Origin of the sequence: Pantoea sp. Fr-CA_6, assembly GCF_024520895.1 — a bacterium.
Taxonomy (GTDB): Bacteria; Pseudomonadota; Gammaproteobacteria; order Enterobacterales; family Enterobacteriaceae; genus Pantoea; species Pantoea agglomerans.
Genome location: NZ_JALNPO010000004.1, coordinates 115,343 through 173,013, shown reverse-complemented (window position 1 = coordinate 173,013; position 57,671 = coordinate 115,343). Strand labels below are relative to the sequence as shown.

At 55.7% G+C, this 57,671-nt stretch carries 51 protein-coding genes and 2 tRNA genes (2 of these 53 running past the window's edge); 21 read left to right on the top strand and 32 right to left on the bottom strand.

Features of this window, described 5'->3' with window-relative positions; genetic code table 11:
• The 3 genes in view from NR201_RS09375 to NR201_RS09365 are tightly spaced (at most 32 nt apart) and all read right to left on the bottom strand, a layout consistent with a single transcriptional unit that may run on beyond the window.
• A protein-coding gene (locus tag NR201_RS09375) for an ABC transporter permease (RefSeq protein WP_174819610.1) crosses the window boundary here: on the bottom strand, positions 1 to 395 show its 5' portion. 631 nt of this gene lie to the left of the window's left edge; 395 of the gene's 1,026 nt are visible here — the first part of the coding sequence; its start codon is at positions 393 to 395; the stop codon falls past the left edge of the window.
• Positions 396 to 418: 23 nt separating this feature from the next.
• Entirely contained in the window at positions 419 to 1,903 is a 1,485-nt protein-coding gene (locus NR201_RS09370; protein WP_033758305.1) for a sugar ABC transporter ATP-binding protein, read from the bottom strand.
• Between the two features lie 32 nt (positions 1,904 to 1,935).
• A complete protein-coding gene (locus NR201_RS09365; protein ID WP_010247907.1) occupies positions 1,936 to 2,859 on the bottom strand; it encodes a sugar ABC transporter substrate-binding protein in 924 nt (307 codons plus the stop codon).
• A gap of 505 nt (positions 2,860 to 3,364) precedes the next feature.
• Between NR201_RS09365 and NR201_RS09360 the strand changes: the two genes are divergently transcribed.
• A tRNA-Asn gene (locus NR201_RS09360) sits at positions 3,365 to 3,440 on the top strand.
• Positions 3,441 to 3,530: 90 nt separating this feature from the next.
• Here NR201_RS09360 and NR201_RS09355 read toward each other — a convergent pair.
• The 3 genes from NR201_RS09355 to NR201_RS09345 form a co-directional block, all read right to left on the bottom strand.
• A complete protein-coding gene (locus NR201_RS09355; protein WP_256849694.1) occupies positions 3,531 to 3,833 on the bottom strand; it encodes a helix-turn-helix domain-containing protein in 303 nt (100 codons plus the stop codon).
• Between the two features lie 4 nt (positions 3,834 to 3,837).
• The gene (locus tag NR201_RS09350; RefSeq protein WP_050680114.1) at positions 3,838 to 4,191 is read right to left on the bottom strand and encodes a type II toxin-antitoxin system RelE/ParE family toxin; all 354 of its coding nucleotides are present in this window, start codon (positions 4,189 to 4,191) and stop codon (positions 3,838 to 3,840) included.
• A 298-nt stretch (positions 4,192 to 4,489) separates the two neighbouring features.
• The gene (locus tag NR201_RS09345) at positions 4,490 to 5,578 is read right to left on the bottom strand and encodes a YncE family protein (RefSeq protein WP_029519393.1); all 1,089 of its coding nucleotides are present in this window, start codon (positions 5,576 to 5,578) and stop codon (positions 4,490 to 4,492) included.
• A 395-nt stretch (positions 5,579 to 5,973) separates the two neighbouring features.
• On the opposite strand from NR201_RS09345, the gene fhuE reads away from it, so the two are divergent.
• The gene (gene fhuE / locus NR201_RS09340; protein WP_256849693.1) at positions 5,974 to 8,136 is read left to right on the top strand and encodes a ferric-rhodotorulic acid/ferric-coprogen receptor FhuE; all 2,163 of its coding nucleotides are present in this window, start codon (positions 5,974 to 5,976) and stop codon (positions 8,134 to 8,136) included.
• A 76-nt stretch (positions 8,137 to 8,212) separates the two neighbouring features.
• On the opposite strand, the gene NR201_RS09335 is transcribed toward fhuE, so the two are convergent.
• The 4 genes from NR201_RS09335 to NR201_RS09320 form a co-directional block, all read right to left on the bottom strand.
• Entirely contained in the window at positions 8,213 to 8,614 is a 402-nt protein-coding gene (locus tag NR201_RS09335; protein ID WP_010247930.1) for a cell envelope integrity TolA C-terminal domain-containing protein, read from the bottom strand.
• A 98-nt stretch (positions 8,615 to 8,712) separates the two neighbouring features.
• Complete coding sequence (locus NR201_RS09330) at positions 8,713 to 8,994, bottom strand: hypothetical protein (RefSeq protein WP_010247933.1); 282 nt, start codon at positions 8,992 to 8,994, stop codon at positions 8,713 to 8,715.
• A gap of 184 nt (positions 8,995 to 9,178) precedes the next feature.
• Positions 9,179 to 10,492 (bottom strand): LLM class flavin-dependent oxidoreductase, encoded by a 1,314-nt coding sequence (locus tag NR201_RS09325; protein WP_033772154.1) that lies wholly within the window; start codon positions 10,490 to 10,492, stop codon positions 9,179 to 9,181.
• Between the two features lie 47 nt (positions 10,493 to 10,539).
• The gene (locus tag NR201_RS09320) at positions 10,540 to 11,610 is read right to left on the bottom strand and encodes an iron-containing alcohol dehydrogenase family protein (protein ID WP_089414028.1); all 1,071 of its coding nucleotides are present in this window, start codon (positions 11,608 to 11,610) and stop codon (positions 10,540 to 10,542) included.
• A 252-nt stretch (positions 11,611 to 11,862) separates the two neighbouring features.
• Here NR201_RS09320 and NR201_RS09315 point away from each other — a divergent pair, with 252 nt between their 5' ends.
• Both NR201_RS09315 and NR201_RS09310 read left to right on the top strand, forming a co-directional pair.
• A complete protein-coding gene (locus NR201_RS09315) occupies positions 11,863 to 12,408 on the top strand; it encodes an N-acetyltransferase (protein ID WP_022624974.1) in 546 nt (181 codons plus the stop codon).
• 79 nt (positions 12,409 to 12,487) lie between these two features.
• Positions 12,488 to 13,798, top strand: a complete 1,311-nt coding sequence (locus tag NR201_RS09310) for an MmgE/PrpD family protein (RefSeq protein ID WP_256849692.1) — start codon at positions 12,488 to 12,490, stop codon at positions 13,796 to 13,798.
• Between the two features lie 5 nt (positions 13,799 to 13,803).
• Here the strand turns inward: NR201_RS09310 and NR201_RS09305 are convergent, their stop codons facing one another.
• The 4 genes from NR201_RS09305 to NR201_RS09290 are packed head-to-tail and all read right to left on the bottom strand — an operon-like array spanning position 13,804 to position 18,675.
• Positions 13,804 to 16,089, bottom strand: coding sequence for a molybdopterin-dependent oxidoreductase (locus tag NR201_RS09305; protein ID WP_124890094.1), 2,286 nt, complete (start codon positions 16,087 to 16,089; stop codon positions 13,804 to 13,806).
• Between the two features lie 33 nt (positions 16,090 to 16,122).
• Positions 16,123 to 16,884, bottom strand: a complete 762-nt coding sequence (locus tag NR201_RS09300; RefSeq protein WP_022624977.1) for an amino acid ABC transporter ATP-binding protein — start codon at positions 16,882 to 16,884, stop codon at positions 16,123 to 16,125.
• A complete protein-coding gene (locus NR201_RS09295; protein WP_010247951.1) occupies positions 16,877 to 17,800 on the bottom strand; it encodes an amino acid ABC transporter permease in 924 nt (307 codons plus the stop codon). The genes NR201_RS09300 and NR201_RS09295 overlap by 8 nt, the downstream gene beginning before the upstream one ends.
• The gene (locus NR201_RS09290) at positions 17,797 to 18,675 is read right to left on the bottom strand and encodes an ABC transporter substrate-binding protein (protein ID WP_256849691.1); all 879 of its coding nucleotides are present in this window, start codon (positions 18,673 to 18,675) and stop codon (positions 17,797 to 17,799) included. Before NR201_RS09290 ends, NR201_RS09295 begins: the two co-directional genes overlap by 4 nt.
• Before the next feature lie 713 nt (positions 18,676 to 19,388).
• Between NR201_RS09290 and NR201_RS09285 the strand changes: the two genes are divergently transcribed.
• Complete coding sequence (locus tag NR201_RS09285) at positions 19,389 to 21,311, top strand: methyl-accepting chemotaxis protein (RefSeq protein WP_256849690.1); 1,923 nt, start codon at positions 19,389 to 19,391, stop codon at positions 21,309 to 21,311.
• A gap of 429 nt (positions 21,312 to 21,740) precedes the next feature.
• On the opposite strand, the gene NR201_RS09280 is transcribed toward NR201_RS09285, so the two are convergent.
• Both NR201_RS09280 and NR201_RS09275 read right to left on the bottom strand, forming a co-directional pair.
• On the bottom strand, positions 21,741 to 22,001 hold the full coding sequence (locus tag NR201_RS09280) for a hypothetical protein (RefSeq protein WP_061901306.1): 261 nt from the start codon (positions 21,999 to 22,001) through the stop codon (positions 21,741 to 21,743).
• A gap of 116 nt (positions 22,002 to 22,117) precedes the next feature.
• Entirely contained in the window at positions 22,118 to 22,420 is a 303-nt protein-coding gene (locus NR201_RS09275) for a hypothetical protein (protein ID WP_154210388.1), read from the bottom strand.
• Here NR201_RS09275 and NR201_RS09270 point away from each other — a divergent pair.
• A complete protein-coding gene (locus NR201_RS09270) occupies positions 22,410 to 23,108 on the top strand; it encodes an RluA family pseudouridine synthase (protein WP_111534009.1) in 699 nt (232 codons plus the stop codon). The genes NR201_RS09275 and NR201_RS09270 overlap by 11 nt on opposite strands.
• Before the next feature lie 16 nt (positions 23,109 to 23,124).
• Here NR201_RS09270 and NR201_RS09265 read toward each other — a convergent pair whose 3' ends face one another.
• Positions 23,125 to 23,664, bottom strand: a complete 540-nt coding sequence (locus NR201_RS09265; protein WP_010247968.1) for a DUF2058 domain-containing protein — start codon at positions 23,662 to 23,664, stop codon at positions 23,125 to 23,127.
• A 151-nt stretch (positions 23,665 to 23,815) separates the two neighbouring features.
• Here NR201_RS09265 and NR201_RS09260 point away from each other — a divergent pair, with 151 nt between their 5' ends.
• The 3 genes from NR201_RS09260 (at position 23,816) to NR201_RS09250 (ending at position 26,757) form a co-directional block, all read left to right on the top strand.
• Positions 23,816 to 24,448, top strand: coding sequence for a TetR family transcriptional regulator (locus tag NR201_RS09260; protein ID WP_010247970.1), 633 nt, complete (start codon positions 23,816 to 23,818; stop codon positions 24,446 to 24,448).
• Positions 24,449 to 24,531: 83 nt separating this feature from the next.
• The gene (locus NR201_RS09255) at positions 24,532 to 25,914 is read left to right on the top strand and encodes a D-arabinono-1,4-lactone oxidase (protein WP_256849689.1); all 1,383 of its coding nucleotides are present in this window, start codon (positions 24,532 to 24,534) and stop codon (positions 25,912 to 25,914) included.
• A gap of 12 nt (positions 25,915 to 25,926) precedes the next feature.
• Positions 25,927 to 26,757 carry a glycosyltransferase family 8 protein gene (locus NR201_RS09250; protein WP_045140262.1) on the top strand — a complete coding sequence of 277 codons (831 nt, stop codon included), beginning with the start codon at positions 25,927 to 25,929 and terminating at the stop codon, positions 26,755 to 26,757.
• A 90-nt stretch (positions 26,758 to 26,847) separates the two neighbouring features.
• Here the strand turns inward: NR201_RS09250 and NR201_RS09245 are convergent, their stop codons facing one another.
• Positions 26,848 to 27,969: a Gfo/Idh/MocA family protein gene (locus tag NR201_RS09245; protein ID WP_256849688.1), complete on the bottom strand. Its 1,122-nt coding sequence runs from the start codon at positions 27,967 to 27,969 to the stop codon at positions 26,848 to 26,850.
• Between the two features lie 333 nt (positions 27,970 to 28,302).
• On the opposite strand from NR201_RS09245, the gene NR201_RS09240 reads away from it, so the two are divergent.
• The 4 genes from NR201_RS09240 to NR201_RS09225 all read left to right on the top strand — a co-directional run bounded on the left by NR201_RS09240 (position 28,303) and on the right by NR201_RS09225 (position 30,406).
• Positions 28,303 to 28,378 (top strand) — tRNA-Asn (locus NR201_RS09240).
• A 368-nt stretch (positions 28,379 to 28,746) separates the two neighbouring features.
• Positions 28,747 to 29,091, top strand: coding sequence for an XRE family transcriptional regulator (locus NR201_RS09235; protein WP_256849687.1), 345 nt, complete (start codon positions 28,747 to 28,749; stop codon positions 29,089 to 29,091).
• Positions 29,076 to 29,387, top strand: coding sequence for a HipA N-terminal domain-containing protein (locus NR201_RS09230; protein ID WP_033758331.1), 312 nt, complete (start codon positions 29,076 to 29,078; stop codon positions 29,385 to 29,387). Before NR201_RS09235 ends, NR201_RS09230 begins: the two co-directional genes overlap by 16 nt.
• Positions 29,384 to 30,406 carry a type II toxin-antitoxin system HipA family toxin gene (locus tag NR201_RS09225; RefSeq protein WP_256849686.1) on the top strand — a complete coding sequence of 341 codons (1,023 nt, stop codon included), beginning with the start codon at positions 29,384 to 29,386 and terminating at the stop codon, positions 30,404 to 30,406. Before NR201_RS09230 ends, NR201_RS09225 begins: the two co-directional genes overlap by 4 nt.
• Positions 30,407 to 30,531: 125 nt before the next feature.
• Here NR201_RS09225 and katG read toward each other — a convergent pair whose 3' ends face one another.
• The 4 genes from katG to NR201_RS09205 all read right to left on the bottom strand — a co-directional run bounded on the left by katG (position 30,532) and on the right by NR201_RS09205 (position 38,575).
• A complete protein-coding gene (katG, locus tag NR201_RS09220; RefSeq protein WP_256844352.1) occupies positions 30,532 to 32,751 on the bottom strand; it encodes a catalase/peroxidase HPI in 2,220 nt (739 codons plus the stop codon).
• Positions 32,752 to 32,938: 187 nt separating this feature from the next.
• Entirely contained in the window at positions 32,939 to 36,034 is a 3,096-nt protein-coding gene (locus NR201_RS09215; RefSeq protein WP_256844353.1) for an efflux RND transporter permease subunit, read from the bottom strand.
• A complete protein-coding gene (locus tag NR201_RS09210; protein ID WP_256849685.1) occupies positions 36,031 to 37,128 on the bottom strand; it encodes an efflux RND transporter periplasmic adaptor subunit in 1,098 nt (365 codons plus the stop codon). Before NR201_RS09210 ends, NR201_RS09215 begins: the two co-directional genes overlap by 4 nt.
• A gap of 424 nt (positions 37,129 to 37,552) precedes the next feature.
• A complete protein-coding gene (locus NR201_RS09205; RefSeq protein WP_010247994.1) occupies positions 37,553 to 38,575 on the bottom strand; it encodes an LLM class flavin-dependent oxidoreductase in 1,023 nt (340 codons plus the stop codon).
• Between the two features lie 208 nt (positions 38,576 to 38,783).
• On the opposite strand from NR201_RS09205, the gene NR201_RS09200 reads away from it, so the two are divergent.
• The 4 genes from NR201_RS09200 (at position 38,784) to NR201_RS09185 (ending at position 42,803) form a co-directional block, all read left to right on the top strand.
• The gene (locus NR201_RS09200) at positions 38,784 to 39,746 is read left to right on the top strand and encodes a fatty acid desaturase (RefSeq protein ID WP_187484466.1); all 963 of its coding nucleotides are present in this window, start codon (positions 38,784 to 38,786) and stop codon (positions 39,744 to 39,746) included.
• A complete protein-coding gene (locus NR201_RS09195; protein WP_256844355.1) occupies positions 39,739 to 40,512 on the top strand; it encodes a phosphate/phosphite/phosphonate ABC transporter substrate-binding protein in 774 nt (257 codons plus the stop codon). Before NR201_RS09200 ends, NR201_RS09195 begins: the two co-directional genes overlap by 8 nt.
• 185 nt (positions 40,513 to 40,697) lie before the next feature.
• Entirely contained in the window at positions 40,698 to 41,612 is a 915-nt protein-coding gene (locus NR201_RS09190; RefSeq protein WP_256844356.1) for a ketopantoate reductase family protein, read from the top strand.
• 129 nt (positions 41,613 to 41,741) lie between these two features.
• Complete coding sequence (locus tag NR201_RS09185; RefSeq protein WP_256844357.1) at positions 41,742 to 42,803, top strand: LacI family DNA-binding transcriptional regulator; 1,062 nt, start codon at positions 41,742 to 41,744, stop codon at positions 42,801 to 42,803.
• A gap of 93 nt (positions 42,804 to 42,896) precedes the next feature.
• Here the strand turns inward: NR201_RS09185 and tmaR are convergent, their stop codons facing one another.
• The 3 genes from tmaR to dacD all read right to left on the bottom strand — a co-directional run bounded on the left by tmaR (position 42,897) and on the right by dacD (position 45,871).
• Positions 42,897 to 43,223, bottom strand: a complete 327-nt coding sequence (gene tmaR / locus NR201_RS09180) for a PTS system regulator TmaR (RefSeq protein ID WP_004571340.1) — start codon at positions 43,221 to 43,223, stop codon at positions 42,897 to 42,899.
• 160 nt (positions 43,224 to 43,383) lie between these two features.
• Positions 43,384 to 44,442, bottom strand: coding sequence for an FUSC family protein (locus NR201_RS09175; protein ID WP_010670945.1), 1,059 nt, complete (start codon positions 44,440 to 44,442; stop codon positions 43,384 to 43,386).
• A gap of 265 nt (positions 44,443 to 44,707) precedes the next feature.
• Positions 44,708 to 45,871, bottom strand: a complete 1,164-nt coding sequence (dacD, locus tag NR201_RS09170) for a serine-type D-Ala-D-Ala carboxypeptidase DacD (protein WP_022624996.1) — start codon at positions 45,869 to 45,871, stop codon at positions 44,708 to 44,710.
• A 158-nt stretch (positions 45,872 to 46,029) separates the two neighbouring features.
• Here dacD and NR201_RS09165 point away from each other — a divergent pair, with 158 nt between their 5' ends.
• Together NR201_RS09165 and sbcB are read left to right on the top strand one after the other, a co-directional pair.
• Positions 46,030 to 46,212 (top strand): type VI secretion system tube protein Hcp, encoded by a 183-nt coding sequence (locus NR201_RS09165; protein ID WP_372340254.1) that lies wholly within the window; start codon positions 46,030 to 46,032, stop codon positions 46,210 to 46,212.
• A 281-nt stretch (positions 46,213 to 46,493) separates the two neighbouring features.
• A complete protein-coding gene (gene sbcB, locus NR201_RS09160; RefSeq protein ID WP_033778828.1) occupies positions 46,494 to 47,921 on the top strand; it encodes an exodeoxyribonuclease I in 1,428 nt (475 codons plus the stop codon).
• A 58-nt stretch (positions 47,922 to 47,979) separates the two neighbouring features.
• Here the strand turns inward: sbcB and NR201_RS09155 are convergent, their stop codons facing one another.
• The 5 genes from NR201_RS09155 to ltnD all read right to left on the bottom strand — a co-directional run bounded on the left by NR201_RS09155 (position 47,980) and on the right by ltnD (position 53,050).
• A complete protein-coding gene (locus NR201_RS09155; protein ID WP_187484464.1) occupies positions 47,980 to 49,335 on the bottom strand; it encodes a GntP family transporter in 1,356 nt (451 codons plus the stop codon).
• Between the two features lie 125 nt (positions 49,336 to 49,460).
• Positions 49,461 to 50,246 carry an HPr family phosphocarrier protein gene (locus tag NR201_RS09150; protein WP_039389460.1) on the bottom strand — a complete coding sequence of 262 codons (786 nt, stop codon included), beginning with the start codon at positions 50,244 to 50,246 and terminating at the stop codon, positions 49,461 to 49,463.
• A complete protein-coding gene (locus NR201_RS09145; RefSeq protein WP_022625000.1) occupies positions 50,246 to 50,890 on the bottom strand; it encodes an aldolase in 645 nt (214 codons plus the stop codon). The genes NR201_RS09150 and NR201_RS09145 overlap by 1 nt, the downstream gene beginning before the upstream one ends.
• The gene (gene otnK, locus NR201_RS09140) at positions 50,883 to 52,145 is read right to left on the bottom strand and encodes a 3-oxo-tetronate kinase (protein WP_256849684.1); all 1,263 of its coding nucleotides are present in this window, start codon (positions 52,143 to 52,145) and stop codon (positions 50,883 to 50,885) included. The genes NR201_RS09145 and otnK overlap by 8 nt, the downstream gene beginning before the upstream one ends.
• The gene (ltnD, locus tag NR201_RS09135; RefSeq protein ID WP_062757995.1) at positions 52,145 to 53,050 is read right to left on the bottom strand and encodes an L-threonate dehydrogenase; all 906 of its coding nucleotides are present in this window, start codon (positions 53,048 to 53,050) and stop codon (positions 52,145 to 52,147) included. Before ltnD ends, otnK begins: the two co-directional genes overlap by 1 nt.
• A gap of 267 nt (positions 53,051 to 53,317) precedes the next feature.
• Here ltnD and ygbI point away from each other — a divergent pair, with 267 nt between their 5' ends.
• Positions 53,318 to 54,079 carry a DNA-binding transcriptional repressor YgbI gene (gene ygbI, locus NR201_RS09130; protein ID WP_172608009.1) on the top strand — a complete coding sequence of 254 codons (762 nt, stop codon included), beginning with the start codon at positions 53,318 to 53,320 and terminating at the stop codon, positions 54,077 to 54,079.
• Between the two features lie 47 nt (positions 54,080 to 54,126).
• Here the strand turns inward: ygbI and NR201_RS09125 are convergent, their stop codons facing one another.
• Together NR201_RS09125 and NR201_RS09120 are read right to left on the bottom strand one after the other, a co-directional pair.
• Positions 54,127 to 55,485, bottom strand: coding sequence for an APC family permease (locus NR201_RS09125; RefSeq protein ID WP_010248042.1), 1,359 nt, complete (start codon positions 55,483 to 55,485; stop codon positions 54,127 to 54,129).
• A 405-nt stretch (positions 55,486 to 55,890) separates the two neighbouring features.
• A complete protein-coding gene (locus NR201_RS09120; protein WP_029519623.1) occupies positions 55,891 to 57,309 on the bottom strand; it encodes a glutamine synthetase family protein in 1,419 nt (472 codons plus the stop codon).
• A gap of 201 nt (positions 57,310 to 57,510) precedes the next feature.
• Here NR201_RS09120 and puuD point away from each other — a divergent pair, with 201 nt between their 5' ends.
• Positions 57,511 to 57,671, top strand: partial view of a gamma-glutamyl-gamma-aminobutyrate hydrolase gene (puuD, locus tag NR201_RS09115; RefSeq protein WP_172608008.1) — the beginning only. The gene runs 607 nt beyond the window's last position; 161 of the gene's 768 nt are visible here — the first part of the coding sequence; the start codon lies at positions 57,511 to 57,513; its stop codon lies off the right edge, out of view.

Sequence of the window (57,671 nt, the reverse complement as noted above, 5' to 3'; positions counted from 1 at the left end):
ACGCCGATACCGGCCGCGATAGGGATCACCGCAGGCATATTCACCAGCGACGGATACATTGGCGACAGGCTGTCAGAGGTCTGCGCCAGGCTCGCGGCCACCACTGCCGCCAGGGCAATAATGGATCCGGAGGAGAGATCGATACCGGTGGTGATGATGACCTGGGTCACGCCGACGGCGATAATCCCGATAATCGCCACCTGCAATACAATCAGGATCAGACGGTTGGTGTTGAGCAGGAAAGACTGGTCACGCACGTACCAGCCGAACATTTCAAAAATTAACGCAATCCCCACCATCACCACGAAAATGCCGGTATCTTTCGGCAATTTATGACGCAGGCTGGCAAAAAAAGAGGGTTGCTGCGGGGCTGCCGGGGTGGCAGTAGCTTTCATATTGCTCATAGTGGTCTCGCGCCTCACTCGGATGCCAACGACAGAATGGTTTCCTGATCGGCTTCTTCTTTATCGAGGATGCCGGTTATACGCCCGCCGTGCATAACCATCACCCGGTCGCTCATGCCAAGAATTTCCGGCAGTTCAGAGGAGACCATGATGATAGCCACGCCACGGTTGGCAAGTTCACTGATTAAGCGGTAAATCTCCGCTTTCGCGCCGACGTCAATGCCGCGCGTCGGTTCGTCCAGAATCAGAATCTTCGGTTGCGCCAGCAGCCAGCGGGCAATCAGGACTTTCTGCTGATTACCGCCGCTGAGGTTATTGATGATTTGATCCATGGTCGGCGTTTTAATGTTGAGACGACGGATTTGATCCATGCAGTCCTGCGCCATCTTCACATGGCTGACAAACCCGCTTTTGCCGCTGTACTCCGGCATGTTCACGATGCTCATGTTCTCCATCACCGATAGCACCAGAAACAGGCCGGACTTTTTACGGTCTTCGGTGAGGAACGCCATGCCCTTTTCAATCGCGGTTGAGGGTGAGTCGATCGTCACCGGTACGCCATCAATCAAGATCTCGCCGCTGTCGAAGCTCTCCATGCCGAACAGGCTCTCCATCACCTCGCTGCGACCCGCACCTACCAGTCCGGCGACGCCGAGGATCTCCCCCCGGCGCACACTGAAACTGACGTCGGTGAAACGATCTTTGCAGGTGAGATTGCGCACCGTCAGCACCTCTTCACCAATTGCGCTGTTGAATTTCGGGAACAGCTGGGTCAGTTCGCGTCCCACCATCTGGGTAATCAGCGACTGACGGGTATATTTCGACGTCTGATCGCTGGCGATCCAGTTGCCGTCACGGAAGATACTGACTTCGTCGGTGATGGTGAAAATTTCATCCATCTTATGGCTGATGTAGATGATCGCTTTGCCCTGCTCCCGCAGGTCACGAATGATGGTAAACAGATGCGCTACTTCGGTTTCTGTCAGCGCGGAGGTGGGCTCATCCATGATCACGATGTCTGAATCCCATGAAACTGCTTTGGCAATCTCAACCATCTGCTGCGACGCGATGCTAAGCTCGCCCACCATCCGATCGGCTTTCAGACGGATATTGAGGCGGTTGAGCAGTTCCTGCGTCATCTGATTAAGCCGGGCGTGATCGACAAAGCCAAATCTCATCGGCTCGCGACCCAGCCAGATATTCTCGGCGACGGTCATGTAAGGCACCAGGTTGAGTTCCTGGTGGATCATTGAAATGCCGGAACGCAACGCGTCCATGGTGTCCTGAAACTGCACCGGCTCCCCTTTAATTTTGATGGTCCCCTGATCGGGACGATACATCCCGATCAGGCACTTCATTAAAGTGGATTTGCCCGCGCCATTTTCGCCCATCAAGGCATGTACCGTTCCCGGACGCACCCGCAACGACACGTTGTCGAGGGCTTTAACGCCGGGGAAGAACTTGCTGATGCCTTCGGCTTCAAGCGCAAAAGCGTTCATACATCACCTCCGTACAGCTGGGTCAGGAACGACTATTTCAGGTTACGCTTGGTAAACTGTTCCATGTTTTCTTTAGTAATCAACTGGTAGGGGATGTTGATGACTTTCTGAACTTTCTCGCCATTCACCAGTTTGATTGCCGTCTGCACCGCACCTTCACCCTGGCCCTGCGCATCCTGGAATACCGTGGCGACCATCTTGCCCTGCTTCAGCATCTGCAGCGCATCGGGTGTGCCATCGACGCCAGCGATCAGGATTTTGTCCGGATTTTTACCCAGTGCCTGCAGCGCACCGATCGCCATTTCATCGTTGTTAGAAGCGATGGCATTGATCTCATCACCGGCGGTCATCCAGTTACTGACTACGTCTACCGCATCGTTACGGGTAAATTTGGCGGTCTGTTTCTGAACAATTTTGATGCCAGGGAATTTAGCCGCAACCTCTTCCACACCTTTGGTACGGTCACGGGTCGCTTCATTCGCCAGGTCACCCATCAGGATGGCAACATTGCCTTTGCCGTTCATCGCTTTAGCCAGCGCTTCCATCTGTAAGCGTCCAGCCAGTTCCGAATCGGACCCGACATAGGCCATTTTGCCGGTCAGCTCAGCCTGTGGACGGCGGTTGACAAAGATCAGCGGGATACCCGCTTTGCTCGCCTGGTCCATAATCGGTTTCACCGCATTGGTATCGACCGGGTTGACAATCAGCGCATCAACCCCCTGACCGATAAAGTTCTGAACCTGCTGCAGCTGCTGTGAAACGTCGCCTTTTGCATCCTCAACCTGCCCTTTAACGCCATCTTTCTGCATCTCTTTCTGCATTGAGGTACGCAGAATGGTGAGGAAGTTGTCATCAAACAGCGCCATGGAGACGCCAACTGAGATATCTTTTGCCATAACCGCGGCAGGTAACATGCAGGCTAACAGTGAGGCGACAATCGTTTTTTTAATGTTCATAGGGACCCTTCTTATTTGTTAACTTGCTCAGCGGCTGTGACCGCGAATGAAAAATATCTTTTACATTCACCCAGCCTGTCTGGCGTCTGTTTCGGGAAATTTGAGGTAAGACTTCAGGTTCTGACTATTTTTGTGATCGACCACTCCTTTTCACAATCACTTGATCTGCAAACAGTTAACTTCAAAATAGCGTTTCACTTTCAGACGATAATGACGACCGTGATGATAAGCAGTTTATTTATTCCATATAATCACGTTTTGAAATTTTTATCATAAAAGCACTGAAACGGTTGTTTTAACATCGGCAAACAACAAAACTTTGACATGCCTCTAACATCTGCGGAGAAATGCCCGCAAAGTGAGATCCTGTTGGCAGTTTGAAAATCCAGCAGAATCGGGTAAAAATCGCCAATCCGCTGCTTTTACGAGCATCTGAACGCAATTCGGTAAACAGGGCTTTGACAAGCGGGATCTGCGCCGCTAATATTCGCCCCGTTCAAGCGATTCCTCTGTAGTTCAGTCGGTAGAACGGCGGACTGTTAATCCGTATGTCACTGGTTCGAGTCCAGTCAGAGGAGCCAGAATCAGAAAAGCCCGCTCAGGGAAACCTGAGCGGGCTTTTTGCATTTATGTTTTCGGTCACGGCGGCATGACATCCCCGCCTGAATGGCTTACACCTCAAACCCGTAGTGCGAGCCGTCCGGCAGTTCCACCACCAGCCGCAGCTTACCCCCTGCCGCATCGATATAGCGCTTGAGTGTGGAAAGCTTCAGGTCGCGGCCCGGCTTCTCCATGCCCGCCACGGTAGGCTGTGTAATGCCCAGCGCCTTTGCCATTTCGACCTGTGTTTTCTGCACTTTCTCGCGCAGCTCGGCAAGGTGAATGTTGAGCAGGATATCCGTCGCCATCACCTGTGCGTCGGCAACGACTTCCGGTTTTTCATCCGCAATAAGCTGTTCAAGCGTTCTGCCCATCTGGTTACTCCTCATCTTTAAAGCTATTCAGCCAGTGTGTGAATTCCCGATCGGCAACCGGAAGCATCTCCTGATAAAAACGCTTTTCATTGCCCACCTTATTTCCGGCACAAAGCACAATCGCCGTTCGGTTTGGGTCAAAAGCAAAGAAAGCCCTTATCGGATCGCCGCGACTCTGAATACGCAGCTCTTTCATGTTGATATAAACAGGGCCTTTTAGCGTATCCGCGTATGGCCTGGACAACCCCGGCCCTTTTTCGCGCAACACCATTAATGCTGCCAGTACGCAGGCGCGATCGCTCTCATTAAGCAAGGTAAACCAGCGATCAAACCTCTCCGTCGTTTTAATCATCCACACGGGATCTCCTTATTAATATAGGTTAAATACTATATAGGTGTAAAGCGATAATCGAGTGTGATGCAGGGAGATTTCAGATGCCTGTGCTTTTAGTGCAAAGTGAGAGAAGCGTTCAGCCGGGTCAGTGATGAATCCACACAACCTTCATCGTTTTGCGAGCTGTACCGGATTGGTTATGGAGTGAGATGCTGTGGGGCATTGTTATTAATAAGAAAGCCCGCTCAGGCTTCCCTGAGCGGGCTTTAACTGTGTTCGCATCGCTTCCCTGCCAATGCAGAGTGACGCTTTTAGCGCGTGATTACGGCAGCGCGATACGGGCAATCTCGTCAGTGCCTTTGGTGGAGGAATCTTTGTTGAATTCCGCCTTCAGGGTGACATAGAGCGTGTTGTTGTCCGGGCCAATCAGCAGGCTGTTTGGGTTCTTGTCAAACGACCAGCTGTTTTTCACCGCGTAGGTGGTGGCATCCAGTTGCAGCACTTTCTTCGATTCGCGCTGGCTGATGTAAAGCTCATTGCGTTTAGCGTTGAACTTGATGCCCATCGCATCGCCTTCGATACGCTTGATCACTTTGCCGGTGCGCTCATCAAAGATCAGCGTGGTTTTGCCTTTGGAGTCGTCAGTAACAAACAGGCGACCGGTAGCAGGATCTTCCGCCATGTTCAGGAACAGATACTCTTTGCCATCGCCTGCGGTCCAGCGCTTCTCGATTTTATGGCTGCGTGGATTGATCACCAGAATTTCACCCGAGCCGTTAGCCGCATAAATGCGTTCAGTCAGCGGGGAATAGATGATACCGGTGACCCATTTCCCGGCGTTTTTAATCTCGGTTTTCAGCTTAAAGGTTCGGGTATCTACGACGGAGATATAGCCCGGTTCGGCTACGCGACCGACATAGAGCTCGTTGCCGTGCCACAGGACTTCACGCGCACCCGCCGGATAGCCCTCTTTACTGATCTTGCCCGGGAACACCAGACGCTGCAGCACTTTGCCACTCTGGGCATCCACTTTGGAGATCGCGCCATCCAGTGAGTTGGTGGTGTAGAACACCTGACCGTTTTCATCGATAGCGGTACCGAAGTTTTTCATGTCGGTATGCGTTTCGCCTTTGGTCGTCAGCGTGGCCGGATCGAGACGATAGATCATGCCGCCGTTCACATCCTTAAACGCCTGCGCGCTGGCGACAAACAACGCTTTTGACGCAGGGGAGTAAGCCATTTCGTACAGACCATCACCCAGAGCGCGTTGTGTCACTGCGGTATTAACCGGTTTTGGGGCTTCAGCGGCAGGCGCATCGGCTTTTTTAGCTGGTGCCTGACACGCTGTCAGGCTAAAGGCAGCGGCAACTGCCATGGCAACAGCGGCTTTGCGCGGGCTTAACGATTTCATGCTGAACTCCGTCAGGGAATAAAGAATGAGAATCATACGCATTAACAGCCAGTAATCAAATGACGATGCTGCTATCCATGCCTGTCCGGTCATTTAACCCGCATTAAACCGCTTAACTGCCCCGTGAAATTCCACCTGAATGCCCTTTTTCTGCTTTCAAATCTGATAAACACCAGCAACTAAAAGGCTTTAAATTTTCCTATCACATTGAATTATAAATAATAAACATAAAGTTACACTTTCGATTGAATCCTTTGAAGAATATATAAAGCAAATGATTATCATTGGCGTTCTCATAACTGGCTGAGCGTCTTTCTCCAGAAGATGAGTGGATAAAAAATAACAACCAAAGACACAACGGTTTAACTCAATACCAATTTTTAATGGAAAATTTTATGGCTCGTAGTGGCAGGGAATCAGGTTTCAGAAACAGCTTTAGCGTCTCATTACTGACACTGGCGATACACGCCCTCTTCCACCCCGCCCAGGCGGCGGAGGAGACATCGCAGGATATGGTGGTCAGCGCCACGCCTGACGAAACCAGTGACAGCGGTAAGCAGAATTACGCGGTGCAGACCACCCGCGCGGGCACCAAATTAATGCTGACACCGCGAGATGTGCCTCAGTCACTCAGCGTGGTGACGCAGCAGCGAATGCAGGATCAGGATCTGCAATCGGTTAATGATGTGCTGATCAACGCCACTGGTATCTCCACCAATCTTATCGACAGTGAACGCTCCGAGTACTATTCACGCGGCTTCAAAGTCAGCAACTTCACTTTCGATGGCATTCCGACCTCGGTTAACGATAACTGGAATTACGGCGATGCGGCGTCCGACACGGCAATCTATGACCGTATTGAAATCGTGCGCGGTGCGACCGGCCTGATGACCGGAGCGGGCAGCCCTTCGGCCTCGATCAATATGGTGCGTAAACATGCTGACAGCAAAACCGCGACCGGCACGCTGAGTGCCAGCTATGGCAGCTGGAACAAGCAGCGCTACGTGGCGGATCTCTCTGCCCCGCTTAACAGCGATGGCAGCCTGCGCGGCCGCGTGGTGACCGGTTATACCGATCAGGAGAGCTGGCTGGATCGCTATCAAAAAACCAAAAAATTCATCTACGGCGTGATTGATGCGGACCTTACCGATAAGACGACGCTGTCACTGGGCTACGACTATGAAGATGACAACACCGGCAATCCAACCTGGGGTGGCCTGCCGATGTTTTACAGTAATAACGCCACGACACATTACGACCGCAGCCTGAATTCATCAGCTAACTGGGCGCGTTACAACACTAACTCGCGCAAAGTCTTTGCGGATATCGACCATAACTTCGATAACGGCTGGAATATTCATATCAACGGCACGCACGCCGAGAATACCTTCAGCGATAAGCTGCTCTATGTGATGGGCAATCCCGATCAGGAGAGCGGTGAAGGCACTACCGGTTATGGCAGTATGGATCGCGGCAAGCGTAAAATGGATTCAATCGATGGCTTTGCCAGCGGCCCGTTTGAACTGCTGGGTCGTCAGCACCTGTTGATGGCCGGAGCAAGCTACAGCCGCCAGCATAATGCCGCTTACAGTCAGGATGGATTCAGCGATGCGGAGGCGGGTGAAATCACTGCCGCCGATATGGGGATTTTCAATAATAGCTGGACCGGTAACGTAGCGGAGCCGGAATGGCAGGGCTGGTATCTCAACGCTGATGACACTGTTCGTCAGAAATCGGTCTATAGCGCTGCACGTCTGTCGCTGGCCGATCCGCTGTCGCTGATTATTGGCGCTCGCTATACCCAGTGGAGCACCCATGGCAGCAGCGGAGAGATGACTAAAAATAACACCACGCCTTATGCAGGGCTGGTGTATGACATTAATGACACCTGGTCCGCCTATGGCAGCTACACCGCCATTTTCCTGCCGCAGACTTATCGCGATACTCACGGTAGTTACCTCTCACCGGTGACAGGTAAAAGTTACGAGACCGGTCTGAAATCGGCCTGGAACGATGGCCTGCTGACCGCCAGCGTAGCAATTTTCCGCATCGAGCAGGATAACGTTGGACAGGCAATTGATGGTGTTTATCTGAGCGGCAATGAGCAGGCCTATGACGCCGCCAAAGGTGCAGTGAGTAAAGGTGCCGAGTTCGAGCTGAATGGCGCGCTGACCGATAATCTGCAGCTGACCTTTGGCGCAACCCGCTATGTGGCACGCGATAAAAGTGGCCGGTTCAACAGCTATCAGCCGCAAACCTCATTCAAACTTTTCACCCGTTATCAGTTAGCCGCGATCCCCGAGCTCACCGTTGGTGGCGGAATTAACTGGCAGAACCGGGTGTTTAAAGATGTGACCAATGCCAGCGGCGACAGCGTACGGGTATATCAGGGCAGCTACCCGCTGGCCTCGTTGTTTGCCCGCTATCAGGTGAATAAGCAGGTTGCCGTACAGGCCAACGTCGATAATCTCTTCGACCGTGAATATTACAGCTATATGAACAGCTACGTTTACGGTGAGCCACGTAACCTGAATGTCAGCGTGTCTTATCAGTTCTGATAATAGTGGTGCTGGGAGGCCAGACAGCCCGCGATTGCGGGCTGTCTGAGGGCTGATTTAACGGGCAGGATGCGTGTCAGGGCTGTCCTTCCATATTCCAGCGCGCTGATCCCATCACATCGAAAACATGCTGGTCGGTGAAAGCCGGAAATCTGGCGCGTTTTGCCGCCACTTTGAGCGCGTTGCAATAATCTTTATCGCCCCCTTTGATAATAAAATTATCCAGGGTGCCATCAATTTTGAAATCCAGATGGGCATTACAACGTTTCCCCTTCCAGGCGTGCGGCTCTGATAGTGCAGCATCCAGCGCTTTTTTTATGCCAGATGCCTGCTGACCATAGATATCGTTGTCCCCGACTTTTCCTGAACGGTTATAGCTGCAGGTTTCGAGTGCGCTTTTTTTAATGCATTCGTGTGGAGTGAGAGGCGCACAACCGGCTAACAGGGCACAGCAGAAAATGGGAATGATCTTTTTCATGGATAAGTCCTTTTAGGTGAAAAGGGAACGGCGTCCTGCTCCCTGGTTATTCTGATATCAGGCTAAGCTAAACCCCTGCAAAGTGAATCAACACAGGGTTATTTTCCCGTTTTTTTTCGCCAGAAGAGAGAGAAAGCAATCGCTGTTAATACGCCAATCAGGGGCATCGTGGCCGCGCCCGCCAGAAAGTTGTGCTGGTCGATGCGTTTGTCCCTGCGGATATCCGCGAAGCGTGCGAGTGCCTGTTTTTCATCTGAGGCACGAACTTCCTCGAACTGTTTTTTATAACCCTGCTCTGTCAGATCGAAAGCTCGTGTTACGTCCGATCTTTCAAGTGCAACAGTGTATTTGCCTTTGGTATAGAACCTGTATTCTGACATTCAGCGATCTCACATCCCGGGGATAGATTTGCACTATATCGGGTATGAATGGGTTTGCAGAACGCTTTTGGAAAATAGTGCGGCACAATACAGGCTCCAGCCTCCCTGCTGAGTTAACCGCATCTCCTTTTCCAGCAAACTGCATGCAGTATTGCGGTAATATTTCCCGTGATGACCGTGGCTGTTAACTCTCTTCGGTTATCACTTCAAGCCCCAGATTCTCCCGCAGCGTAGCAAACTCATACTCATCGCGAAATAGTCCGCGACGGCGCAGTTCCGGGATCACCAGCTCCACAAACAGATCCAGCTGTTCCGGCATAATGGCTGGCATGATGTTAAAGCCGTCCGCGCCGCCCTGCTCCAGCCACTGCTGGAAGTCGTCGGCGATATCTTCAGCGGTACCGACAATCACGCGGTGTCCGCGTGAACCGGCGGCGACGGCGGCCAGCTCACGCAGCGTCAGATTCTCGCGCTTTGCCATATCGGTCATCAGCTTAACGCGGCTCTGATTACCTTCGCCCAGCGGAACCTCCGGTACCGGGCCATCCAGTGGATATTGGCTGAGATCCATACTGAACCGCAGTGAGAGCTGACGAAGCCCGTTCTCGATATCCACCAGCGTATTCAGCTTTTTCCACAGCGCCTTCGCCTCCTCACGCGTGCGGCCAATAATCGGCATGACACCGGGCATGATCACGACATGATCCGGGTTACGCCCGGCGGCAATGACCTGCTCCTTTTGAGTGCGATAGAACGCTTGCGCTTCCTCCAGACTGGCGGAGGCGGTAAAGATCACTTCCGCTGTCTCAGCCGCCAGCTTCTGACCATCAGCAGAAGAACCTGCTTCGATAATCACCGGACGTCCCTGTGGCGAACGCGTGATGTTCAGGGGGCCTTGTACCTGAAAATGCTCGCCCTGATGGTTGATCGGTTTGATCTTCTCATCAACAAAATAGTCCCCGGTCGCTTTATCAGGCTGCACTGCCCCCGCTTCCCAGCCCCGCCACAATTTGTCTGCCACCTCAAGGAACTCCCGCGCACGGGCATAGCGGGAAGCGTGGTCGGGCATATCGCTGCGGCTGAAGTTACGTGCAACGTCAGTGGAAAACGAGGTCACGACGTTCCACGCGGCCCGGCCACGGCTGATGTGATCCAGTGACGAGAAACTGCGCGCCAGCGTAAAGGGATCGCTGAAGGTGGTAGAGGCGGTTGCAGCCAGGCCAATACGTCTGGTGTTGACCGCCAGCGCCGCCAGCATCGTCAGCGGTTCAAGGCGTGCCATGGTCGACGGCAGACGATACATGCTGGTTGCCAGTGCATCACCCACAAAGAACAGGTCGAACTTACCCGCTTCGGCTTTTTTAGCCAGCGTGATCAGCCAGTCGATGTCAGTGGGATCGCCCAGCTGTTCCGTCAGACGCCAGCCGCTCACGTGCTGACCCACCGGTTGAACAAACAGGCCGAGCCGCAGGCGACGTGATGGAGTGAAATGATTCATGAACGATTCCTGGTCTGTAAGGTGAAAAGGCGCGCCGCAGCGCGCGCTTAAAAAAGGGTGTCCGTCGCCAGCAGCGCCTGTTCCAGCGCGCGGGCGGAGACGCTAAACGGCAGCCGTTCTGCGCAGGCCTGGGGGAATTTAATCTGCTGCGCGATGTTGCGCAGCGCGCTATGGCGATCGCCGCGTAACACCGGCAGCTTCAGCGGCATATCGTAGTGTCGCAGCAGCGCAAGGAGTTCCGCATCCGCGACGCCGTCATGTTCCATCAGCGACTGCACCAGCAGGCTGAAGCCGACTTTCTCACCGTGCAGCCAGTGATGCAGCTCCGGCAGGTGCGTCAGTCGATTGTGAATGGCGTGCGCAAAGCCCGGCGTCGGCAGCAGGTCGCGCACACTATTCGCCAGCCCGGCGAGCACGATAGTGGCATCAATGACTCTGACCAGTTCAGGCGTGACCCGCTGCTGCTGGCAGGCCAGGATCGCGGCGTCTCCCTGCTGCCGGAAAGTGTCCAGCGCCTGCCGCGCGGTCATCACCTTAAGATCCAAAGCCAGATCATCAGGGTTGTGCTGCTGGTAAGGCCGGAATTCATAATATTTGGCCAGCGCATCCACAATACCCGCTTTCAGGTAGCGCACGTCGCTCCGGGCGATTACTTCACTGTCCACCAGCACCAGCTCCGGCATTTTCCCCAGCGGCTGGCTGCGCAGATGGCCGCCTTGCTCGTTATAGATGATGGCAATCGGTGACCAGGCCGCGCAGGTTGCCGCCTGGGTCGCAAAGTTAACCAGCGTGACCGTCGGCAACTGGCTGGCAGCGGCTTTAGCCGCATCCAGCACGCGTCCACCCCCAATCGCCAGCAGCAGTTCTGCGCCCTGCTGTGCGATATGATGTTTTAAGCTGGCGATGGCCTGTTCGGTACATTCGCCCTCTAAATAGTCGAGCTGCCAGCGGATGCCATTTTCTTCAAGACTCTGGCTTAATTCCGGATTAACCGCCTGCCACGCCTGAGGAGAGGTAAAAATACGAATATGGGTGGCATAGGGTTTAATAAACTGACCGGCGCGGATGCGCAGGCCCGCCTCATGCGCATAGGCTCGCGGAGATGTAATGGCTAACACAGCAGCATCCTGATTATATAAAATAGAAAAAGACTTTTATTACAATGAGTTAATAGTGTCTCATGGAATTTAATTTCTTTTCTGAATACTACGACAAATAACAATTTAAGCAATCAAAAACCGGCCATTTCATATTCACAAATCCGCATTAGGTTAGTTATTTTTCACACATAGCGACCCGGCTTTTACTGTTAATCTCTCATTCTGGCTGAATGAATTAACTGCCTGCCTGGCAGTTTTCCGGGAAATATTATGCAACTCGATTTTCGTCAGGTCAGAGAAGATGAGGTAGATGTTTATCTGGCACTGATGCATGCCGCCTATGCACCCGTTAAAGCACTGGGCATTAAATTTGATGCCGCCACGGCTGACCGCGCTACAGCATTACGCCATCTGCAGAATCATGGTGTGTATGCGCTCTACATGCGTAACCAGATGGTTTCATCAGTGACCGTTCGCTATCCCTGGGGGCCGCTGCCCGGCCCGTTTGGGCTGCCGCATATCGGCTGGTTTGGCGCGCATCCCGACTATCCCGGCCACCATTTTGGTCGCCAGGTTCAGGATCGGTTAGAGCAGGAAATCCTGATCGATCAGTTGCATGCCCCTGCGGTCTCGCTGGGCACCGCCACCCATCACCCCTGGCTGAAAGAGATGTATCTGAAACGTGGCTTCCAGCCGATGCATACCCGCGATCTCGGTAAAGGTCACATCACCCTCTATATGAAAAAAGTACTGGACCCGGCGGCACATGATGCCTGGCTGAGCCGCCAGACAGCAGCAGAAGGAAACCCGCTATGAGCAGCGATAATCCCGCATCACTGGGCGAACAGCCGATCGCGTTTCGCCACGAACTACACCATTTTCCGGAGCGACCGCAATGAACCTGAGCGTAATGCTGGCTGAACATATCCTTTATAGTCAGCCGGATGAGTCAGCGCACCAGCACGCGCGTGAAGGTGTGCGGGACTTCCTGGCGGTGAGCTGGCCGGTGTTACAGGGCAAGGTGCCAGATAGCGGCTTACCGGCACTGCGCACAATCTACCGCGACGGCAGCGTGCGCTCGCAGGCGCTGCTGCTGGGCTATGCCGGACATGCGCTGGACTACGATGATTTTCATGCCGATTTTCGCGGTCACCCCAGCGTAGTGATCCTGCCCGCCCTGCTCGCCTGGCAGCAATATCAGCCAAAGCGCCTGAACCGTTTTCTGGATGCTTACGTCACAGGTGTGGAAATGGCTGGTCGTCTGGGACTGGCTGTCAGCCAGCAACATTACGCGCTGGGCTATCACAACACGGCAACGCTGGGCACCCTGGCAGCGGCGGCGGCACTGGCGCGTTTGCTGGCGCTGGAGAGTGATGCAACCGCGACCCTGCTGGGGATCGCTGCCACCCAGGCCAGCGGGCTACGCGCACAGTTTGGTTCGGCGGTGAAACCACTGCACGCTGGTTTTGCCGCAGAACGTGCGGTGTCAGCGGCTCTGCTGACACTGGCCGGAATAGATGGCCGTCAGGCGGGTGTGATTGAGGCTTTTCTGGCAGCCAGCAGTTCGGGTCAGGCGCAGCCGGAGAAATTGCTGGAAAACTGGGGCCGCCCCTGGCGGATTAGCGCGCCCGGACTGGAGTTCAAACCTTTCCCAACCTGCGCGGGTACCCACAGCGCAGCGGAAGCGGCACAAATTCTGCGCCAGCAGTGGCTGGCAGCCGGCAAACCTCTTGATGCGCTGCTGAGCCAGATTGTCGATATCACCGTCGCCTTCCCGCCAGGCGGTGACATCGCCGCTTCCATATCCGTTCCGACGCACGGCATTGAAGCGCGTTTCAGCCTGGAATATGTGATTGCTGCGATGCTGATCTACGGCGATCTGCGTTTGCAGGATTTCGCCGAAGGCGATCTCAATCATCAGATTATGCCACTGGCCGCCCGCGTCCGTCGTACTCCCGATAACAGCGCGCCGCCCGATGCGATTAATCCCGCCCTGCGCTTCCATGACGTCACGCTGACGCTGAGTGATAGCACAAAGCTGCATCAGCGCCGCACGCGCCAGCAGTCACTGGCAGAGAGTGTGGATGTAAACAGGAAACTGCAGCTGGTGCTGCAGGCGTCGTCGCCCGATCTGTTGGCAGCCAGTGAGCTGCGTTCAACGGCAGATTTGCAGGCGCTGGGCCGCGCAGTGCTGAGCGCCCTGTAACCGACTCATAACGGGGGAATAAAGGCCTGCACCGGCGTGACTTCCCCGGCAAATTTACGCACCTGCACCACCGTAATCTGCCCGCTACATCCCTGTGCCAGAGATGACGTCCCGATATCCAGCGTCAGCACATTGGGATTACCGTGACGACAAAGCGGACGGGCGGCAGTGGCGTCGACCGGATCGTACCAGGCACCGGTTGGCAGCTGTACCACGCCAGGCATAACCGTGTCGGTGAGACGTGCGCTGGCGAGCACATGGCCCCGATCGTTATAAAGCTCAATGATGTCGCCATCCGCGATAGCCCGGGCTGCGGCATCCTCGCTGTTGAGGCTGCAGACTTCACGCCCGCCACGCTTGCCACTCTGACTGAAATCACCAAAATCGAGCTGGCTGTGCAGGCGCGTCGCGGGCTGATTAGCAATCAGCCAGAATGGGTAGTCGGCGCTGGGTTTTTGCTGCGGTTCACGCCATACCGGATGGCCGGGACAGTTGTCATAACCAAAGCTGGCGATAGTGGCGGAGAAGATCTCAATTTTGCCGCCTGCTGTGGGCAGCGGTGCAGCATCAGGGTCTGCGCGAAACGCATTGATCATCCGTCCACCATCCTTCACCTGCGGCAACGCCAGGATGCCCTGCTGCCAGAACTGATTGAAATCCGGTGTCTGCACCTGATGCGCCGCCAGTTTTTCCTGTAGCTGATGGTAAAGATGCTGCAACCAGCCTCGCGCATCGCGCCCTTCGCTAAACGCTTCTTCCCGGCCAAGTTGCCGGGCCAGCTCACGGAAAATCGTGTAATCGTCCCTGGCTTCGGCGTAAGGCTGTGCCACTGGCTGCATGGCGATTAAATGGCGATCGGTCGGCGCACCGCCGATATCCTCACGCTCCAGGGTCATGGTGGCGGGCAGGACGATATCAGCATGACGCGCACTGGCGGTCCAGACGCTCTCATGCACGATGAACGTATCCAGCTGGCAAAACGCCTGACGCAGCCGGGCCAGATCCTGATGGTGGTGAAACGGATTGCCGCCCGCCCAGTAAGCCAGCCGGATATGAGGATAAGTAAGCTGACGGCCATTGTAGTCAAACCTGGTGCCGGGATTGAGCAGCATATCGGCAATACGGGCTACCGGAATAAAGCGGTCGATGCCATTTTTGCCCTGCGGCAGGGACGGAAAGCTGACCAGATTGTGATGTTTGCCATAATGGCCCAGCGCACCCAGTGCATAGGTATAGCCGCCGCCGGGCAGCCCGGGCTGTCCGAGTGCCGCCGCCAGCACCAGGCCAAGCCAGACCGGTTGTTCGCCATGCTCGGCGCGTTGTAAGGCATGGGCGACCGTAACCAGTACGCGCTTGCCGTGCAGCTGTCGGGCGAACTGCCTGATCAGGTCGCTGCTGACGCCACAGATCGCGGCCGCCCAGGGCGCGTCACGCACCACGCCATCCTCTTCACCCCGGATGTAGGCCACCATCTGAGGCCAGCCGACACAGTAGCGCGCCAGAAATGCCTCATCGGTTAACCCGTCGGTGATTAATACCGCCAGCAGGCCGAGTATAAACGCCGCATCCGTTCCGGGTCGCAGCGCCAGCCACTCACCCTGTGCTTCCTCTGGCAAATCGCTTTTCAGTGGGCTTACCGAGATAAAACGTGTGCCGCGTTGTGCCGCACGCTGCATAAAACCGCGCTCGGTATGCTCACTCAGGCCGCCGCTGGCCACCTGGGCATTTTTCAGCGCCAGCCCGCCAAACGCCAGCACCACCTCGCTGTGACCGGCAATCTCTTCCCAGCTCACGCCACGCCGGGCGACTTCATTCATGTCGCCCACAATATGCGGCAGCAAAACCGATGCCGCGCCGGAGCTGTAGCTGTTAACTGAGCGAACATAGCCGCCCAGCGTGGTGTTCAGGAAACGGTGCACCTGACTTTGGGCGTGATGGAAACGGCCTGCGCTTGACCATCCGTAAGATCCGCCAAAAATCCCCGCCGGGCCGTAAGCCTCACCGACGCGCTTAAGCTCCTGTGCAACCCGATGACTGGCTTCCTCCCAGCTAACCGCGACATATTCATCTGCCCCACGACGCCGATCCGGGCCAGGCCCGTTTTCCAGCCAGCCACGCCGTATCATCGGCCGTGCGACGCGTGCCGGGTGATTAAGTGAATGACGGAAGTTTTGCAACAGCGGACTGGGGTCGGGATCGCCCCCGAACGGCTCAATAAGCAGTTGATCGCCGCTGCGCTCAGCGTGAAAAGCGCCCCAGTGGGCGCTGTGCATTACCGGTTTTTGCGTCATCCTGCTTCCTGGTTATCACAAAAGAAACGGTGCTCAGAGCACCGTTGCGATAAAGTTTCTGACGCGTCCGTTGTCCGGATCGTCGAGTACCTGCTGCGTCGGGCCAGCCGCCACAATTTTGCCGCTCTCCATAAAGACGATGTTATCGGCGACCTCGCGGGCAAATCCGATTTCATGGGTGACAACCACCATGGTGATACCGGAATGCGCCAGCTGTTTAATGACCTGCAGCACTTCACCCACCAGTTCCGGGTCAAGCGCCGAGGTCGGTTCATCAAACAACATAACGCCAGGATCCATCGCCAGTGCGCGGGCAATCGCAACGCGCTGCTGCTGACCACCGGAAAGGTTTTGCGGCCACTCATCTTCGCGACCAGACAGCCCCACCTGTTTCAGCAGCGCCAGTGCTTTGCTGGTCGCCTGATGGCGGCTCTGCTTTTTCACCCGCATCGGCGCATCCGTGATGTTCTGCAACACGGTACGGTGCGGGAACAGGTTGAATTGCTGAAACACCATGCCGATTTCCGCCCGCTGGCGTGCAATGGCACTGCTGTTGAGTTCGTGCAGCGCCTGGCCTTTTTGTCGGTATCCCACCATCTGGCCGCCGATACGGATGGTGCCACCATCCAGCTTCTCAAGGTGATTAATGCAGCGCAGCAGCGTGGATTTACCGGAGCCGGATGGCCCCAGAATCACCGTGACCGACCCGGCAGGTATATCCAGGTTAACGTCGTCGAGGATGGTTACGCCAGAGAAGCGCTTAGTGACCTTGCGCAGTGCAATTGCTTCAGCCATTGCTCACACTCCTTTGGGTTTTCGGCAGCGAAAAGCGCGGCAACGACGGCCAGAGGCTGCGCTTTTCACGTCGCGTGACACCGCGGCCAAAATAACGCTCCACGTAATACTGGCCCACTGACAGCACTGAGGTCATCAGCAGATACCACAGGGTGGCGACCAGCAGCAGCGGGATCACTTCATAGGTGCGCTGATAGATAATCTGCGCCGAAAACAGCACATCCTGCAGAGAAATCACTGACACCACTGCCGTGGTTTTCAACTGGCCAATGATCTCGTTACCCGCTGGCGGCATAATGGCGCGCATCGCCTGCGGTAAAACGGTATGACGGAAAATCTGAGCCGGGCGATATCCAAGCGCGCGTGCCGCTTCAATCTGCCCATTACCCACGCTCTGGATACCCGCGCGCACAATTTCTGCGGCATAGGCGGACTGATGCATGACCAGCGCGATCACTGCCGCACTAAACGGGCTGACCAGCGCGTTGGATTGTGCACTCCAGATCTCACCTAAACCGGGAATCGACAACGCTATTCTGGGATAGAGCGCCGCGATGTTGTACCAGAGAAACAGCTGCACCAGCATCGGCACACCACGGAAAAACCAGGTGTAGGCCCAGCTCACCGCAACCAGAACCGGGTTTGATGAGAGACGCATCAGCGCCAGCACCGTGCCGAAGGCAAAGCCCAGCACCACTGAAATGGCGGTGAGCTGCAGCGTCATTAACACCCCCTGCAGAATGGAGGGCGCAGTGAAGTTTTCTGCGATGATCCCCCACTCAAAGCGCGGATTGTTAATCATCGAATGTGCCATCGCCACCACGCACAACAGCACCACCAGCGCACTCAGCCAGCGTCCGTAGTAGCGTTTACTGACGATTTTCAGATCGTCAGTGTGGTTCTGAATCTCACTCATTTAAAAATCTCTTCGTTGCGTCGGGCTTCGGTCACAGCACCAAATCCGATTCCCCAGTTATCGAGGATTTTCCGGTAGCTGCCATCTTTGATTAATGAGTTCAGCGCGGCCTGCACGGCAGGTTCAAGCGGAGAGGCTTTTGGGAAAGCGACAGAGACCGGTGCATCGTTAACGGTGATTTCGCCGCTCATGGTCAGCGGTTTGATTACCTTAACCTGCCACAGCAGCCCCTCATAGGGACCCAGGAACAGCGGTACGCGCCCGCTGACCACCGCCTGCACGCCAGCCGGACGATCCGGGAATATCGCTACCTTGATGGGCTGCTTACCTGCGGCCTCACAGGCTTTACTGGCTTCTTCCAGCCGCGTAACCTGGGTGGTACCGGAACCGGCGCCGACCTCTTTGCCGCAGACGTCACTGAGTGATTTAAACGGGGCGATAATGGCGTCTTTTCGGGAAATAATTCCCAGCAGGCTGGCGTTGTAGTAGCCGACAAAGTCGATCTGTTTCAGGCGGGTCGGTGTGGCGTTGATGTTCGACAGCGCCACATCGTAACGTCCGGTTTTCAGACCGGGAATGATGTTGTCGAAGCCGCCCGTGTCGCGCCACTCTACCGCGATACCCAGACGTTCACCCACCGCATTCATGATGTCGATTTCGCGACCGGCCAGCGTCTTATTATCTTCTTTATAAAAGGTAGTTGGCGGCGTATTCGGGTTTGTTCCTGCCACAATGTAGCCACGCTTGAGGATATCCGCAGGAATCAGCGTTTTCAGCGCCGGATCGGCTTTAACATGTATGCTGCTGTCAGCAGGCACTGAGGGTTCTGCCGCAAAGCTGACGGATGCGTTGAGCACGAGTGTGAAAAGGGTCATTCTTTTTATCAATTTCACCGGAACCTTTCTCCTGATATTTAAAATGTTCCCCCAGAGGGAAAAGCGATCGTGACCTGTTGTCAGCGCTGAAAGAAAGCCAGATAAGCGGCGGGCTCCAGAGCTTTTATCATCCTCGTAACGTTCTGTTGTCATTCTCAGTGAAGACCGGCGGCGATCACAAATGCTAAAACCGGGAATATTTTGCTGGAATATGGCAATGGCGCGCGTTGCGAGGCTGTTGAACAGGCGCTGGCATCCTGTGACCGAAGAGATGAGCAGTTTGGTAAGGATTGGCGAGGCGAGAAAACGTCATACTGCGGTTAATTAACTGGCACAGCCAGGCTCTGATGATTAATAAAAATATAATTTCATTGATAAGTATTTATTGAAAAATCATCCCTCTGCGCCTGACCGATTCTTTTATCCGGGACTTATTTGATCAAAATCAATAACTATTTATTCAGGTAATGTAAAGACTGCAGCAGGCACGGGAATCATAATTTTAATCAAAATCATCAATACATTACACGAAGTAAATCTAAGATTAGCAGGCAGATAGTTTCCCTTGAGAATAATGAAAGCCTCATTAATCAGATCATTGAGTAAGCATAAATAATATTAAAGATTAGTCTGGCGCTGACGATAAGAAGATCATCTTTGAATTATTTAACAGCCTCTTCTCTGCTTCTGATATCTCACTAAAGGTGAACCTTATGGGCCTTGCTCAACGCATCTCCGATATTAAAATTGGGAAAAAACTGGGCGTCGGTTTTATCGTCGTCATTGCTGCCTCCCTCGCCATTACTTTTATCGCTTTCGATTGTTTTCGCAGTATTAAAGACAACTCCGCCCGGCGCACGATTACCGTGGAGATGGTAAACACGTTAAGCAAGGCACGCCTTAACCGCACCCTCTACCAGTACACCAAAGATCCCAAATTTGCCACGCAGAACGTTCAGGCCCTGAAGGAGTTAGATGCCCTTTATAAACGGCTGGATGGATTCAAATGGGATGAGATGGGCCAGCAGAAAGTCGCGCTGATGGGGCAGTTACTTAACGATTATCAGAATCAGCGCCAGACATTCGTGACGGCTGCGCAGGCGACAAGCAGCGCCTTTGATGCCATTAAACCGGGTGCCCTGATTGCGCTTGCGCATCAGTTTGAATCACTCGATATGGCTCTGACACCCGATGCGGCGCTGCCGGTCATGCACCTGGCCGCAGCGCTGTTTGATGCGGCCAATGTTGAAAAAGCGTTTCTCGATAAACCGACTGAGGCCAGCAGAGAGGCGATTCTTGAAGAATACACCGCTATCAACACACTGAGCGAGCAACTGGATATTTTCGCCCAGCCGAATATTAATGACGTAACGCGAAATGTGCTCAGCACTCTGACGCAGCAACGCCAGGCTTTAACGCGCTATGTCGATGCGACAGAGAAAGAAAAGAGCGAATCGGCGGGCCTGACCACCACCGCAGAGCGGCTCAATGCGGTGGTCTCCGATACCTTTGCCTATCAGTCCCAGCTATCCTCTGAATTTATCAAACAGGCGGAGTGGCGCATTGCTTTTGCCGCGCTGATTTGTGTTGTGCTGAGTCTGCTGATTGCCTGGCGGATCACCCGCAACATTACGCTGCCATTGAAAGAGACGCTGAACGCAGCGCAACGTATTGCCAGCGGTGATTTAACAACCTCACTGAAAACCACACGTGGTGATGAGTTAGGTCAGCTGATGCAGGCGGTAGATGCAATGAACATCAGCCTGCAGAACATCATCACCAACGTGCGTGATGGCGTCAGCAGCGTGGCGCGTGCCTCGGCGGAAATCGCGGCAGGTAATACCGATCTTTCATCCCGCACAGAACAGCAGTCTGCCGCAGTGGTTCAGACCGCGGCCAGCATGGAAGAGCTCTCTTCAACGGTGAAACAGAATGCGGAGAACGCTCACCATGCGAGTCAGTTGGCGACAGACGCGTCAGTGAATGCCGGACGTGGTGGCGAGATTATCCGTGACGTTATCGAAACCATGAACAACATCAGCCAGAGTTCGGGCAAAATCGGCGAGATCATTCACGTCATCAACAGCATCTCCTTCCAGACCAATATCCTGGCCCTTAACGCCGCCGTCGAAGCGGCACGAGCCGGAGAGCAGGGTCGCGGATTTGCGGTAGTTGCCGGTGAAGTCAGAAATCTGGCCCAGCGCAGTTCACTGGCCGCCAAAGAGATTGAAACGCTGATACGCGAGTCACTTGATCGGGTTCATGATGGTTCTGAATTTGTGGAACGCGCCGGTACCACCATGGATGACATCGTCCGCTCTGTCAGTCAGGTTAAAGATATTATGGGTGAAATTGCTGCCGCCTCTGACGAGCAAAATCGCGGCATTTCTCAGATCGCCACGGCAATGGCCGAGATGGATACCACGACGCAACAGAACGCCGCGCTGGTTGAAGAGTCCTCCGCCGCAGCCAGCTCACTGGAATCTCAGGCAGATGAACTGGAAAAAACAGTGGCCGTATTCCGTCTCTCTCCCGGGCAGAGCAGTAGCAGCCGGGGCGCACCTGCCCCGTCACCGCGTTTAGTGCCCGCTGTGCCCGTTAATGCATCCGCAGAGTCCAGCTGGGAAAGCTTTTAACGGTTAGCGAAGCGTTAATTCTGTCTGACGGTAAATAGAGCCAGCCTTAATTGATTGAGGCTGGCTGAAATAACAGCCCTCTTCAGACAAATAAGTGATCTGATTAATCAGAAGATAATAAGCCGTAGCGGTTAACGCGGGAATGACAGGGTCAGGCGAGCATCCGGAAACTGAGGGAAGGTCATATTATCGGCCACGACAGCTGAAACAAGCTGGCTCGTGCCTGATGATTCCGGTTTATATCCCGGCTGGCTTTGAAATGAGGATAGAAAAGAATCGCGATCGGCCTGTACAGAAGCGATGGAGAGAGTTGTCGTCCCTGACAGCTTCTCCGGCCGGTCTACGCTTTCGCGCAACCGATGAGGTCATCCGCTTCGTCGTTTTCCGGCCGGAGCCGGACTACGTCCATTGGCATCAGTTCCGTTACTGCTAGTTCAGCTCTTCGTTCAGGCTTGCAAGCGTCCGCAGGTACGGCACCTGCTGTTGAGCAATCGCCGGTGACTCAAAACTATTCAGCCAGCTTCTGGCTTCGGCGATTTTCGTCAGCCGATCCGCGTTGCTTTCAGATTTCGCCATATAACCCAGTTGGGTAAAGAGTGTTGCGATACTGATTTCTTTTTCACCCAGGGCAAGGCTTAGTGCCGCTTCGCCAATAATGACGTGGCCTTTCTCGTCGTTTTGAAATAACACAGAAAATCCTCCATTAGATACGAATTGATGACAACCTCACCAGAGACTGTAGTCGTAAAAGAGAGAACTGCCCGAATTTATCACTAAAAATCGCGCAACTTGCTGAACAAATGTTCTTAATGTTTTTTTTCCGGATTGTTCTGTTTGTCTCTGCCGCCCTTCCTGTCAGACTTGCTTTTAAATTCACGATGGGATGTCACCATGAAACTTTCCATTCTCCTTACGCTGCTGGCTGCAACGGTCTGCTCCGTTTTTGCTGCCCATGGCAAATTTGAAACGCAGCAGGCTGGCCAGTCACTCTTCACGCAAAGCGGGGAAACGATCAGCGAAGAATAATGGCTGCGCGCGGCATCGTCAGTGACCGGCCAATCGGTTATGATCCGTTGCCATTTACCTGCCGGTTGCCCGATGTCTGCCATTATCGATACGTTTATCGCCCCGCCCTGCTTTGATGAGATAACCCTCCTCTTTCAGGACGACCATCTGCTGGTGATCAATAAACCCAGCGGCTTGCTGAGCCTGTCAGGCAAAAATCCGCAAAACCTCGATTCGGTGCATCATCGGCTGGTGAAGCTTTTTCCTGGCTGCACGCTGGTTCATCGGCTCGATTTTGGCACCTCCGGGCTGATGGTCGTCGCACGCAGCAAAACGATTAACGCGGCACTCTGCCAGCAATTCAGCCAGCGCAGCGTGCGTAAAACTTATCAGGCGCTGCTGTGCGGGCACCTTGCCGATGACGAAGGCGTTATTGATGCCGCGATAGCGAAAGATCCGGCGCAGTTTCCCCGGATGGTGATTTGCCCGATCCAGGGGAAACCTGCGCGCTCACGCTACCGGGTCATAGAACGCGGTTATTATCAGGAAAAAAAGGGAAAGGGATTGCCGGTCACGCGGGTTGAACTGATGCCGGAAACCGGGCGCACCCATCAGCTGCGCATTCACTGTCAGCAGCTGGGGCACCCGATTCTGGGCTGTGATCTCTACGGCGGGCTTTTGCTGCCTGGCGCAGATCAGGCAGAGAGACTGATGCTGCACGCCAGCGGATTGACGTTTGTTCATCCTGTCAGCGGCAGCACGCTGCAACTCTCTGCCGACAGCCCGTTCTGAATGCGTCAGCGCGCTGTTACCACATCAAATCATCGGGCACTTTGAAATCAGCATAAGGATCATCTTCGTCCTGTGCTTCTTCGCTTAATGCACTGTTTAATACGATGGCACTGGCATCACGCTGCGCAATTTTATCCGCTACGCTGGCCGGGATGATGGCGTACTGGCTCTCGCCATTATTGTCAGCTGCCAGGCGGGCAATGGCGAGACGCCCATTGATCAGCTGAGTCTGCGTCAGCTTATCCACCATAATCTTTTTGATCAGGTTATTGTCGGTGAAGTTGAAGCTGATGTTGCCTCTTGCCACGTCAATTTTGTTCATTTCGATCAGCTGTTTGACCTGCGCTTTGTACTCTTTAGACAGCACAGCCAGCTTCTGCTGCTCGTTCAGCTGCTTATCCCGCTCAAGCTGCGCTTTTTTGTTATCTTCCACCGCCGCTCTGGCTTCGCGTGCCTGAACCCTGGATTTCTTCGCTGTCCGCTGAACCTTGTCCATTTTTTTGCTGGATACTAATCCCGCTTTCAGCATCTGCTCTTGCAAGGTGAGTTTTGTCATTGTCGTCTCTGAACCCGTGAAATAATGTTCGGGATTATACCTGTAATCGTCCGGGCTGTACCAGGTTGCCGCACCTGCCGCGCCCGCGATTGCGGGCAGCCTCTCAACACTGTGCTAACATTCCCCGGTCAAAATCACCTTATTGAGCACCATGTCAGAGCTAACAAAACGTAAAAATGACCCTGAAGGGCTGAAAAAACGCATCATCGCAGGCGCACTGAAAACCTTCGCGGAGTTTGGTATGCAGGGTGCCAGGCTGGAGCAGATTGCTGAGCATGCGCAAACCACTAAACGCATGGTGGTCTATCACTTTGGCAGTAAAGAGCAGCTTTATATCCACGTGCTGGAGCAGGTTTATCAGCAGATACGTCAGCATGAAACCGGCCTGAACCTGGCGGCGATGGAGCCGGAACTGGCCATGACCCGCCTGGTGGAAGCCAGTTTTGATTACCATGTAGAACATCCTGATTTTATCCGGCTGGTCTGCAGTGAGAACCTGTTGCGCGGGCGCTACATTACCCAATCGCCGCAGATTAAAGCCCTTAATCGCAGCGCGCTGGATCTGCTGGATGACATTCTGGCACGCGGTCAGCAACAGGGCGTGTTCACTGCCGATGTGCAGACCATCGATGTCCATCGCCTGATCAGCAGTATCTGCGTTCATCACGTCTCAAACCGCTACACCTTCAACGCCCTTTTCAGCCCGGACAACAGCGAAGCAGAGAGTATCCGCCGCAATCGTCAGCTGGCTGTAACCGCAACGTTACGCTATATCCGCAAATAATTGCCCGCAGGCCGGGCTGCGCTTAGCCATAGTCTACGCTTACTGATACTTGTCACTAAAATGCAATAATAAGGAATGCTGTTGTGAGCAGAGATGCACGCCTCTATCCGCTTCGTCAGACCCATGTTGAACCCGATGATGATGCGCTGTGGAACTGGGCGCAGAACGCGCAAATCGGCAGCCGTCACCAGGTTCAGCGTCCCGCCAGTGAAGCGGAATTACAGAGACTTATCCGGGAGTCACACGGCCAGATTCGGGTGATCGGCAGCAAGCTGTCGCCTGGTCGTATGCTGCATGTCAGTGATGACGATGTGCTGCTCGATCTCAGCGCACTGAGCGGCCAGCTTGCCAGTGATGAACAGAGCGTGACCTTTGGTGGCGCGACCCCGCTTGAGCAGGTCTATCGCAGCCTGACCGAAATGAACCGCATGCTGGCTTCATCGCCAGGCGTGATTGCCATTCAGACGCTGGCGGGCGCGATGGCGACCGGAACGCACGGCCAGGGATTGCAGCAGAGTTCGATTGCCGACGAAGCGCTGGCAATCAGAATGGTGCTGGCCGATGGCAGCGTGCGCGAATTTGTTCGTGGCGACGCTGACTTCCCGGCAGCGCAGGTCTCACTGGGCGCACTAGGCATTGTTACCGCGGTAACCCTGCGTACCCAGCCGTTTAGCATCTTCACCTGCCACAAATATGCCGTCTCTGCCAATACCCTTGAAGAGGATCTGCTGCGCTGGAACAACGACTATCCGCTGAGCAAAGCCTGGTGGTTTGTCGATGACAACCTGATGCACGTCTGGAACGCCCATGAGGCGAGTGACGAAGAGCGTCAGCGCTACGAAGCGCAGGGTCGTCAGGTGGTGGAACATGACGGCGACGTTGACGAAAGCCTCAACGACACTATCGACCAGACGCTGGCACATATGCACCGCGATACGCAGATTGAGGGCAAAGGGGGAAAACAGTTTCGCACCGTCACCCGTTTTCGTGATTTCACCGATGTTACTGGTGACATTTACCAGCTTTTCTGCCGCGGCATTGCAGTGCCACAGATCAATGTGGAAATCGGCGTGCCGCTGGCAAAAACCCCGGCCATCATTCGCCGCATCAAGCAGTGGTATACCGAGAACCGTCCGCATATGCACTACCCGATTATCCTGCGCTGCACCGGTGCATCATCGGCCTGGCTCAGTCCGGCCGCTGACCAGCCAACCTGCTTTTTCGGCTTCGTGGTCTATTACGCCGACGATGGTTCGCTGTCACAGGAAGGCCTGCACTTCCTGACTGAAGTGGAAAAACTGCTGGCCGAAGAGGGCGGACGCCCGCACTGGGGCAAATATTACGATGAAGAACGTTACAACTGGCGTGAGATCTATCCGCAGTGGGACGCCTTCCGCGCCCTGCGCAGCCAGCTCGACCCAAATGGCCGACTGGGTAACGACTACATCACGCCACTTTTTGACTGATTGAGGAAAGCTATGTTTGCCTGGGTAACGCTGTTAACTCAACCCGATTATCTGGTGGGCGTGAAAGCGCTGCACCGTTCGCTGCAACAGAGCCAGAGCCAGTGGCCGCTGGTGGTGATGACCACGCCGGCGATTTCAGCGTCTGACTGTCAGATTTTGCAGGATGAGGGCTGTGTGATTAAACCGGTCGACCCCCTCTATCCGCGCGATGATCTGGATCAGCACTATGCATCGGCGCAGTTCGGCGAAGTCTGGACCAAGCTGCGCGCCTGGCAGCTCACCGATTATGAGCGCGTCGTGTTTCTGGATGCCGATATGCTGGTCCTTCAAAACATGGATGAGCTGTTTACCCTGGATTTGGGCGATAACCCGCTCGCCGCCTGTCACGCCTGCCGCTGTAATCCCAACCAGATTGCCTCTTATCCGGCAGAGTGGCAGCCTGAGCAGTGCCACTATACCTGGCAGGCGCGCGGTGAAAAGGCGCCAGAGAGTGTGGATCTTTACCTGAACGGCGGTTTTCTGGTGCTGAAGCCCGATAATGCGATGTTCGACGCACTGGAAAAGCGTATTGCCGCCATTGATGATCTCAGTAACTATCCCTTCTCCGAGCAGGATCTGCTGAACGAAGTGTTTGCCGATCGCTGGAAGCCGCTCTCTTACATCTACAATGCCTTGAAAACGCTGCCGTTTCAGCACAGCGGTCTCTGGCACGATGAAGAGGTGAAGAACCTGCACTATATTCTGGCAAAACCGTGGAAACGCGATCTCGGCCAGCCCGAGAGTCAGCGCGATCGCTTTTATGCGCTGGATAAATTGTGGTGGGAAAAAAGCGGTCTGATCTGATCGGCTGCGGGCGGGAAGCCAACGTTTCCCGCCCTGCCCGCCAGTGTTAATCAACACATCGGCAATACCCTCTAACCCTCTGATTCTGCCCTATACCTCAATCCAGCGGCGTTGCACTGCTGAGTGAGCAATCGCTTCCAGCACCTTCTGAACCTGCAATCCCTCTGCAAAATCGGGCCACATGCGATCGCCCGCTGCGATGCCGTTGATCAGGTCGCGAATCTCCACCGTTTTCTGATCGTTAAAGCCGATACCGTGTCCGGCAGAAACACAGAAATTTGCGTAGTCAGGGTGCGCTGGTCCGGTCAGGATAGTTTTAAATCCCTGACGCCCGGCCGGTTCGTCATGCAGATAAAGCTCCAGCTCCGCCATGCGCTCCTGGGTGTAGCGCAGTGTGCCTTTAGTGCCGGTGACAACGTAAGTCAGGCCCATTTTTGCGCCACAGGCGATGCGTGAGGTTTCAATGACGCCGTGCGCACCGTTATGGAAGCGTAGCAGCGCGCTGGCCTGATCTTCGTTTTCGACCGGTAACTGCCGCGCAGGCTCTTTCGGGTCAGGCCGTGAGGCGATCACCGTCATCATGTCGCCGCTGACCTCAGCAATGTCACCCACCAGGTAGTGCGCCATATTAACGATATGCGCCGCCAGATCGCCAAGCGCACCGAGACCTGCCAGCGCTTTCTGACAGTGCCAGTCGAGCGGCGTTTGCGGTCTGGCGAGATAATCCTCGTTATGGGTGCCGTAGAAATGCACCACGTCGCCTATCTCACCATTGGCAATGATCTCTTTCGCCAGCTGGCTGGTGGGGTTTTTCATATAGTTGAAGCCTACCAGCGTTTTAACCCCTGCCGCATCGGCTGCCGCCACCATCTCCTGCGCATCCGCCACGCTTAATGACAGCGGCTTTTCTGAATAAACGTGTTTGCCATGGCGTATCGCCTCCAGCGCCATCTCTTTATGCAGGAAGTTGGGGGCGCAGATATCCACGACATCAATCGCCGGGTCGCTGACCAGCGCGCGCCAGTCCCCCGTCGAGCGCACGAAACCAAAGGTCGCCGCCTGACGGGCGGCCAGCTCGGGGTTCACTTCAGCCAGCATCTCCCGCACGATTTCGCCTTTCAGCGCAAATACGGTGGGCGCCTGCGCATAAGCAATCGCGTGGCAGCGTCCGATATAGCCGCTGCCAATCATGCCGATTCTGACTTTGTTCATTTCAACTCCAGAGATTCAGTTCAGGGTTGAAATGGAATCTACGTTTCGTTTTTATTGCTGACAAAGCCAGAATCCATACTTTGTGACGCCCATAAAAAACTATCCGGTTAAATCACGCGCCTGGCCGCCTGACAAGGGCTATACAGCGCCATAACACCTCATAAACACCTCAGTTTTACACGTGGCGTTTTGCCGGATGAGTCAGCCGCACAGGCCGCTCTTTCAGTGCTTAAAACGCCATAGTGGCGACTATTTCAGCAGTCGCGCTAATTTATGAAAAAGAGCTTTGACATGGCCCGGCGTGGCCGTTACTATGCGCCCCGTTCAAACGATTCCTCTGTAGTTCAGTCGGTAGAACGGCGGACTGTTAATCCGTATGTCACTGGTTCGAGTCCAGTCAGAGGAGCCAAATTCGAGAAGCCTGCTTAGGAAACTAAGCGGGTTTTTTGCTTTTCATACTTCTGATAAAATATCTGCGTCTTACTCAGTCTGTTTCCTCTTCAAATTCCCCGTTCTTTTCGTTATTGCCTGATACTTAGACATTCGGTTCCGCCCTCACTTAAAGGTTCATTTCTGACCCCTACATCTCATACTCTCTTTAACAAATGTTTTAACAGTGGCTTAAAGTGTCATAAATGACCTTTCATCAGCATATTTCACAGTCTGGCTGTAAGATGGGAAGATGATGCCGTTAAATAGTTCAAAAATGACCCTTTTAGTACTATAGTCGGACCATATCGCTTCAAAAACGTACTGAAATTGCAGAAAAGGTCAAAAATGAACCTTGATGAGATTAAATCTTCGCTGCTAAGCCTTTCTGAGTCAGAGCGGCAAAAGGTATTGGCGGGGTTAGCTTTGAGTAGAGAAGGCACAACAGAAGCAATAAATGCGGACAAACCGGACACCCGATCGGAGCTGAGTGATCTGACGTTTCCGACACTGCCACAATTACTGGCCAATGAACTCAAACGACAAAACATCACCTATGAAGAGATGGCGATTCAGATTGGTGTATCACTCTCAACATTTAAACGACTGATTGCTAAACCATCTTCTGCAAAGGCAATAAATCTTCACGCCTTGCTTAAAGAACTGGGTATAAAAGTATGGCTCGAAAAATAGAGGTATGGCTTTACAACACGCTGGCAGGAACGCTGAGTGAAGGGCAAAGCGGTTATACTTTCTGCTACCTGCCCACTTATGTCGGCTGTGCGATATCTCTCAGCATGCCGGTAAGACCTGAGCCCTATTTAAGTGAAGAGCTACATCCCTTCTTTAAAGGTTTAGCGCCGGAAGGCTGGTTGCGAAAACGCTATTCTGAAATTCAAAAAATTGATGATAAAGATCTGTTCGGCTTACTGATGGAAAATGGCAACGATTTGCTTGGGGCAGTCGTCTTTAAAGAGATAACATCATGAATTCAGAACGCTGCCTGATCACATTAAAACGGCTTAAAGAATCTGAGCTAAAAATCGGCTACTCAACAAAAGGCATCCGGCATCTGCTGGGTAGTCTGAATGTGGCTCTTAGCCTGCCGTTTACGCGCAGTCAGTTTATTCAGGAACTCCCTGAACGTCAGAAAGGCATGAGCATTTCAGGCTATCAACCCAAACTGTCGCTTCGCCTGGCAAAGGGAGAACTGGTGGTCGTCAGCAATGATGGCACCTATATCCTGAAACCCTCTCCGGAAGAATATCCACACCTGGCAGAAAACGAGCATGCCACTATGTGCGTTATGCAGCGTCTGAAATTTGACGTCCCCCCGTTCGGGCTGATGCCATTCAGACACGATGAAAATCGGCCAGACGAACTGGCGTTTGTCATTAAAAGGTATGACCGGACAGCGTCAGATAACGCGAGATTACATCAGGAACAGCTGGATGGCGCGATGGGTCTCGGCGATAAATATGGCAGGATTGATAATCATAAAGCCATCAGTTACGAGAAAGCCGCTAAATTCCTGAATACCAGAGTGAACAGCAGTTTGAAGAGTAAACGTGACCTCTTTTTGCGCATCGTGTATGCCTATGTGCTGGGAAACAATGATTTTCATCTGCGCAATATCGGGATTATCCTGCCTCCGCAGGGTTCACCCTGGCTGGCCCCGGTTTATGACTTTATCAGCGTTGTGCCCTACCCTGCAGCGTTTGGAGAGTATTTAGCTTTGCCCCTGCTGGAACGCGAAGAAAATGATGCAGGAAACGCACCGGGGATCAATTCAGAGTACGGAGAATATCTGGGTGCAGACTTTATCCTGCTTGCCCAGGGTATGGATATTAATCCGACACTGGCACGAAAATGGCTTTCCGAGGTGGTGAGTCATCATCAGCTTATTATCGATACTTATAATGAAAGTCATATGCCTGAATCGCAGCGGGAAGCCGTACTTGACTACGTGGCCCGAAGGATCACGTTACTGGCAGTGACCGAAATTTAAATGATGCCATTAACCTGTTGTACCTGGGTTGTAAAAGGATAGTTAAGCGGTCGAATAACTCACCTGCTCTCATAAAAAAACCCGCTAATATCAGCGGGTTTCAGGTTTTACAACGTCAACAGCAATCAGAGTTCAAACCGATCCAGATTCATCACTTTGGTCCAGGCGGCAACAAAGTCTTTGACGAATTTTTCACGGGCGTCGCTGCTGGCGTAGACTTCCGCCGAGGCGCGTAACACCGCATTGGAGCCAAACACCAGATCGGCGCGCGTGGCGGTGAAACGGGTTTCGCCAGTGACGCGATCCCGTCCAATGAATTTCTCATTGGTCGAATCGGCGGCTTTCCACTCGGTGCGCATATCCAGCAGATTCACGAAGAAGTCTGTGTTCAGCGTCCCTGTGTAGTGCGTGAAGATGCCGTGCTGGCTGCCATCAAAGTTAGCACCCAGCGCACGCATTCCGCCAACCAGCACCGTTAACTCCGGCACGGTCAGGGTCAGCTGCTGCGCTTTATCGATCAGCAGATTTTCGGTGGTGGTTTTGCCGAAGCCAGTACCGTAGTTACGGAAACCATCTGCACGCGGTTTCAGCAGATCGAACGACTCGATATCGGTCTGATCCTGACGCGCATCAACACGGCCCGGAGTAAATGGCACGTCAATTTCAACGCCAGCTGCTTTCGCCGCCTGCTCAACGCCGACCACACCCGCCAGCACAATCACATCTGCCAGTGAAGCCTTGTGCGCTTCACGCTGCACCGCTTCCAGCGTCGGCAGCACGCGTGCCGCGACGGCATTGACGTCCCACTCACGCTGCGGCAGCAACGCCAGGCGGGCACCGTTGGCACCACCACGTTTGTCGCCGCCACGGAAGGTTGATGCCGATGCCCAGGCAACCGAAACCAGCTCGCTGACGCTGAGGCCGGTTGCAGCGATTTTCTCTTTCAGCTGCGCGATATCCGCCACGGTTGGATGATAAGCCGGTGCAGGCAGCGGATCCTGCCAGATCAGATCTTCCTGCGGGACTTCAGGTCCGATGTAGCGCGCTTTTGGCCCCATATCACGGTGAGTCAGTTTAAACCAGGCACGGGCAAAGGCTTCGTTGAACGCCTGCGGATCGTTGTGGAAACGACGCGAAATCTTTTCAAACTCCGGGTCAAATCGCAGCGTCAGATCGGTCACCAGCATGGTCGGCTTGTGTTTCTTCGCAGCGTCAAACGCATCCGGGATAATATCCGGCGCATCAGCTGCCACGAACTGGATGGCACCGGCCGGGCTGCGCGTCTGAACCCACTCATATTTGAACAGGTTCTCGAAGAAGTAGTTACTCCACTGGGTTGGCGTCTGAGACCAGATTACTTCCAGACCGGAGGTAATCGCATCTGCGCCAACGCCCGTGCCGTGGCTGTTGACCCAGCCCAGGCCCTGCGCCTCAATCGGTGCAGTTTCCGGATCGACACCGACGTGGCTGGCCGGTGCGGCACCGTGGGTTTTACCCAGCGTATGTCCACCAGCAATCAATGCCACGATCTCTTCGTCGTTCATGCCCATGTTGCCGAAAGTGGCGCGAATAGCCGGGGCCGCAGAGGCAGGATCGCCGCTGTGTTCCGGGCCTTCCGGATTCACGTAGATCAGACCCATTTCGGTAGCGCCCAATGGCGACTGCGCCAGGGATTCCGGGTGACGGTGTTCCAGCCAGGCGGCTTCTTCACCCCAGTTCACATCCATATCCGGTTCCCAGACATCTTCACGTCCGGCACCAAAGCCGAAGGTACGGAATCCGGAGTTTTCCAGCGCGACGTTGCCCGCCAGAATGTAGAGGTCGGCCCAGGAGATCTTCTGACCATATTTCTGTTTAACCGGCCACAGTAAGCGGCGCGCTTTATCCAGACTGACGTTGTCTGGCCAGGAGTTTAGGGGTGCGAAGCGTTGCTGACCACGACCTGAACCACCGCGTCCGTCCACGGAGCGATAGGTTCCGGCGCTGTGCCAGGCCATACGAATAAACAGGCCGATGTAGCTGCCCCAGTCAGCGGGCCACCAGGCTTGTGACTCGGTGAGCAACCCTTTGATGTCAGCTTTCAGCGCTGAGTAATCTAATTTGGCAAATTCTTTACGGTAATCGAAGGATTCATCAAGCGGGTTCGAACGGGATGAGTGCTGATTCAGCAGGTCAACCCGGAGTTGATTAGGCCACCAGTCGCGGTTGGTTGTTCCGCCGCCCGGCGCCTGATTTTCCTGAGAAGGCTTACCAGCATGAAAAGGACATTTGCCCTCGGGCGCTTCGCGATCGGCTTCGACAATAGGCTTTGCATCTTTTGCATCTTCATCAATGGAATTGCTCATGGTCACACCTCTTTTTTGTATTTTCATCGCTACTCTATAGAGGATTTTCAGGATCGCACACCTGTCTCATCCTATCTGTTTGATAGCTTTTACCTTTTTATACACCTTCTTCAAAAGCTTAAAACAATGAATTGACGGTTGCTGCCAGGCTGCAGAGAGCAGCGAAGCGGCAACCGTCACCCTGAGACTATTCCGACAGCGCCGGTTTCACAACTGCCGTTTTGCTGCCCGGCAGGCGGATGCGGAACCAGATAGCGTACATTGCGGGCAGGAAAACCAGCGTGATCAGGGTGCCGCCCAGCGTGCCACCAATCAGGGTATAGGCCAGCGTTCCCCAGAACACCGAGTGGGTCAGTGGAATAAACGCCAGAATCGCCGCCATTGCCGTCAGCAGCACCGGACGGGCACGCTGCACTGTCGCTTCGACCACTGCATCAAAGGGTGCCAGACCCTCCTGTTCATTGTGGTGGATCTGCCCTATCAGAATCAGCGTGTTACGCATCAGTATACCCGACAGGGCAATCAGCCCGACCAGTGCATTAATACCAAACGGCTGACTGAACAGCAGCAGCGTCGGCACGACGCCAATCAGCCCGAGGGGCGCAGTCAGAAAGACCATGATCATCGCCGACAGAGAACGCACCTGCAGAATGATGATCAGCAGAGTGATCGCAATCATGATCGGGAACAGCGGGGCCATCGCCTGGGTCGCTTTACCGGACTCCTCTATTGAACCGGCCAGTTCAATGCGGTAGCCCGCGGGCAGCGTCGCGATGATCGGTTGCAGGGCTTTGTTCAGCGCCGTCGAGACGTCAGGCGGCTCCAGGGAATCGGCGATATCACCCCGAACGGTGATGGTCGGCGTGCGGTCGCGCCGCCGCAGCACGGGATCTTCCATTTTCACCTGCACATCTCCAATCTGCGATAAGGGGATACGCTGACCCGCGGCGCCCACCAGCGTGAAATCGGCGATTTTAGCCGGATCGAGGCGGGCTTCTCCGGCCGCACGCCCCACCACCTGGACCGCGCGGATATCTTCCCGCACGGTAGTGACAGGCACACCCGACAGCAGAAACTGTAATTGCCGGGCGACGTCACTGGATGTCAGCCCCACAGCCTGCAGCCGGTTCTGATCCAGTGAAAAATGCAGCGTCGGCACGGGGGCGCCCCAGTCGGTGTTCACCGTCCTCATCATCGGGCTGGCCCGCAGGACCGCTTCCACCCGATCGGCAATCGCGCGCAGATGGGCCGGATCAGGCCCCATCACCCGCCACGCCACCGGATAAGGGGAGTATGGGCCAAACACCAGCTGCGTTACACGAACCTGCGCTTCAGGCACCAGACCACTGGCAATGGCGGCGCGTAGCTGCGCTTTCAGTGCCTCACGCGCGTCCTGACTGTCGGTCAGTACCACCAGCTTAGCAAAGGCCGGATCGGGCAGTTCCGGTGCCATCGCCAGATAAAAACGCGGTGGCCCCTGACCAATATAGGTGGTGACGATTTTTGCCTGCTGCTGCTGTTTAAGCCATGTCTCAACCTTTTCAGCCGCTGCGCGGGTCTGTTCTATGGCGCTGCCGTAGGGGAGCTGAACTTCAACCAGCACTTCAGGCCGGTCTGAGGTCGGGAAAAACTGTTTTTTCACCAGCGCCATACCGAGCACAGCGGCGATAAACAGGGCAATCACCACGCCTGCCACCCAGCCTTTACGGGCAATCACGCGGGTCAGCAGGCGGCGAAAGCGGTTGTAGTGGCGGGTGTTGTAGATCGCTGCGTGGCCGCCTTCTACCGTTTTGATGGCTGGCAGCAGCTTTACGCCAAGATAAGGGGTGAACACCACCGCGACGATCCAGGAGGCGATCAACGCGATGCCGACTATCCAGAACATATTGCTGGTGTACTCGCCCGCCGTGGACTGCGCAAACCCATTGGGCATAAACCCGACGGCCGTAACCAGGGTGCCTGCCAGCATTGGTGCCGCCGTATGACTCCAGGCATAGGCAGAAGCCTTGATGCGGTCGTAGCCCTCCTCCATTTTCACTACCATCATCTCAATGGCGATAATGGCGTCGTCCACCAGCAGGCCCAGCGCCAGAATCAGCGAACCCAGCGTGATGCGGTCAAAGTTTTTGCCGGAAGCCTCCATCACCACAAATACCACCGCCAGGGTGAGCGGCACCGCAGCCGCGACCACTACCCCGACACGCCAGCCCATGCTGACAAAGCAGACCACCATCACCACCAGCAACGCCACGACGAACTTAACCATAAATTCATCAACCGCCGAGCGGATATTGACGGACTGATCGGTGACCTGAGTCAGTGAGAGCCCCAGCGGCATCGCCTGGTTAATGCGGGCGGTTTCAGCCGCCAGTGCCTTGCCGAGTTCCAGACCGTTCCAGCCTTCACGCATTACGATACCCAGCAGCAGCGCCGGTTCGCCCTGATTGCGCACCATAAAGGTGGCGGGATCTTCGTAACCCCGGGTCACCGTAGCCACGTCCGCCAGCTTCAGGCTTCTCCCCTGCGCCACAATCGGCGTCTCACGGATTTTTTCCAGTTTATCGAACGCGCCATCCAGCCGTATAAAGACCTGCGGCCCCTGCGTATCAATCGATCCCGCTGGCGTCAGGACATTCTGATCGTTCAGCGCAGCAAAAATCGCTTGCGGGGTGATGCCGAGTGTCGCCAGTCGATCGTGTGAAAACGACACATAGATGCGTTCACTCTGCTCACCGATGATATTGACCTTTTTCACGCCAGGCAGATGCAGCAGTCGCTGACGCAGTGATTCCGCTTCACGAACCAGCAGGCGCTGCGGCTCCCCTTTTGCCTTCAGCGCCAGCAGTGCAAAGGTCACGTCGGAGAACTCGTCGTTGATCATCGGCCCGATGACCCCGGCAGGCAGATTTCTGCTCTCATCACCCAGCTTCTTACGCGCCTGGTAAAACTCATCCTGAACCTGGGAAGGCGGCGTTTTATCCTGCAGGGATAACATAGTGAAAGCCAGACCGGGGCGCGTGTACGTCTCGCTACGGTCATACCACCTCAGCTCCTGCAGACGCTTTTCCAGCGGCTCGGCCACCTGATCCTGCATCTCCTGAGCCGTCGCACCTGGCCAGGCGGAGATAATCGTCATCTGTTTTACGGTGAACGGCGGATCTTCTGCCCGTCCCAGTTCGAAAAAGGACAAGACGCCCGCCACGGTAATCAGGATGATCAGAAACAGCGTAATGGCGCGCTCGCGCACGGCCAGCGCTGACAGATTAAAGCGTCCCTGGCTCATGGCTGGCTCCCGGCAACGGCAGCGTCATCGGGGCGCACGCGCTCCCCCTGCTGCAACAGATGCGCGCCCATCGCCACTATCTGATCGCCAGCATTAAGCTGACCCGTGACGGTGGCCGCCTCGTCACTTATCGACACCACCGTCACCGGCCGCCAGGCAACGGTAGCGGGCTGGCCGGTAATATCCCAGACGCCTGGCCCTTTACCGGCATTGTAGATCGCCGCCAGCGGAACCTGCAGCAGCGGTTGCGACGGTTTATTCGGCAGCGTGATTGTGACGGTGGCTCCCAGCGGTGCGCTGGCCAGTGCGCCCTCCAGCACATATCTCGCCTCAAAGGTGCGCGTCATCGGATCGGCCACATCAGCCAGTTGACGCAGCCGGGCGGAAACCGGCGCACTGTCCGCACCATACAGCGTTGCCTTTGCCTCACTTCCCACTGCCGGGCGCAGGGTCTCTGGCAACTGAACACTTGCCTCGCGCTGTCCGGCTCTGGCCAGTCTGATGACGGCCTCACCGGCACTCACAACCTGACCCGGCTCCGCCAGCGTTGCCATCACCACGCCATCGTCATCAGCCAGGAGCAGCGCATATCCGCTGGCGTTACCTGCAACGCTGGCCTGCGCCTGGGCGGCTTTCAGCTCAGCCTGAGCGGTGGCCGCAGCGGCCCGAATCTGGTCGTATGCCGACGCAGAAACTGCCCCGGTTGCCACCAGAGTGCGGTAACGCGCCTGATCGGCGCTGGCCTGTCTGATGCGTGCCTGCGCGGCGGCAACGGCCTGCTGCTGAGCCTGGGCCTGCAGCCGGAGATCTGCCGGGTCGAGCCGCATCAGCGGCTGACCGCGCTTCACCCGCTGGCCGCTGTCCACCAGCCGTTCGAGGATTTTTCCTGAGACCCGAAAGCCGAGGTCGCTCTGAACCCGGGCAACCACGACGCCACTAAACGCACGGCTGCCATCGGTGGCGCTGATGACCTTTGTGACCCTGACCAGCGGCGGCTGCGTGCGCGGATCGTCTTTGGGTGAATTATCCCGGCAACCCGCCAGCGCCAGTGGCAGCAGACAAACAACCAGAATGGCAGGATTGAACCTGAGCATAGATTACCTTCAACAGTAAGCAGGAGAGTGCCGCCATTCTCTTATCATGTGACCAATACTGTCAATAGTCACAAATTGCGTAAAGGCATTGTCCGTTCATACAGGTTATGAAAACACGTTAAACCAGGGAAATGCGTTGATGAAGGGTTCAGACCCACCCTGAGCAGAGGAAACATCCCATTCAGCAACAAGTGACGAAATAAATCATAAGTCACAAAATCTGCATATTCCGTACACTGGAAACAGAGTGTCGAAAAGGCTCTGTCAGGGCCTGGAATGGCTCGTCAGAGAGAAGTTCAGAGAGGATAAAGCAGAAAAAGCGGGGAGTGATGACGCGCGTTTACAGCAGAATCACCGCAGGCGCTTTGTCATCTGCGCCTGCGGTGGATCTCACAGCGCCCTGCTCTTCAGGGCGCTCTGTCACTTAACGCCAGCCGAGTTCCGGGGCGACATACTTCAGGATCGCCTCAATCACATGGGCGTTATAGGCGACACCAAGCTGGTTAGGCACGGTAAGCAGCAGGGTGTCGGCTTCGGCAATCGCCTCATCCTGCGCAAGCTGCTTAATTAACGCCTCTGGCTCTGCGGCATAGCTGCGGCCAAAGATAGCGCGGGTTTTCTCATCGAGAAAGCCCACGGAATCCTGGTCGTTACCGCTGCGGCCAAAGTACGCGCGGTCCATATCATTCACCAGCGCAAAGATGCTGCGACTGACCGAGACGCGTGGCGCATGCTGATGCCCCGCTGCTTTCCAGGCCTCACGGTAGGCGCGGATCTGTTTAGCCTGCTGAATGTGGAACGGCTCGCCGGTCTCATCATCTTTCAGGGTTGAACTTTGCAGGTTCATGCCCATTTTTGCCGCCCATTCTGCGGTGGCGTTGGAGCCGGATCCCCACCAGATGCGGTCGCGCAGGCCTTCAGAGAGCGGCTCAGGACGCAGCAGGCCTGGCGGATTGGGGAACATGGGCTGTGGATTTGGCTTAGCAAAACCTTCGCCGCGCAGCACCTCCAGAAACTCTTCGGTGTGACGACGGCCCATATCCGCATCGCTTTCTCCCGCTTTCGGTTCAAAGCCGAAGTAACGCCAGCCATCGATTACCTGCTCAGGTGAACCGCGGCTCAGACCCAGTTGCAGACGACCATTGGAGATCAGGTCTGCCGCGCTGGCGTCTTCCACCATGTAGAGCGGGTTTTCGTAGCGCATGTCGATGACACCGGTGCCGATCTCAATCGTTTTGGTGCGCGCTGCAACGGCAGCCAGCAGCGGAAACGGCGAGCTGAGCTGGCGGGCAAAATGATGGACGCGGAAGTAAGCGCCATCTGCGCCCAGCTCTTCGGCGGCGACCGCTAAGTCGATCGATTGCAGTAACACATCCTGCGCGGTACGGGTGGCGGACTGCGACGAGGGCGTCCAGTGGCCAAAGGATAAGAAGCCAATATTTTTCATCTGTATTTCTCCTGACAGGCGGTAAACGCCCGTGGATGCAAGGCGATTTCTGATAGAGAAAGGTTACGCCCCCGGAGCCGCCACTGATAGTCAATATCTTTCAGCGCCATATTCAGGAATTTCGACATAGCTAAGCAGATTATCCACTTTGCCTTTGCCCGCCCTTTCTTTCACTGTTCAGATTCCCGCTTCCGCTGTCAGGTGAATCATGCACACCGGTTATCTCTCTCTACAGCAGCGCGCCTGGCTTAAAGCGCGCGCACGCAGCTGGCTCTGGCGCAGCGAACTGCCGACCTGGCTGCTAATCGGTGTGATCTATGGCGGCTGGTTTGCGGTGATGCTGAACGCGCAGACGCTGGGACGGCTGCCCGCCACCCTGCTGCTGATCGTCTTCACTGGCTGGTATATGTCGCTGCAGCATGAGCTGATCCACGGCCATCCCACCCGCTGGCCGCGGGTAAATCAGCTATTTGGCACCCTGCCGCTGGCGGTCTGGTATCCCTACGGACTCTATCGCGATTCTCATCTGGCCCATCATCGCAATCACACCCTGACCGAGCCGGATGAGGATCCGGAAACCTACTACCTCTCCGCTGCTCGCTGGGCGAAGTTACCGCGCTGGCAGCAGCAGCTGATTCATCTGCGTAACACTTTTTTGGGACGGTTGCTGCTCGGCCCGCTGCTGGATGTAGCGGCAACCTTCGGCGGGATGTGGCAGGCACTGCGCCGCGGCGATCGGCCCGCGATAGCGATGTGGCTGCTGCACGGGACGCTGCTGGCACTGCTGTTTTTCTGGATGGCGCGGCAGGGATTTTCACCGCTGTGGTATCTGCTGGCGGTGAGTTATCCGGCGCTGGCGCTGACCAAAGTGCGATCTTTCTATGAGCATCGTGCGGCGGACGATCCGCTGGCACGGTCAGTGAATAATGAAGCGGCGTGGCCGTGGCGCATGCTATTCCTGAATCTGAACTACCATTCAGTGCATCACGACCTCCCCGGCGTCCCCTGGTATGGCCTGCGCCGCCTCTATCTGCGCGATCGCGAGCATTACTACCACCGCAATCACGGCTTTCGCGTGGCGGGCTATCGGGTCTGGCTGCGTCAGTTCTGGGTCAGACCGGTCGGGGTCAATGTCCATCCGGGACGATCAGCGGAGAAAACGCATGAATAACCTGCTCGCCTTGCCGATGTATGCAATTCACCCGCCCGCCACACGGGCACTGATGCAGGCTGTGGTTACCCTACTGACGCAGCACGGCATTGCTACGCAGCCGGTCTGGCCTGAGGATCTGCTGACACACTGGCAGGATAATCGATTGCTGCTGAGCCAGACCTGCGGCTATCCGCTGGTCAGCCAGCTTCCTGCGGTTCAGCTGGTCGGCACCTTTCACTATCAGGCCCCAGGCTGCACCGGCCGTGACTATCGCAGCTGGCTGGTGGCGCGGGACAAACAGGCGACGCTGGCCGATTTTAACGGCCAGCGGGCCGTAGCTAACAGCCTGGACTCTCACTCCGGCTATAATGCGCTGCGGTTTGTGGCAGCGCTTCAGGGCGTGAGGTTTTCGCAGCTGTTGCTGAGCGGCGGGCATCGTCAGTCGCTGGCGGCGCTGCGCGATTCACAGGCGGATATCGCGGCTATCGACTGCGTCAGCTGGGCGCTGCTGGCGCGCTATGAGCCGGATGCGCTGCGCGGCCTGCATATCATCGGTGAAACGCCAGCCGCACCCGGATTGCCGTTGATTACGGCAGCCCCGACGTCAGTGGACCGGCTGGAGAGACTCCGCTCGGCACTGCATCAGCTGGTGAACGATCCCGCCTGGCGCACCGTCTGCGACGATAACCTGATCGGCGGGTTCAGCCCGGTGCAGCGAGACGATTATCAGGGCGTGCTGGCGTGGGAACAGCAGGCTGCCGCGCTGGGCGTCACCCGGCTGTAACACACCCCTCTGTTTCGCCCTACTGACCGGGCAGGGAAAATCTGATTTCTCTGCATCGTCCCCTCCCTGCCCGCGCTTTCCCGGCCTCTCATTTCATGCTCCCCGATGCGCTCTGACCCAGGCTAAGACTGGTAAGCCCGGTCACGGCGTTCTAAGGTAGAGGTTTTCAGCAGAGGGAGAGTGGGATGCGCATTCTGATGGCAGGCGCCGGCGCGACCGGTGGATATTTTGGTGCACGGCTGGCTCAGGCGGGCCAGGACGTGACTTTTCTGGTCCGTGAACGGCGTTATCAGCAGCTTCAGGCCAGCGGTCTGGTGTTGCAGACGCCGCAGGGCACTGAAACGCTACAGCCGCAGCTGGCTCAGGCGAGCAGCCTGACGGGCCACTATGATCTGATTATCGTGACGGTGAAGAGCTTTGCCCTTGATCAGGTGATGGAGGATATTGCGCCTGCAGTGGGCCCGGAAACATTGATCATGCCGATTCTGAACGGATTGCGGCACATCGCGACGCTGCAACAGCGTTTCGGCGAAGATAAGGTGATTGGCGGCCTGTGCAAAATCAACGCGACGCTGGGTGACAATGGCGAAGTAATTCAGATGACGCCGCTGCATCAGCTCTATTATGGCGCGCTGGACGGTAACAACGATGCGCGACTGCAGCGGGTTGATGCGGTGCTGCGTGACTGTCAGGTCGATACCCGATTCAGCGATAACATCATGGATGAGCTGTGGGAGAAGTGGCTGCTGCTGAGCACGCTCGGCGCGGTTTGCTGCCTGGCGCGCGGAAATACCCAACAGATACTCACCTCGCGCGGCGGCGAAGCGCTGTTACAGGGTGTTTTCTCGGAGATTCTGTCAGTCATTACTGCCGAAGGCTATCAGACGCGTCCGGCGGCCACTGCCCGCATTCTTGAGCTGTTAAGCGATCCGGCCACCCCGATGACCTCCTCAATGTACCGCGATTTAACCCAGGGCTTTGATATCGAAGCCGATCAGGTGATAGGTGACCTGCTGCTGCGGGCGAAACGCCATAGTCTCGCCACGCCACTGCTTAACGCGGTGGATGTGAACCTTCAGGTCTATCTGCAGCAGCGTTAATGGCCCTGCCAGATACCGTGACCGGGTGCTGCAACGGACCCGGTTTTTGTGGTCGTGAAAGTGTGGTGTGCAGCAGCAGTGCAGCAGGAAAATTTGCTACACTCGTCGCTTCATCTTTTGGAGAGTTCAATGACTTCCCGCTCCGTGACCCTCGATGATGTCGCTCAACTGGCCGGCGTCTCATATCAAACCGTTTCACGTGTTTTAAATCGTTCTGAACAGGTGTCAGCCCGCACGCGGGAAAGGGTTGAGGCGGCGATGCTGCAGCTCAATTATGTGCCCAATCGTGTGGCGCAGCAGCTGGCCGGTAAGGCGACGCGCACGCTGGGTCTGGCCACCAGCGACCTGGCCCTGATGGCTCCTGCGCAGATCGCCTCGGCGATCCAGCAGCGCGCCGCCGGGGCGGGTTATCATCTGGTGATCGCCATGGACAGTGGTAACGATGCGGCAGCAACGGTGAATGAACTGCTGGCACAGCGGGTCGATGGACTGCTGATCAACCTGCCGCTGGAGGCAGATGAGGCGCAACAGATCCAGTTGCTCTGCGGCAGCAAACCGGTGCTGTTTCTGGATGTCGAACCCCAGGCGGCGGTAGCGCAGTGTCAGTACCCGAATGAGTCTGGTGCACGTGCCGCCGTTGAACATCTGGTGGCGCTGGGTCATCGTCATATTGGTTTGTTAAACGGGCCGCTGCGCTCGGTCTCGGCCCGTCAGCGTGAAAATGCATGGTGTCAGGCGCTGGCCGATCATCAGCTGACACCGCACTGTTCTTTGCGCGGCGACTGGAGCGCGCAGTCGGGTTACCAGGCGCTGCTGGCGCAGCTTCCCGACGATCTGCCGCAGGCGCTGCTGGTGGCGAACGATCAGATGGCGTTGGGTGCGATGCGGGCGCTGCATCAGTATGGCGTAGCCATTCCTGGCGAGATATCGGTGATTGGATATGATGACACCGCCGAGAGCGCGTGGTATCAGCCGCCGCTGACCACGGTGCGGCAGGATTTGCAATTTCTCGGCGCGCAGAGCGTCGAGCGGATGCTGGCCCGGCTTCAGGGAGCAGAGGCGTCAGACAACGCGCTGGAAACCATGCTGGTGATCCGGGAGACCACCGCCCCGCCTGCTGATGAGCGGGTCAATTTAGTGGCGCTGTCACAGCAGTTACAGGTGATCGCCCGCAGGCTGGCGGGAAAATAACGCTGCGCTGACGCAGGCAATAAAAAACCCGCCCCACCGGAGTGGATGCGGGTTGGCATAGGACGTCTGGCGCTTGCGCGCTGCTTTCTGCCCTTACGCTTTCGGGTGTTCGCCCACGCCCATCGCTTTGATCTTTTTCGACAGCTCGCGACGCTCTTTAGACAGGTCGGCGTTTTTGATGATGTACTCATCCACGCGATCTTCATAATCCACACGCATGCTGGCGATGATTTCCTGAATAGCCTCAACGCTCATGCCGGGTTTGATATATTCGCTCAGGTTGTCGAGCAGCAGTACGCGCTTCTGGTTGTCGCGAATTTTCTTCTCGTTGTCGACAATTTCACGCTGCAGTTTGTTTTTGCGGCGGAACATACGCACGAACTCCAGTACGTCCTGAAATGATTGCTTGGCATTTTCCATGATGGCACCTTTCTTTGAGCCTGCTGACGCAGGGAGAGAGTCAAAACGATCAGCTTAGCGGCTAGCCCGCCAGGTAAGCAATTTTCACAGCTAAATTCAGACTGGCTCTTATCTTAGCGCAAAGAAACCCTGTTTCACATTAAGTCATTGTCTGAGGTGATTATTTGCGCAGTGCCATCCGCATCAGGTCGGTCATCCGTTCCAGCTGTTTTGCCAGTTCCAGTGTCAGCCAGACGTAGCCGTAGATGGGCGTCTCCTCCAGACCTTCGCTGCCCGCTTCCGCGATCAGTCGCCGCAGTTCGCCACTGATTTCGGTCAGCTCGTGACTGTTAGCCACCACCTCTTCCGTTTCCCCTTCAATCGCCATGACCGACAGCGCCCGCAGCGTGTTCTCAGTCATCTGCTGGGTGCGGCGCAATGCAGGCGCGTTAAGCATAATCAGATGGCTCTCGCGCGATGCCCACCAGGCATTAATCTGCATCTCAATGGTGTAAACCATATTACGGTTGATGGTCTGGATCGCTTCAAGCACCGATTTTGGAATGCGCGTCTCTTTGCTTGACGGCTCCAGCAGCGCCCGCATTTTGATCACGCTGCTCAGCAATTTGCCCAGCGGCTTGTTAAGACGCGGCTTTTCAACCAGATTTGGCGAGAAGCCGGCGTGATAGATTTTTGCCATTTCCGCCAGCGCGTCGGAGAGCTGAATGCGCCAGTGTGTATAGGCACGCTGCGCCCAGATAGCCGTAAACAGCAACGCCATCAGCGATCCCAAGATCACATCACCGCCGCGCCACAGTGCCATCGTGAAATCGCCGGTTGGTGCGCCCACGACCACGCTCAGCGTAATCCCGATCAACAGCGCCATGTAGGGATGTTTGCCCAGCGTCAGGTAGCCGCTGATCATCATGATGATCCCGCACCAGGCCAGCATCATCGGCATCGAGATCAGCTCCAGCTTCAGGGCGATCAGACCGGATATTGACCCGGCGACCGTGCCGCTGATGCGCTGCAGTGCACGTGGAAAGACATTTCCCCAGGTGGAGATGGGCCCCATCACCACCACCAGCGTAATCAGCGGCCAGGTGCCTTCAGGGATATCGGTCGCCCGCACAAAGATAAAGCAGAGCAAAAAGGCGATGGCAATACGCACACCGTGGACGGAGCGATAATGGCGATAAAACCAGAACTCCAGTTTTGATATGGGCTTATCGGGACGCAAAATGACTTTCCGGTTGCGGGAACATGGTGTGGCTATCTTAACGCTGAACGCGGCTCAGGCTTAGCGCGGGCCGGATATTTAAAACAGTTTTGACGTTCGCTTACAATTATCAACATCCGCCTCACATACTTTCCCGGAAGTTAAAAACAACTTAATGCGATTTTTTAACCTTTATCGGCTCTCAGTAACACGCTCAGAGCAGCCAGCGTGCAAGTAAAAACGGGCAGCCCGCAGGCTACCCGTTTTAGTGCTGACAATCGGCTAATCAGAACTTCTGCCTGAGATAATCCGTCAGGCGGGTAATCACACCTGCGGGTTCAACCGCACTCAGCGCCACCAGCGGATAGTGGGCAATCTGCTGATCTTTATCCATCACCTGAATTTCACCAATGACTTCGTTGGCTTTCAGTGGGGCTTCCAGATCTTTGCGATCGATAACATACTTCGCCTTCACGTTCTGCACTTCACTGCGCGGCAGTGACAGATAAACATCTTCTGCGGTACCCACATCCACCTGATGAGGATTGCCATACCAGACGTTTTCGCTGCCAATCTTCTTACCGGCATGGAACAGTTGAACGGTATCAAAGGTGTTCTGTCCCCAGACCAGCAGTTTACGCGCCTGCTCTTCGCGGCCTTTCGGGCTTTTACCGCCCATGACGACGGCGATCAGGCGATGCTTGCCCACCACATTCGAGGCGATGATGTTAAAGCCCGCGGTCTCCGTGTGACCGGTTTTCAGCCCATCAACGTGGAGATTATTATCCCACAACAGGCCATTACGGTTGTTCTGGGTAATGCCATTCCAGGTCAGGGTCTTCTCACTGTACATGGCATAAAAGTCAGGCTCACCATCAATAATGGCGCGTGACAGTTTCGCCATATCCAGCGCGCTGGAGAACTGCCCCGGGGCATCCAGACCATGAACCGTTTCAAAATGGGTATTCTGCAGGCCGAGCTTCTCAACGTAGTGATTCATCATGCCGACAAAGTTCGCTTCGCTGCCCGCCACATAATCAGCCAGGGCAACGCAGGCGTCATTACCGGAGTCGATGATGACGCCACGGCTTAAATCCCGGACGCTCAGCTTATCGCCTGGCTTCAGGAACATCAGCGAGGAGCCTTTGAACACCGGATTACCCGCCGCCCAGGCATCTTTTCCGACCGTAACCATGTCGTCACGGCTGATTTTCTTCTGGTCAATGGCGCGATCAACCACGTAACCGGTCATCAGTTTGGTCAGGCTGGCGGGATTACGGCGTTCATCGGGATTGCCAGCGGTCAGAACCTGTCCTGTAGTGGCATCCATCAGCACCCAGGAAGCCGCATCAATCGCCGGAGGCGTCACAGGAAAGGGAATCGCATCAGCCTGTGCCAGCGAGGCCCAAAAAACAGTAGCGGTAACGGTGAACAGCAGACGCCTTTTCAACACTTCATCCTTAATTGCACGGGAGAGAAAATTTCTAAAACGAAACGGAAACAGCCGCACGTTTTACGGCAAAAGCGTTGTGAAGGTTTGAATAAATTGAAAAAAAGTATGAACTGCGACGGGTATGGCTGATGCCTGCAGGGGGGAGGTAACGGCTAATTGATGCAGGAATTGAGACTGAATATTTCAATATCATCCTGAAAAACGTTAAGGTCACCACGGTATCGCCCTGCCTTGCACCCAGCGGCATGAGCAGCACGCATCTGGAAACACCGGAATTACAGTATGCAGCAATAACCTGGAAATATGCCGAACGGAATATTATCTATCGTGGCACATGAAATGAGCGAGCTGCAGCCTGAGAGGTAAAAAGTCCGCTTTACTCCTTGCCCCTGACCGCTCAGTCAGATACTACGCCCCCCGCTACCATCCGAAACTTCAGGCCAGTGGGATTATGGTTTACCATGTAGTGAGTGAAGCCTGAGCCTGTATGACCTTGCCCGGCAAAGGCACCGCTCTCGCACCAGCAGCCAGGCGCCGATGAAGAAAGGCATCCAGCGAACGGGAAGCCTGATGACTTTCTGTTCATCAGTTTAGTGAACGCAATGAACGGATATGAAATTTGAATAACGACCGCGTACAGCCCACTTTCCTCTTCCACGATTACGAGACCTTCGGCACCAGCCCTTCTCGTGACCGGCCAGCCCAGTTTGCCGGCCTGCGCACCGACAGTGAGTTTAATCCGGTCGGCGAACCCGAAGTGTTTTACTGCCGTCCGCCTGATGACTATCTGCCACAACCCGAAGCGGTGATGATCACCGGCATTACCCCGCAGATAGCGATGAGTCGCGGCGTGATCGAAGCTGAGTTCGCTGAACGCATCCACGCGTTGTTCACCACGGAGCAAACCTGTGTGGTGGGCTACAACAACGTGCGTTTCGATGATGAAGTGACGCGCAATATCTTCTATCGCAACTTTTACGATCCCTATGGCTGGGCCTGGCAAAACGGCAACTCACGCTGGGACCTGCTCGACGTGATGCGTGCCTGCTACGCGTTACGGCCAGAAGGGATCAACTGGCCGGAGAATGAAGAAGGTTTTCCCAGCTTCCGGCTGGAGCATCTGACCAAAGCGAACGGCGTGTCACATGAAAATGCGCACGATGCCATGTCCGACGTTTACGCCACGCTGGCGATGGCGAAGCTGGTGAAGGAGAAGCAGCCAAAACTGTTTGAGTTTTTGTTTACCCATCGTAACAAAAACAAGCTGATGAACCTGATTGATATCCCGCAGATGAAACCGCTGGTTCATGTCTCCGGTATGTTCGGTGCCGCGCGCGGTAACACCAGCTGGATCGTACCGCTGGCCTGGCATCCCGATAACCGCAATGCGCTGATCGTGGTGGATCTGGCGGGCGATATGTCACCGCTGCTGCAACTGGATGCCGACACGCTGCGTGAGCGTCTTTACACGCCGAAAAACGATCTCGGCGATCTGCCCGCGGTGCCGGTCAAACTGGTGCATATCAATAAGTGTCCGGTGCTGGCGCCTGCCAGTACGCTACGACCGGAAGATGCGGCCCGGCTGAATATTGATCGTCAGCACTGCCTGGCGAATCTGGCGCTGCTGCGTCAGCAGCCCGACGTGCGGGAAAAACTGGTCACGCTATTTGCCGAAGCGGAGCCGTTTACGCCGTCAGATGATGTGGACACACAACTCTATGATGGCTTCTTCAGTGATGCCGACCGGGCGGGGATGAATATTATCCGCCAGACCGCGCCCGCGAATCTGCCTGCGCTGGACCTGAGCTTTGAGAGTGCACGGGTAGCGAAACTGCTGTTCCGCTATCGGGCGCGTAACTTCCCCGGCACGCTGGACGATGCCGAGCAGCAACGCTGGTTGCAGCACCGTCGTGACGTGCTTAATGCCGATCGGGTGCAGGCGTTTATGCAGGAACTGGAAGCTCTGGCGAATCTGCATGAAGCGGATGCAGAAAAGGTTGGGCAGCTTAAAGCGCTCTATCTCTATGCGCAGGAGTTGGTTTCCTGAAGCACTAAGAGTCTGACCCGGTATCGCCTGCCGGGTCAGACTTTCTGATGCTGCTTAATCAGAGCACGGTCCACGCCAGCCAGGTCAGCGCAAAGCCGCTCAGCCCCATTAGTGTTGTCAGCACCGTCCAGGTGCGTAAACCGTCGGCCACCGAAAGTCCCAGATAACGGGTCACCACCCAGAATCCCGCATCATTGACATGCGACAATCCCAGACCACCAAAACAGGCCGCCAGGGTGACCAGTACCCGTTGCATATCCGTCACGCCGGTCACCGCCTGCGTCAGCAGCCCGCTGGTGGTCAGGATCGCCACCGTGGCGGAACCCTGTGATGCACGCAGCGCCAGCGACAGGATAAACGCCGCGGGCACCAGCGGCAGATGCAGCGTTTCAAGGGTGACCGCCAGCGCTTTACCCACGCCCGACTCCACCAGCACTTTGCCGAATGCACCACCGGCCCCGGCCACCAGAATCACGCTGGCTGAGGTGGGAATGGCCCGGCCGGTCAGATCTTCCAGCTTATCTTTGCTCCAGCCACGCCGTACGCCCAGCAGCCAGGCCGCCAGCCCTAAGGCAATCAGCAGGGCAATCGGCGGTGTGCCGATCACGGTCATCACACTACGCAGCAGACTCCCTTCAGCCAGCAGTGTGTGTGACAGAGTTCCCAGCACGATCAATACAATCGGGACCACAATCAGGCCGCTGATGGTGAGCGCACCGGGTGGTGCCGGTTCATTCTTCTTTTCCTGCCCTTCCGGCTTCGCCATCTGCAACTGTTCCAGCACCTCCACCGACAGAGGGTAGTGGCGACGATTCATGAATTTCGCTACGTAGTAGCCGATGATCCCGACCGGCACGGAAATCGCGATTCCCAGTATCATCAGCCATCCCATGTCGGTGTGCAGGATCCCGGCTGCCGCCGCTGCGCCCGGATGGGTCGGCAATGCCACATGTACCGTCAGCATCACACCCGCCATCGGCAGGCCAAACTTCAGCGGCGAGACCCGCGCCACTTTGGTAAAGCCATAAATCAGCGGAATAACAATGATAAAACCGACTTCAAAAAATACCGGGATGCCAAGGATAAAGGCCGCCATGGTCAATGCCGCAACGGTACGCTTCAGCCCCAGCGTTTTACTGAAACGCTGCGCCAGCGACTCGGCACCGCCCGAGGCTTCAATAATCGCCCCGAGCATGGCACCAAGCACGATGATGATGGTGATGTGACCGAGCAGCCCGCCCATCCCGGTGATAATCGTCTCCATGATTTTTTCAGCCGGAATGCCGGTGGCGATGGCCACCAGCAGACTGACAATTAACAGGGCGACAAAGGGATGAACTTTGACTTTGATGACCAGCAGCAGCAGGATCACGATGCTGGCGGTCGCTATGGCTAACAGCAGTGCGGTGGACATAGTAAACCTCAGAAATTGTTATATTTTTTAGGTTATCGGCGTACAGAATAAACAGGTGCAGGGTCAGAAAAAGGACGAAAAAATCTCAACCGGTGCCGAAACACCGGTTTTTTTAGCCCGTTAAATCAGGTTTTTCTCGCCCAGGGCGCAAACCAGCCAAGACCCGCAGTAGTGCTGCCGCGCGGGATATATTCGCAGCCCACCCAGCCGGAATAGCCGACCTCATCCAGCAGTGAGTAGAGATAGGGGTAGTTGATTTCACCCTCATCCGGTTCATGACGATCCGGTGCCGAAGCAATCTGCACGTGCCGATAGCGTCCGGCATAGTGGCGAATCAGATGGCTGAGGTTGCCATCCACCCGTTGCGCATGGAACAGGTCGAGCTGAGTGAAGACATTGGGTCGATCGATCTGTTCGACCATCTCCAGCGTCTGATACTGGCTGGCATAAAGATAGTTGGGTTTGGTTGTGGGATTCAGCGCCTCAATCAGCAGGATGATGCCGTGCGGCGCAAAGCGCTCAGCCGCATAACGCATATTGCTGATAAAGGTCTCAACGTAGCGCTGACGGTCAGCGTCGGGCGGTACCGTCGCCGCCATGATGTGCACCTGCGGGCAGTTCAGCGCCAGCGCATAGCTCAGGGCGCGATCGATATCCGCCTTTGCTTCTGCTTCCCGTCCGGGGATGGCGGAGACGCCCCACTCACCCGCTGCGACGTTGCCGGGTGCGGTATTGAACAGCACCAGTTGCAGCTGGTTATCATCAAGCCACTGCTTGATCTGCGTGGCGGGATAGTCATAAGGAAACAGAAATTCGACGGCGGTGAAACCGGCTTCCGCCGCTGCAGCGAAGCGTTCAGCAAACGGCAATTCAGTAAATTGCGTCGAAAGGTTAGCAGCAAACTTCGGCATTATCGGCTCCTTAATTCTGCCACTTCGGCATCATTGAGATAACGGATCGGGCGGTCGCCCAGGGTAAAGATCAGCCGGGCGGTCTCCTCCAGCTCTTCAGTGTTGTCTGCCGCTTCCTGCAACGATTTCCCCACTACCACCGGGCCATGATTCGCCAGCAGGAAGGCACGGTAACGTGGAGCCAGCGCCGCGAGATCCTCGGCCAGTCGCCCATCACCCGGCTTGTAGTAAGGCACAACCGGCACATCACCGACACGCATCACCACATAGGGGGTAAACGGACGGATGCAGTTGTCCGTGTCCAGCCCCTGTAAACAGGAGAGCGCCGTCAGGTAGTGGCTATGCAGATGCACTACCGCCCTGCAGTCGGGATTATTCAGATAGAGCGCGCGGTGAAACGCAATCTCTTTGGAGGGTTTATCACCGGAGAGCCATTCGCCGTCAGGCGTGACTTTTGCCAGCCGGTCACCCTGTAATTCACCCAGGCATGAACCGGTGGGTGTCGCCAGCAGATTGCCATCCTCCAGCAACATTGAGAGGTTGCCCGCCGAGCCGGTGGCATAGCCGCGCTGAAAGAACGAAGCGCCAAGACGCACCATCTCGTCACGCGCCTGCTGTTCCGTTAAAGAGAAAGATTCAGACATCAGTAAACTCCGTTTGCGCGCGGCGGAAGAAATCTTCATCGCCAAAATTGCCCGATTTCAGTGCCAGAGAGAGCGGCTGATGAATGTCGCGCACCCAGGGCACGCCGGGCGAAATCGTCGGGCCGATGTGAAAGGACGTCACACCCAGGCTCTGCGCGACCACGCCGGAGGTTTCGCCACCCGCCACGATAAAGCGCTGCCATCCGCGCCGTTTCAGCTCGCGGGTGACAGCAGCAAACAGCTGCTCAACGGCTTCGCTGCTGCGCTGAGCACCATAACGCTGCTGAATCGCCTGCAATTGTTGCGCGTCAGCGGTGGCAAACAGCAGGGGTGCCAGCGTCTGATCGCTGTTCGCTTCCACCCAGTCGCATAACTGCCGGGCATAAGCCCCGGCATCGTCCAGGCAGCGTTCAGTCTCAACTTCGCAGGCCGGTGCCAGCTGGCGGTACGCGGCGACCTGACGATTGGTCATCTGTGAACAGGAACCGGAAAGCACCACGGCGCGATCGCCCTGCGGACGGCCTGCCTGCTCCGCTTTTGCATCACTTTCAGCCGTCGCCCACTGCCGTGCCAGACCGATGGCCAGCCCGGAACCGCCGGTGACCAGCCGCAGATCGCTCAGTGCTTCGCCCAGGGTCAACAGATGTTCCTGATGCAGGGCGTCAGTTACGACGTAGTTGATCCCCTGCGCCGCCAGCTGACCCAGCGCCTGCCGTACTGACTCAGCGCCCTGATCGACCTGTGCCACAGCGATCAGCCCGGCTTTGCCCGTCGCCTGTGATGTCATCAGGCGCAGCAGGTTGCTGTCGTGCATCGGTGTGACCGGATGATGCCGCATACCGGAATCTGACAGCAGCTGATCGCCGACAAACAGGTAGCCCTGATAAACGGTGCGGCCATTCACTGGCAGCGCCGGACAGATTACCGTCTGCGTTTCACCCAGCGCCTGCAGCAGAGCGTCGGTTACCGGACCGATATTGCCCTGCGCGGTGCTGTCGAAGGTGGAACAATATTTGAAGTAGAAACGCTCACAGCCCTGCTTCTGCAGCCAGGCCAGCGCAGCCAGCGACTGAGCAACCGCCTGGTCTGCCGGACAGGAGCGGCTCTTCAGGCTGATCACAATCGCCTGCGCCTCTGTGATTTCCTCGCTGTCAGGAATGCCGTTGAACTGAATGGTGGTCAGCCCGTTCTGCACCAGAAAACTGGCGATGTCAGTCGCACCCGTAAAATCGTCCGCTATCACGCCAAGCCGCATCAGATTTTCTCCTCTGCCTGCGGCAGCGTGATGCCGCTGAAGATTTTAATTACTGCACTGTCATCTTCACGGCCATAACCGGCGTTGCTGGCTTCGGTGAACATATTGAGGGCGGTTGAGGCCAGCGGCAGCGGGAAGTGCAGGGATTTTGCGGTATCGGCCACCAGATTGAGATCTTTCACAAAGATATCGACCGCAGATTTCGGGCTGTAGTCGCCATCCACCACATGCCGCATGCGGTTTTCGAACATCCATGAATTGCCTGCGGCGTTGGTGACCACTTCATACATGGTTTCCAGCGGGATGCCGGCACGCGCCGCCAGCGCCATCGCTTCTGCCCCGACCGCGATGTGAACACCTGCCAGCAGCTGATGGATAATTTTGACGGTTGATCCGAGGCCGATCTCACTGCCCACGCGATACACTTTGGCTGCCACGGCATCCAGTACAGATTGCAGTTGCGTAAAGGCCGCTTCACTGCCGGACGCCATCACCGTCATCTCACCGCTGGCCGCTTTAGCGGCACCGCCGGAGACCGGTGCATCCAGCATCAGCAGCTGATATTGCGCCAGCTGTTGTTCAATCTGCTGCGCATCCCGGGCGGACAATGTGGATGAGACCATGACCACGGTGCCGGGACGCAGTTTTGCGGCCAGGCCCTCTTCACCAAACAGAATGGCGTTAACCTGCTGCGCATTTACCACCAGCAGCAAAACGGCATCAAGCTGGTCTGCAAAGGCGGATGCTGAAGCCTGCGCATCACGCGCGCCCGCCTGGCGTAAGTTCTCAAGCGCGGCGGGATTCAAATCGACACCCCAGGTATTGAGACCGGCACGCAGGCAGGATTTCGCGGCACCCATGCCCATGGAACCTAACCCGATAACGCAGATATTTTCAGCTGGCACGATACGCCTCCACTGTTAATTTAAGTGATTATTTGTTTGTTACTGTTAATCCTGCCAGTTTACTGCCGCCAAAAATGTGTTACCGCTCACAAAAAAATATTCCCGATGTGAACCAGAACAATTTTTAACATTACCAGATTGGCAGCACCGGCACTGCCACAGTGCAGTTAGCGCCGCCGTTGCCGGGATTGCCGCTGTTATTATTTGTTCTGGTTAACCCGCAGATACTTTATAATGTGAAAAAATGGTAATCATCAGGGAGCCGATATGATTCCGGTTGAACGTCATCAACAGATTCTTGCGCTGGTGGCCGATCGTGGCGTGGTGAGCATTGCAGAACTCACTGAACGGCTGGGTGTGTCACACATGACCATACGCCGTGATGTGCAGAAACTGGAGGAGCAAGGGGCCGTGCTGTCGGTCTCCGGCGGCGTGCGCTCAGCCGACCGGCTGGCGGCTGAGCCGTCACATCTGACGAAAAGCGCCCTCTACAACGAAGAGAAGCGCGCCATTGGCCGCACCGCCGCCCGACAGATCCCACGTAACAGCTGCATCTACCTGGATGCCGGCACGACAACGTTAGCGCTGGCAAGAGAAGTGGTGGATCGCGATGATTTGCTGGTGGTGACCAATGATTTTATGGTGGCGAATCTGCTGATGGAGGCCAGTCAGTGCCGGGTTATTCACACGGGCGGCACCGTATGCCGGGAGAACCGCTCCTGTGTCGGGGAGTCGGCGGCACGCAGCCTGCGTCATCTGGCCATTGATATTGCCTTTATTTCCGCCTCCTGCTGGGGGCCGCGTGGCTTGTTTACGCCTGATGAAGATAAAGTGATGGTGAAGCAGGCGGTGAGTGAGGTGAGCAGTAAGCGGGTATTGCTGAGTGACAGTTCGAAGTACAACAGGATCGCGACGTTTCTGGCTTTACCTCTGGAGAGCTTTGATCGGGTAGTGACAGACACGCATCTGAGTGAGTCGGCGCGGGAGCTGTTAAGTACGGGGAGCTGTGAACTGATACTGGCTGGTTAAGCTGTCGCCGCCTTCCCTGAACCGGGAAGGCGGCAACGTGAGCGTGATTAAACTTCTTCGCTGAACTGCGGCACCGGATTACGGAAGCTGCGGGTTACGAATGCCAGGTAGATAATCCCGATGGCGGCCCAGATCAGGCCCAGCTCCATAGAACTCTCTTCCAGGTTCACCCACAGCGCACCCACCGTCAGCGCGCCAAGCAGCGGCAGCAGCAGATACTGAACGTGATCTTTCAGCGTGCGGTTACGCTTCTCACGGACCCAGAACTGCGCAATCACCGACAGGTTAACGAAGGTAAACGCCACCAGCGCACCAAAGTTAATCAGCGCGGTTGCAGTCACCAGGTCGAAGTTAATCGCCATCAGCGCAATCGCACCCACCAGCAGCACGTTGAGCGACGGGGTCCGCCATTTCGGATGGATGTAACCGAAGAAACGCTCCGGGAACACACCATCACGGCCCATCACATACATCAGACGCGAGACGCCAGCGTGCGCCGCCATACCGGATGCCAGCACCGTGACCACCGAGAAGATCAGGATGCCGACCTGCAACGCTTTACCGGCCACGAACAGCATGATTTCAGGCTGCGATGAGTCCGGATGCTGGAAGCGTGTGATGTCCGGGAAGTAGAGCTGCAGGAAGTAAGATGCCGCGATAAAGATCACCCCACCAATCAGCGCGGTCAGGAAAATAGCGCGCGGAATGGTGCGTTCTGCATCTTTGGTCTCTTCCGACAGCGAACTGATGCCATCAAAGCCGAGGAACGAGAAGCAGAGTATCGTCGCACCGGTAATCATCGGCACCACATGCGCATTCTCAGACCAGAATGGACGGCTGCTCACCAGCGTGCCGGAACCCACGCCGCTTGCCACACCGTAGATTACCATCGCGGTAATCCCGACCATGACCACCACCTGTAGCACCACAATCACACTGTTGAAGTTGGCGACGGTTTTGATGCCCTTGAGGTTAGAGAGCGTCATAAACCCGACCAGCAACACCACAAAAATCCACGACGGAATGCCCGGCACCAGCGATTCGAAATAGTTTTTAGCCAGCAGGATGTTGATCATCGGCATGAACAGGTAGTCCAGCAGTGATGACCAGCCGACCATAAAGCCGACGTGCGGACTGATCGCCTTCTGAGCGTAGGTATAAGCGGAGCCCGCAGAGGGGAAGCGGCGTACCAGCTTACCGTAACTCACGGCAGTGAACAGAATCGCAATCAGCGCGAAAGCATAAGCGGTGGCGACGTGACCTTCGGTCAGCCCGGAAACGATGCCAAAGGTATCGAACAGGGTCATAGGCTGCATGTAGGCTAAGCCCATCATGACGACCGGAAGTAACGTGAGTGTTTTTTTGAGTTGCGCACGCTGCGGTGCGGCGGAGGTATTAAGCGACATGCTTCAGTCCCCCATGTGCGACAACCTGGCTGGGCTGGGTCACAGGGCAACTGCGCATTAAGCGACAGGGAGTAAGGTTAGCGGTTAACGCGGCGCCGTAGTCATCACGAAAACGCGTACCAGCGTTGGCTGGCAGAGTGTAAAACATCCCCATCTTTGTAATCCTCAATCTCACGCTTATGCGTGTTTTCAGTGTTTATCTATCCGGGTGCGTGCCCGGCCTCGGTTAAGTCAGCAAAAAACGCTCTAATAAAACTGGATGCAAAAAAATAACCGGCGCGGTAAGCGTCGGTTATCATCTGATTTTGCAGGCCGCGTATTCTGCCCTAACCCGTGGCAGGAATACAAGCCATCGGGGCATCTTATGCAAAAAAAAGCGCGTCAGGTGACAGCTAAAAAAACCTGTCAGGCATTTTTCAGCATCCAGTCGATCTCGGTAGACGTAATCAGCCGTTCAAACTGCATCAGTTCATGATGCTTACAGCTGTGCCAGACACTGGCAAAGCGTTCGCCCAGTAACTTCTGCAGCGGATAGCTGTTGTCAAACTCATACAGCGCATCGCTCTGGCGGATCGGCAGTGCCAGACCCTCGGCATGGTGACCGTTGCCGGTGACCGGATGGGGCAACGGCAACTGGGTATCCAGCCCATGCAGCATCCCGGCAAGAATAGCCGACACCACCAGGTAGGGATTAGCATCCGCGCCCGCAACCCGGTACTCAATACGATGATTGTCGATATCCCCGCACGGCACCCGCAGCGCAACGGTCCGGTTGTTATGGCCCCACGATGCCTGCAACGGCACATAGGCGTCCGGAACAAAACGGCGATAGGCATTCACATTGGGTGCCAGCAGCGCCATTGAGGCGGGCATCAGATCGATCATCCCGGCCAGCGCCCGTTTCATCAGCGGCGAATCACTGCCGTCATCGCAGGCGAAGGCGTTGTGATCGGCGGCATCCAGCATGCTGATATGCACATGCATGCCGCTGCCCGCGTACTCCTCATAGGGCTTCGCCATAAACGTGGCGGTCATACCGTGATTTTCTGCCACCTGACGAATCAGGCGTTTCAGCTGCACCGCATGGTCACAGGCCCGCAGCACGTCGCGGGTATGATGCAGGTTAATTTCAAACTGTCCGGGCGAGGCTTCCGCCAGCGCACCATCGGCCGGGATGTCCTGCTGACGGGCCAGATCGTCGATGTCACGCAGCACATCGGCGAAATGATCGAGGTTATCTACCGAGTAGACCTGGCTCTGCATATTGCGTTCATCACTGCCGGGCGAACACGGCGGCTGGATAAAGCCTTCCGCATCGCGCTTTTTGTCCACCAGATAGAACTCCAGCTCTACCGCTACCACCGGGAACAGACCTCGGTTACGCAGCTGTTGCCACAGCCGGTTAAGGACATTTCGGGGTTCAACGTCAAAGGGAGTGCCATCTTGGTTGCACATGGTTAACAGCAGTTGCGCAATGTGCTGAGGGTCAGACGCGGAGGGAACTAAAGTACCGGTGACGGGCAGGCAGAGATTATCGGGTTCGCCCAGTGACTGGCCGAGTCCCGCTTCTTCTACTGTGTTGCCGAGGATATCCATGGCGAACACCGAGGCGGGGAAATAACACCCTTTTTCCAGCTTAGGCAGCGCAGAGACCGGAATACGCTTGCCGCGGAACACACCATTTAAATCATTTAACAGGATGTCGACATACTGCGTGTCAGGATGGCGCTCCAGCCAGGTTTTCACCTCAAGCTGGAACGCGCTGGTTCGTTTCTCTTCACTGTGAAGCGTGAAGTCTTCCACTTCTACCAGGTTAGTCATGATCTCACCCGCCCCTATTAGGTTTGCGTAATGCTCAAAATAACAGCCACACCACTAACATAGCGCCAACATAAAAAGTGTGCAAATGTAACAAATTTGTTTGAAGAACAAACAGCAGATTGCTAGATTGAAAAAATATTGCACACTTAACCGCCAGACGTGCCCTTTCGGTAGATATTTCGAACAGCGATGCGAGGACGTGAGATGGGCATTATTTTTGACAAGCCGTTGATTGGCGTAGTGATGTGCCAGAAGGATCTGGGCGGCCATCCGAGCCAGACGGTTCACAATAAGTATACCGATGCGGTTGTCCTTGCGGGTGGCGTACCGCTGGCCCTGCCCCACAGTCTGATGAATGCGCCTCA

Excerpts from the sequence above, each read along its gene's own strand:
- NR201_RS09370 (WP_033758305.1), bottom strand. The coding sequence starts at position 1,903 with ATGAACGCTTTTGCGCTTGAAGCCGAAGGCATCAGCAAGTTCTTCCCC.
- NR201_RS09365 (WP_010247907.1), bottom strand. The coding sequence starts at position 2,859 with ATGAACATTAAAAAAACGATTGTCGCCTCACTGTTAGCCTGCATGTTA.
- NR201_RS09355 (WP_256849694.1), bottom strand. The coding sequence starts at position 3,833 with ATGGGCAGAACGCTTGAACAGCTTATTGCGGATGAAAAACCGGAAGTC.
- NR201_RS09345 (WP_029519393.1), bottom strand. The coding sequence starts at position 5,578 with ATGAAATCGTTAAGCCCGCGCAAAGCCGCTGTTGCCATGGCAGTTGCC.
- fhuE (WP_256849693.1), top strand. The coding sequence starts at position 5,974 with ATGGCTCGTAGTGGCAGGGAATCAGGTTTCAGAAACAGCTTTAGCGTC.
- NR201_RS09335 (WP_010247930.1), bottom strand. The coding sequence starts at position 8,614 with ATGAAAAAGATCATTCCCATTTTCTGCTGTGCCCTGTTAGCCGGTTGT.
- NR201_RS09330 (WP_010247933.1), bottom strand. The coding sequence starts at position 8,994 with ATGTCAGAATACAGGTTCTATACCAAAGGCAAATACACTGTTGCACTT.
- NR201_RS09325 (WP_033772154.1), bottom strand. The coding sequence starts at position 10,492 with ATGAATCATTTCACTCCATCACGTCGCCTGCGGCTCGGCCTGTTTGTT.
- NR201_RS09315 (WP_022624974.1), top strand. The coding sequence starts at position 11,863 with ATGCAACTCGATTTTCGTCAGGTCAGAGAAGATGAGGTAGATGTTTAT.
- NR201_RS09310 (WP_256849692.1), top strand. The coding sequence starts at position 12,488 with ATGAACCTGAGCGTAATGCTGGCTGAACATATCCTTTATAGTCAGCCG.
- NR201_RS09305 (WP_124890094.1), bottom strand. The coding sequence starts at position 16,089 with ATGACGCAAAAACCGGTAATGCACAGCGCCCACTGGGGCGCTTTTCAC.
- NR201_RS09300 (WP_022624977.1), bottom strand. The coding sequence starts at position 16,884 with ATGGCTGAAGCAATTGCACTGCGCAAGGTCACTAAGCGCTTCTCTGGC.
- NR201_RS09295 (WP_010247951.1), bottom strand. The coding sequence starts at position 17,800 with ATGAGTGAGATTCAGAACCACACTGACGATCTGAAAATCGTCAGTAAA.
- NR201_RS09290 (WP_256849691.1), bottom strand. The coding sequence starts at position 18,675 with ATGACCCTTTTCACACTCGTGCTCAACGCATCCGTCAGCTTTGCGGCA.
- NR201_RS09285 (WP_256849690.1), top strand. The coding sequence starts at position 19,389 with ATGGGCCTTGCTCAACGCATCTCCGATATTAAAATTGGGAAAAAACTG.
- NR201_RS09270 (WP_111534009.1), top strand. The coding sequence starts at position 22,410 with ATGTCTGCCATTATCGATACGTTTATCGCCCCGCCCTGCTTTGATGAG.
- NR201_RS09275 (WP_154210388.1), bottom strand. The coding sequence starts at position 22,420 with ATGGCAGACATCGGGCAACCGGCAGGTAAATGGCAACGGATCATAACC.
- NR201_RS09265 (WP_010247968.1), bottom strand. The coding sequence starts at position 23,664 with ATGACAAAACTCACCTTGCAAGAGCAGATGCTGAAAGCGGGATTAGTA.
- NR201_RS09260 (WP_010247970.1), top strand. The coding sequence starts at position 23,816 with ATGTCAGAGCTAACAAAACGTAAAAATGACCCTGAAGGGCTGAAAAAA.
- NR201_RS09250 (WP_045140262.1), top strand. The coding sequence starts at position 25,927 with ATGTTTGCCTGGGTAACGCTGTTAACTCAACCCGATTATCTGGTGGGC.
- NR201_RS09245 (WP_256849688.1), bottom strand. The coding sequence starts at position 27,969 with ATGAACAAAGTCAGAATCGGCATGATTGGCAGCGGCTATATCGGACGC.
- NR201_RS09235 (WP_256849687.1), top strand. The coding sequence starts at position 28,747 with ATGAACCTTGATGAGATTAAATCTTCGCTGCTAAGCCTTTCTGAGTCA.
- NR201_RS09230 (WP_033758331.1), top strand. The coding sequence starts at position 29,076 with ATGGCTCGAAAAATAGAGGTATGGCTTTACAACACGCTGGCAGGAACG.
- NR201_RS09225 (WP_256849686.1), top strand. The coding sequence starts at position 29,384 with ATGAATTCAGAACGCTGCCTGATCACATTAAAACGGCTTAAAGAATCT.
- katG (WP_256844352.1), bottom strand. The coding sequence starts at position 32,751 with ATGAGCAATTCCATTGATGAAGATGCAAAAGATGCAAAGCCTATTGTC.
- NR201_RS09215 (WP_256844353.1), bottom strand. The coding sequence starts at position 36,034 with ATGAGCCAGGGACGCTTTAATCTGTCAGCGCTGGCCGTGCGCGAGCGC.
- NR201_RS09210 (WP_256849685.1), bottom strand. The coding sequence starts at position 37,128 with ATGCTCAGGTTCAATCCTGCCATTCTGGTTGTTTGTCTGCTGCCACTG.
- NR201_RS09205 (WP_010247994.1), bottom strand. The coding sequence starts at position 38,575 with ATGAAAAATATTGGCTTCTTATCCTTTGGCCACTGGACGCCCTCGTCG.
- NR201_RS09200 (WP_187484466.1), top strand. The coding sequence starts at position 38,784 with ATGCACACCGGTTATCTCTCTCTACAGCAGCGCGCCTGGCTTAAAGCG.
- NR201_RS09195 (WP_256844355.1), top strand. The coding sequence starts at position 39,739 with ATGAATAACCTGCTCGCCTTGCCGATGTATGCAATTCACCCGCCCGCC.
- NR201_RS09190 (WP_256844356.1), top strand. The coding sequence starts at position 40,698 with ATGCGCATTCTGATGGCAGGCGCCGGCGCGACCGGTGGATATTTTGGT.
- NR201_RS09185 (WP_256844357.1), top strand. The coding sequence starts at position 41,742 with ATGACTTCCCGCTCCGTGACCCTCGATGATGTCGCTCAACTGGCCGGC.
- tmaR (WP_004571340.1), bottom strand. The coding sequence starts at position 43,223 with ATGGAAAATGCCAAGCAATCATTTCAGGACGTACTGGAGTTCGTGCGT.
- NR201_RS09155 (WP_187484464.1), bottom strand. The coding sequence starts at position 49,335 with ATGTCCACCGCACTGCTGTTAGCCATAGCGACCGCCAGCATCGTGATC.
- NR201_RS09150 (WP_039389460.1), bottom strand. The coding sequence starts at position 50,246 with ATGCCGAAGTTTGCTGCTAACCTTTCGACGCAATTTACTGAATTGCCG.
- NR201_RS09145 (WP_022625000.1), bottom strand. The coding sequence starts at position 50,890 with ATGTCTGAATCTTTCTCTTTAACGGAACAGCAGGCGCGTGACGAGATG.
- otnK (WP_256849684.1), bottom strand. The coding sequence starts at position 52,145 with ATGCGGCTTGGCGTGATAGCGGACGATTTTACGGGTGCGACTGACATC.
- ygbI (WP_172608009.1), top strand. The coding sequence starts at position 53,318 with ATGATTCCGGTTGAACGTCATCAACAGATTCTTGCGCTGGTGGCCGAT.
- NR201_RS09125 (WP_010248042.1), bottom strand. The coding sequence starts at position 55,485 with ATGTCGCTTAATACCTCCGCCGCACCGCAGCGTGCGCAACTCAAAAAA.